Origin of the sequence: Anaerospora hongkongensis (assembly GCF_004339805.1) — a bacterium.
Lineage (GTDB): Bacteria > Bacillota > Negativicutes > Sporomusales > DSM-15969 > Anaerospora > Anaerospora hongkongensis.
In genome coordinates, this window is sequence record NZ_SLUI01000014.1 from 1 (window position 1) to 57,671 (window position 57,671).

Consider the following 57,671-nt stretch of genomic DNA (forward strand, 5'->3'; position numbering starts at 1 on the left):
CGCTGATTAGCAAAAAGCACTTACGAATGTGAGTGCTTTTTTGTTTTGTGTAAAATGGCGAGTCAGAATGATGCGTAAAGGCCCGGCAGAGGGAGAGCCATTGCAACGCTCCGACGCTGTCGCTTAATCTACGCTAATGCAACGGCGCTCCCCCCCGCCTTGTCACAATAAAGTGTATATAGCAGAATTTTAATTGGATACCACATTGTTAGTGGTCTTTTTTATGATAAAAGAAGGTAAAAGATGAATTTTTTGGGTACTTTGCTGAACCGCAATCGTGGCAATATACCCCTGTTATTAATTTTCTTATTCGGCGCACAATAACAATATAGTTAAGTTTTAATAAGGAGGCGGACAAGATGTCGGAATACAAAGGACGCTTAACATATGCCAAAGGTACGTATGTTGAATTTGTTGTTGCTCCTGACCAGGATGTTGATTTCGGCGATATACTGGTCGTGGAAGGGAAAAACAATGACCGTTTTTATATACGTGCTTACGATTTTAAAGTCAAATCCCGCTGGTCTGGTCTTAATAATGTTGGCTATTTAATGAGTAAACTTGATGACAGCGGCCAGGTCGCAAATCAGGAAGAGCTTGATTTTTATTTAGGTGGCAATCATACCGTTAAAATCGGTATGGCTGAACAGCTGTGTTATGCTGATGGACAAGGAAGTCTCTTTAATCCCAAAACCTGCCCGGATTTCTTCTGTGAAGTGCGGGGATTAGCGACTGATGATACGGAATTGTTATCCGAAATGAAAGGGGACTTGGAAATTGGCTTTTTAAAATCAGGCAGAGGCGTATTGGAGCTGCCGGTAGGGATATATGGTTCCAAAGCCATTACTGAGCATCTTGGTATTTTTGGCACAACGGGTGCCGGAAAAAGTAATTTAGTTAAAGTGTTGGCAAGCTCAATGATTAATAATCAGAAATACGGTTTATTAATATTTGATGTTCATAATGAATACTACCGGGACTTATCGAATCATCCTCTGGCAAAAGACCGGTTGTCTGTATATAATACGAATCCTCAGGCAGAGCATGTACATCGCCTGACGGTAAATACACAGGAAGTTGACCCTGAAGATATTACGGCCTGTGCAACTTTTACCGAACCACAGCTGGATGCAATATACAAATTATCCTCTGTATGGCAGGATAAGTGGATGGATTATATTCTGCAATACGATGTTGCTGATATTATTGAAGAACTGGCAGGCTGCACAGGACAGAAGTTCCAGTCCCGCACAATCAGCAAGATTAAAAGTATTTGCTGGAATCTGGAACAAGAATTAAATATTAAAGCAGACCAGGAGACGGTAATTGGGCAGATGCTTACCGATTTAGAACAGGGGAAAGTGGTTCTGGTTGAACTAAAGAATATATCACCAGTTGGTGAGCAGGCGTTGTCGACATTGCTTTCAAAAAAGCTGCTGCAAAATTATGCTTCAAAAACAGAGGCAGAGCGCAGCCAGATCACCCCTGTACTCATTGTGCTGGAAGAAGCACACCGCTTTTTGGGGAAAAAGGAGCATACAAGCAATAATGTGTTTGCAAGGCTGGTCAGCGAAGCCCGCAAGTTTAATTTGGGACTGTGCGTTGTAGATCAGCAGCCCAGATTGCTGGCTGACAAAGTGTTGTCACAGCTCAATACGCTGTTTATTCTTGGTCTGGCATCGAAAGCTGATCGGAGCAAGCTGGAGTCTATGTGCCGCAAGGATATTTTGCAGCAGCGCAACGAAATCAAAAACCTTGATTGCGGGGAAATGATTGTTGCAACAAACTATATGCGTTTTGCCGCACCTGTGAAAGTGCATAAATTTGAAGACTTCATCAGTTCTGCAAATGTGCAGATGCCCTCAATGTTTCCTTTAGCCTAAGGATTAACAAAACACTCATGCTGCAGCAGACAGCATGAGTGTTTTGTTGTGTAAGTGCCAACTTTTCTAATGGAAAGTATGAAACGTATAGCTTACGCATACATTTTTATTATGAAGGGGAGGAGTGTCATGCGCAGACAGAAGGGAATCTTACAAAATATTGCACAGAGACTGGATATTCCACAAGATATCGTGCTTGATCTGCCGCGCATTACCATGCTAGGCAATAAGCAGCTATTGATTGAAAACCATAAAGGAATTATTGAGTATACCTCTTCACTGGTACGCGTCAAATTAAACCAGGGGGAATTATATGTTCACGGCCAAAATTTGTTGTTAGGTAATTTGCAGACCGAGCAGATTTTAATCGAGGGGACCATTGCGGAGGTCAAATATGACACCTAAGTTAAAAAAATATATAAATGGCAGTGTCAAAATATGTATTAGGGGAGCTATGCCGGAGAAGTTTATCAATTTGTGTGTGGCGGAACAAATTTATTTATGGGGATTGTCCAAAGAAAATGAAGATATATATGCCTGGATCGAATTAGGAGATTTTTATCGTATTCGTCCGCTGGTTAGAAGAAGCGGTACGCGGGTAACGGTAAAGGCTTATCGCGGCTGGCCTTTTTTTTCTAAGAAAATCTGGCGCCGCAAAATGCTGGTTTTGGGAGCCATTATGTGTCTTATTACAATACAAATTTTGGCTTCTTATATCTGGTTTATCGATGTAGTGGGGACAAAAGCGACGTCACCGCTGAAAATTTCGGCGGTAGCGCAGGAGTTTGGATTAAAACCGGGCGTTTTGAAAGATACTATTCAATCAAAGAAAATTGAGAATGCTATTTTGATCGCAATTCCCGAGGTTTCCTGGGTAAGTATCAATTTTACCGGTACAAGAGTAGTCATTGAGGTGGTAGAGAAGACACTGCCCAAGCAGGATGATAAAGCACCGGCGAATATTGTATCCGACAGAGATGGGATTATTACAGAAATCATCGCTTTGGCCGGGCAGCCGGCAGTGAAAAAAGGGGATACGGTTAGAAAGGGGGACATACTCATTAAGGGGGTTGCACCTGTGATTACGCCCACTACCCCTGATCAGCCGGCTCAGCCGGTACCGCAAACTGCTCCGGCTCAACTGGTAAAAGCCAGCGGAATTGTGAAGGCCCGCGTATGGTACGAGAGCTATGGAGAAGCGGCTTTGCAGCAAACCATAAAAGAAAGAACCGGCAGGCAGGAAATGGAAGTTCTTCTTCATTTAGGTGGTTATGAAATGGCGTTAAAAAGAGCACCTCAGCCTCCATTTGAACTGTATGAAAGTGAGATCACGCACAAAAGACTGCCTCAATGGAGGAATAGCCAGTTATTTGTCGAATCTACAATACAGGTATATCATGAGCTGCAAGCTTTCTCACAGGAAATATCTATTGAGCAGGCGCGTGATGAGGCTAAGGCACGGGCATTGCAGTCGGTACAGCAAATTATACCGGAGAGCGCGCAAATTTTAGCACGGAATATAGAGATATTAAAACTGAATGAACCGAATTTAGTACGGATTAAAGTTGGTGTAGAAACAGTAGAGGACATTGGAATCAGTCAAATGATTAGCCAATAGGGGAGGCCATGCTTCATTGCAGCAAAATTCAATACAAAGGAAGATTAGTTTTGCAGATAATCAGGAAGCTATAGCAATTTTAGGGCGTAATGACGAAAACTTCCGGATTATTACAGAAAATTTTACCAGCAGACTTACCAGCCGGGGAGATGAAATTACTGTCAGTGGCAGCCAGGAGGAAGTAGAACAGATCAAGCGTGTTTTTGAACAGTTGCTTTTTTTACATAGAGAAGGTAATCTGATTACTGCGCATGACGTTCATTATAGTATTCGCATGGTAAAAGGCGGACAAAGTGATGGCTTGCAGCAAATGGTTGCCGAAACTGTACTGGTAACTGCCAAGGGGCGGCAGGTCAAGCCGAAGACGCTGGGGCAGAAGGCATATTTTGATTCTATCCGGGCTAATCCGATTACCTTTGGAATAGGACCGGCCGGAACAGGGAAAACTTATCTTGCAGTGGCAATGGCAGTTTTTTCCTTGAAAAACAGAGAGGTTGAGAGGATTATCCTTACCCGTCCGGCAGTGGAAGCTGGTGAAAAGCTGGGGTTTCTTCCCGGGGATTTGCAGGAAAAGATTGACCCTTATTTAAGGCCAATCTATGATGCATTGTACGATGTTTTAGGTGTAGAAACTTTTCAAAAATACATGAGTAAAAACATTATTGAAGTGGCACCACTTGCTTACATGCGCGGTCGTACATTAGACGACGCTTTTATTATCTTAGACGAAGCGCAAAATACTACGCCCGAGCAAATGAAGATGTTTTTGACACGTATGGGCTTTGGCTCAAAAATGGTGGTAAATGGTGATATTACACAGGTTGATCTTCCAAATGGCAATAAATCAGGATTAAAGCATGCCCAGCAGGTGCTGGCAGGGGTACGGGGTATCGGAATGGTTGAGATGACAGAAAGTGATGTTGTCCGGCATGAAATGGTTGCCCGTATCATTCGGGCCTATGAACGGTTTGGACAAGAAAAGTGAGATGATTAATTTATGATATCGGTTAATAAACTGCGGGGATTCTTTGGGCAGCCTGCGAGTATGTATGCCAGGCCGTTAGTGCGCCGAATTATTCTCTGCTTTGCTTTTTTTTCGCTTTTTATGTTAATCTTGTCGGCCGAATTTATACCTGACAAGGTATCGTTGCAGGTTGGACAGGTTAGTGATCGTGATGTTGTATCACCGCGGACAGTCTCGTATGTTGATACAGCTAAGACGAAGCAGCTGGAAGCAGAAGTTCTTGCCAGCGTACCAAACGTTTATGATTTAGATGTGAGCGTCATGACGAAAGCGGAAGAAAGCATTGCCGGCATATTTCGTGCGGCCAGGGGGATTGTATCCGATAAAAACCTGACTACTGCAGAGCTGCGTGTGGAAAAACTGCAAAGCAGTTTGCCTGTAACTTTGCCTGCAGCCGCTATTCAGGGCATGGCAAATCTTGATGAAACGACGCTTTCCAGGACGGAAGAATTTACCCGCAATATATTGCGTAAGTATTTGCAGCGTGGTATCCGGGATGATGATCTGGACAGTGCGCTTAAGCAAGTTGTCATGGAAACAGAAAAGAGTGAATTAGGGGATCACGCTGAAGCGGTGGTAGCCGCTATCAGCCAAAACCTGCTTCGTCCTAATTTTATTATGAATGTCCGGGAAACGGATAAACGCAAGCAGTCTGCCCTTGCAAGTGTAGAGCCTGTCCGTCTGTCTGTTAAAAAAGGGCAGGTACTGGTGCGCACTGGTGATGTCGTTACCGTAGAACAGCTTCAGGCGATGGAAGAGCTTGGATTATACGCTGGGCAGGTTAATCAACTGCGTATCTTTGGACTAGCGGTTTTTGTAATCACCGTTATGGCCTTAACCTTAGGATACCTTTATAAATATGTCCGCCATGTGTATGAAAATGATTTGCATTTGGTACTTCTTGGCTTCATTATGCTGATTACCTTATTTCTGGGTAAGGCAGCCCATTATTATTCCGATTTTGCTGCTCCCATTGCAGCGGGAGCGCTGTTGGTAGCAATTCTTATTGATTCGCGGGTAGGTCTGCTGACCGGTATCATGCTGGGATTACTTTTTGGAGTTATCGTAGATCATGATTTGCGGGCAGTAGCAGTGCCGGTAATTGGCAGTATGGTAGGCGTTTACAGTGTCACTAAGGCTTCTCATGGCTACAGCCTTACCAGAGCAGGTGTCTGGGTAGCGGCAGTTAATTTTCTTGTTATCGGAGCTACCGGGTTTATTCAACAGCTTAATAATACGCAGATCCTGGTGCAAGGTATGCTTGGTGTTTTCAGCGGCATTGCTTCAGCGGTGATTACGACCGGATTTTTGCCCTATTTGGAGCATGCTTTTAATATTACAACGCCAATTAAGCTGCTCGATTTGGCAAGACCCAATCATCCGTTACTGCAGCGTTTGCTTTTGGATGCTCCTGGTACGTATCATCACAGCGTATTGGTTGGCAACCTTGCCGAAACAGCTGCTGACGCTGTTGGCGCTGACCCTGTTGTTGTGCGGGTTGGTGCGTATTATCATGATATTGGCAAGATTAAGCGTCCCTACTTTTTTGTCGAAAATCAGGCTGATGCCGATAATCCGCATGATAAGATCGCCCCTTCATTAAGTACGTTAATTGTGACTTCGCATATTCGCGATGGCGTCGATCTTTGCCGCGATTATAAGCTGCCGCAGGTAATCAGTGATATCATTGAACAGCATCATGGAACGACACTAGTGTCTTATTTTTACAAGCGCGCAACGGAGAATGAACATAGCGATTGTATCATTGAAGCCGATTTCCGTTATGAAGGGCCCCGTCCCCAATCGAAAGAGGCAGCTTTAATTATGCTGGCAGATGCTTGTGAAGCCGCGGTTCGCTCGCTATCCAAGCGCAATGTGAACCGGATTGAAGCTACGGTAAGAAAGATTATCCGTGAGCGCCTGCATGACGGTCAATTAGATGAATGCAATCTGACTTTAAAAGATTTAAATATCATCGGAGATGTGTTTATTCGCGTTTTATCCAGTATGTTTCACACCCGTATTGAATATCCAGAGGCTTTGAAAGAGTTGGAGAGGAAGAAAGTTAAGAATGGAAATAATAGTAAGCCATGTCCTGCAAAAGATGACAGTACTGGATCCATTGGAACAAACTGTGAGGGCAGTATTAAGAAAAGCTGCTGATGTTTACGGTTTAACTGAAAATAATGAAGTTAGTCTGGTCTTTTGTGATGATGCCTATATTCAGAACTTAAACCGGGATTACCGTGGCAAAGATCAGCCGACCGATGTACTGTCCTTTGCTCTCAACGAGGGAGAAGAACCAGAAATTGTTGACGGGCCGGCTCAAGTGCTGCTGGGAGATATTATTATTTCACTAGAGACAGCGGCACGGCAGGCGGAAGAATATAATCATAGTCTGGAACGTGAAGTTGCCTATCTTACTGTTCATGGTATGCTGCATCTCTTGGGGTATGATCATATGACAGAGGAGGATAAGGCGGAGATGAGACTGGAGGAAGAGCATGTCTTATCTTTGCTGGGCATTACCCGTGAAGCCGACAACGAAAACAAAGTCTTTGGTTAAATCGTTTTATTTTGCAGTTACAGGATTGGCATATGCATTACGCACACAGCGGAATATGAAAATACACCTGGCGGCAGCTTTGTGTACGGTGGGCTTTGGTTTCCGGTATGCCGTTTCTTCTGTAGAATGGCTTATTCTAGTCGTGACTATCATGGCTGTTATTGTTTCAGAATTAATGAATACTGCATTGGAAGCTGTTGTTGATCTGGCATCACCCGGCATACATCCTTTGGCCAAGACTGCTAAAGATGTCGCAGCCGGGGCGGTACTCATTAGTGCTATTTCAGCTGTGATCATCGGTTGTATTATTTTTTACCCGAAAATTTTCAGGTAATGGAGACAGTTCTGATGAAGGAATTGATTGAACGGGCCAACCTTGCCCGGAAACAAGCATATGCCCCGTACTCGCGTTTCGCAGTTGGCTCCGCAGTTCAAACAGCAAGCGGTAAGTTATTTGACGGCTGCAATATTGAAAACTCATCTTATGGTTTGACTATCTGTGCGGAACGGATTGCGATTTTCAAAGCTGTTTCCGCCGGCGAGCGCAATTTGGAAACAATTGCGGTGGTAGCCGATACGCCAGGACCAACAGCTCCCTGTGGAGCATGCCGTCAGGTTATGGCTGAGTTTGGCATTAAGACTGTTATTATGTGTAATATCCGGGGCGAAGAGAAGGTGGTAACTTTACAGGAGTTATTGCCCCTGGCATTTGGGAATCAAGATTTAGCAGGAGATGGAAATGAATGAGCGCTGTGAATAAAGAATTTAAATCAGGCTTTGTCTCAGTTATAGGACGGCCTAATGTAGGAAAATCAACGCTGGTAAACAGTATGATCGGGCAAAAAGTGGCTATTATGTCGGACAAGCCGCAGACTACCAGAAATAAAATTTTGTGTGTATTAACAACCGATGATGCTCAGGTGTTATTTATTGACACTCCCGGCATTCATAAACCGAAACATAAGCTCGGTGAATATATGGTCCGGACCGCGGAAGCAACCTTACGGGAAGTGGATGTTGTCTTGTTTGTTGTCGATGCCACGATGAAAAAGGGACCAGGCGAAGAATATATTTTGGAACGGTTGGCGCAAATTAATACGCCGGTTATTTTGGTGGTTAACAAAATTGATACTGTTCCCAAATCGGCAGTACTGCCAATTATTGAACAGTATACAAAAGTGCGAGAATTTGCAGCAGTTGTTCCAATTTCTGCCTTGGAGAAGACCAATTTGACAAATCTCTTGGAGGAATTGAAAAACTATCTCGAGCCAGGGCCGCAATATTATCCGACCGATATGATTACGGACCAGCCAGAACGGTTGGTTATAGCAGAAATGATCCGGGAAAAAGTACTTCATAATACCCGTGAGGAAATACCGCATGCAATTGCTGTTGAAGTAGAGGAAATGACGAAACGCAGCAATGATGACTTATATGTACGCGCTGTTATTTATGTTGAACGGGACTCGCAAAAAGGGATTGTCATTGGCGCCGGTGGCCAATTGCTGAAAGATATAGGCCGTTTAGCCCGGGAAGATATTCAGAATCTGCTTGGTTCGAAGATTTATTTGGATCTGTGGGTGAAGGTAAAAAAAGATTGGCGTAACCGTGAAGGGATTTTAAAATCTTTCGGTTATGAATGATTTGATCAAAGCAAAAACTGCCTGTTATGGCAGTTTTTTTTGCTTGATATGGTTAATTTTCCAGTTGTTTTGTGTGTATTCATTGACCTTAGCGGTTTATCGATGGTATCATTTGTAAGAGAGGTGAATTATGAAGTGGGTTTCTAAGTATTTTATCAATGGCTTAATTGTCGTTGTTCCTTTTGCGATTACCGTTTTTGTTGTTTTGCAAATATTTTCTTTTGCCGAGAGTATGCTTGGCCGGCATTTGCCGATTCATTTCCCGGGAATAGGTTTGGTGGCCGTTATCTTATTAATTTTTGTAGTCGGCTGGCTGTCATCCCATTGGGCCTTGAAACAGTTGCTGGTACTAGGCGAACGTCTGGTTGGTACAATTCCAATTGTTAAGTTTATCTATAATAGTGTCAAGCAGCTTTCTACCGCCGTATTTGAATCGCAGCAATTATTTAAGCAGGCGGTTCTGGTACCTTATCCGCACCCAGGAGTGAAATCACTTGGTTTCATTATGCCTGACCTTTCCGAGCCTTTTACTTCAAAACTGGATGAAGAGTATGTTTGTGTCTTCATTCCTATGAGCCTTAATATGACGGCCGGGTTTAATATTATGGTGCCAAAGAGGGATATAATAATTTTGGATATAGCTGGTGAAAATGCCTTGCAATATGTATTGACTGCAGGTGCTGTAATGCCGCGCAGCAATGATGTGCTTAAAGGTTAGGAGAGATGCGCTATCGACTCGCCCATATATAATGTACTCATGTTAGCAACAGCAATTTTTTTAGTTTTCGTTAATGGCTTTTTCGTAATTGCCGAGTTCGCTCTCGTGAAAGTTCGGAAAACTAGGTTGGAAGAATTGGTGCAGCAGGGAAATACCCGCGCAAGGCTGGCTTTAAAAGTTGTCACCTCCTTTGATACTTATCTGGGTGCGACTCAATTGGGTATTACATTGGCCTCCCTGGCATTAGGCTGGATAGGTGAGCCGGCGGTAGCTGATTTGATCGAGCCGGTTATACTAGCTTATTTTCCAGAAGCAGCCTGGCTGGTGACTACACTTAGTATTGCGATTGGCTTTACGGTCATTACTTTTTTTCATATTGTGCTGGGGGAACTTGTACCAAAGTCCATGGCGATTCAACAAGCTGAGAAACTGGCATTATTTGCTGTAGTGCCGCTGTACATTTTTCATCGACTTGGGTATCCTATTATTGTATTGTTCAATAAAGCTGCCAAAGCAATTTTGAATGCTATGGGAATGAAAGCAGCCAATGAAACAGAACTGGCTCATTCTGAGGATGAATTGCGGATGATTGTCAGTGCCAGCCATCGTGGTGGTGTTCTGGATCAAATGGAAAGTGAGCTTATTGACAACGTTTTTGACTTTGCCGACCGTCTGGCCCGGGAAGTTATGGTGCCCAGACAGGATATGTGCTGTTTATTTACAGATGACAGCTTTGAGGAAAATATGCGTGTTGTTCGTGAGACTGGTCATACCCGGTACCCATTGTGTACGGAAGACAAGGATCACGTTATCGGCATGGTGCATATCCGTGATTTGATGGATCTTGACCTGAATGATGCGGAAAGTAAAAATTTAAATTCCGTTATGCGCGAAATACTGGTAGTGCCTGAAGGCATGTCGGTTGCGAAACTGCTGCAATTCATGCGCCGGAAACGCACCCATTTGGCAGTTGTTGCCGATGAGTATGGTGGAACCGCTGGTTTGGTTGCGCTGGAAGACGTGCTTGAAGAAATCGTTGGAGATATTCAAGATGAGCATGATAATGATGAAGAGGCGGAGGTACGGCGTTTTCCTGACGGAAGCTACGAATTTGATGGAAAAGTGCTGCTCGATGATGTGGCAGAGCTTCTGAATATTCGGCTGGAAGAGCCGGAAGAAGACACAATCGGCGGCTATATTTTTGGATCGCTGGGACGCCGTCCCGAAATCGGCGATAAAATTAATATTGGCGACTACACCTTCGAAGTGCTGCAGGTCAATGGCTTTCGGGTTGTCCGTGTGAAAGCCATTCCCATAGACTCATCATTAATTATGGCAGAAGAATAACTGTTGGATGTAATCTAATTCTCTACGAAGGGATGATGACGAGTGTTGTTGAAGGACTTATTATGGGAACTTTTCCAGACTACCGGGCAAATTAGCGCCTATTTAGCGTATCGCGAATGTACCGAGTATGGCCCCAGTGATCCTGAAGCATCACCGGATTAAAGATGAATATGTCTCGTCAATATGTTACTGAGGCCATCCTCTTGGCAGTGCGTGACTCAGCGCATGCCGATAGGATGGTTACCTTATTTTCCCGTGAGCATGGTAAGTTCCAGGCTATAGCTCACGGTGCAAGGCAGCCCAAAAGCCGCTTAGGCGGGGTATTGCAGCCATTTGCGTCAATCCGGGCGGCACTGGTAAACGCAAATGGCTTTGATACGATTACGCAATGTGAGATTTTGCATTCTTTCCGTGAAGTGAGAGAAGATATTGCCCTGCTGTCGTATGCTTCTTTTTTAAGCGAGCTCATTACTGAATTGTGGCCTGAGCGGCAGCCTGATGAAGGGGTTTATGATTTGCTGCTGACAGTATTTCGCCTAATGCCGCACCGCAATCCGCGTATTATTGCGCTTGCTGCCGGTTGGCAGCTGGTATCTTTAGCCGGTTTTCATCCAGAATATATGGTATGTGTTCAGTGCGGTGCCGCCATTGATCAGACAGCCGGTTTCAGCTGTGATCAGGGGGGATGCATCTGTCGCCAGTGCCAGCAGGAGCCGTTGCCGCTATTTGGTCAGTCCGCTGGTGAGTTAATGGATAAATTATTAAAACTGGATTGGAAAAAACCGGATTCATTTTGCGTTAATGCCAGAACCTTACAGCAGTTGGAGAATATACTGTATAGCTATTTGGAATATCAATTGGGCAAGCCCTTAAAATCGCTTACTTTTATCAAACAGCTCACCCGCAGCTCCGCAATGGATAAAAACAGCCAGTGAGGGGATACTAAAGGAAAAAATACGGGGGTTAGTCGAATGGAAGAGATCACTCTAGAAAAGATTGATATTATCCGTGACAGAACAGGTATCTCCTATCGTGAGGCACAAGAGGCACTGGAACGCAATCAGGGGAATATTATCAGCACATTAATTGACCTGGAAAACACCAAAGAAACATCCTGGACCGAGGAATTCTCCGTTCGCTCCGGTGAGGTAATCGATAAGGTTAAAGAATTGATTCACGAAGGAAATGTAACAAAAGTGCGAGTCAAGCATGATGGACGGACGCTGGTGGATATACCTGTCACATTAGGAACAATCGGTGCAGTCGTATTGCCGCAGCTGGCAGCACTTGGCGTACTGGTTGCCGTGTTCAAGCGTTGCACGATTGAGGTTGTGCGCAGTGAAGAACCTGCCGAGAATGAGGTGGAGAAAGAAGAGTTTAATGAAGAGGAACCCATAAGAGACCGGCGTAATGATATAATATAGCAATGACAGGCACTGTCTTAAAAAAGACAGTGCTTTTTTGCCGGATACGCGTAAGTCTGCAAAGTTTCGTCAAACCCTTGCTTTCAGTTATGGCCTATGGTATCCTATATTTACCTCAAGAATGAATGACTGAGGTCATATTGGTACATAATGTTTGTACCGTTGTGATAAGAGAGGGCAATGCAGGAGAAGAGTAGCTTGTACCGACAGCGAGTCAGGAATAGTGTGAGCCTGATAACACGCAAGTGAAGGCACTCCGAAGGCTGCGAGAGGAAATTTCCCTTCTGGAAATAGTAAAGCTCGTAATAGAACCAAGGCGGGCCGTTAGCGGTCAATCAGGGTGGAACCGCGGGAACTAAACCTCCCGTCCCTGTAACAAATTTGTTACGTGGGACGGCAGGTTTTTTTGTATTTTCAATCCCCAATATGACGAGGAGGTTTTTTGTATGACGTTTCAGGATATTATTTTAACGCTGCAAAATTTTTGGGCAAAACAGAACTGTATTATCCAACAACCATATGATGTGGAAAAGGGAGCGGGCACAATGAATCCGGCTACTTTTTTGCGGGCGCTGGGACCTGAGCCTTGGAATGTGGCTTATGTAGAGCCTTCCCGGCGGCCTGCGGACGGACGGTATGGCGACAACCCAAACCGTTTGTTTCAGCATCATCAATATCAGGTCATTATGAAGCCGTCGCCGGCGAACATTCAGGAGCTTTACCTGGAGAGTCTGAGTTTACTTGGCATTGACCCTGCTAAGCATGATATCCGTTTTGTCGAGGATAACTGGGAATCACCAACTTTAGGTGCCTGGGGGCTGGGCTGGGAAGTTTGGCTTGATGGCATGGAAATTACCCAGTTTACGTATTTTCAGCAAGTAGGCAGCATCGATGTTAAGCCTGTATCGGTTGAGATTACTTATGGCCTTGAGCGGCTGGCAATGTACATTCAAGGGAAGGAAAATGTATTTGAGCTGGAATGGGTCAATGGTATTACCTATGGTGATGTTTTTCACCGTAATGAAGTAGAACAGTCGCACTACAATTTCGAACTGGCGGATACAGCGCTTTTGTTCCAATTATTCGATATGTATGAAAAAGAAGCTATTCGTGTTCTTGAGGCAGGTTTTGTCCTTCCGGCTTATGACTATGTCCTGAAATGCTCGCATGCTTTCAACTTACTGGGAGCGAGGGGCGCCATCAGTGTTAGTGAAAGAACGTCCTTTATTGGTCGGGTTCGCAATATGGCGCGCTTATGTGCGCAAGGCTATTTGGAACAGCGGGAAAAACTGGGCTATCCACTCTTGAAAGGAGATAAATAAGAATGGCTAAAGATATTTTACTGGAAATCGGTACAGAAGAAATACCAGCTAAATTTATGCCCGGAGCTTTAAAGCAGCTGGCAGAAGCTGCAAAGGATATGCTTGCTGCTGAACGTATCGGTTTTAGCGAAATTCGTACTGTAGGCACGCCGCGGCGTTTGGCGCTTATCGTTCGCCAGGCTGACGAACAGCAGGCTGACAAGCGTAGTGAAAATAAGGGACCTGCTGTGAAAATAGCCTATACTGAAGACGGAACTCCTTCCAAAGCTGCGCAAGGTTTTGCCCGGGGCCAGGGAGTGGATGTTTCTCAACTGATCGTAAAAGACGGGTATGTATATGCTATTGTGGAAGAAACCGGCCGCTCAGTTCGTGAGCTGCTGCCGCAGTTGCTGCATTCCCTGATCGATAACTTGAACTTCCCCAAAAATATGCGCTGGGGCAATAGCGATATGCGGTTTGTCCGCCCTATCCGTTGGCTGGTTGCGTTGTTTGGCAGCGATGTTATTCCCTTTACGGTTGCCGGCGTTGCTTCAGGCAATATTACCAGGGGACACCGTTTTATGAGTAAAGGGGAAATCACTCTCACTTCAGCGGATGATTATTTCAGTAAATTAGCTGAAAACCATGTTATGGTTGATCAGGATGTCCGACGGACTGTAATCCGCGAGCAAATTGAAAAGATGGCTGTCAGCCAGGGCGGAACAGCCAGCATTGATGAGGACTTGCTGGAAGAGGTTATATTTTTGGTTGAGTATCCTACTTCGCTGTGCGGACGATTCGAAGAAAAGTATCTCAGCCTGCCGCCGGAGGCAATTATTACCCCCATGCGGGAGCATCAGCGGTATTTCCCGGTATTTGGCAAGGATGGAAAACTGCTGCCCGTCTTTATCACGATTCGCAATGGTGGCGCCGACTATATCGATATCGTGCGTCATGGTAATGAGCGGGTACTCAGGGCGAGACTGGATGATGCCAGATTCTTCTTTGAAGAAGACCAAAAAGTCAAACTTGTTGATCGGGTTGAGAAACTCAAAACAATTGTTTTTCAGGACGGACTTGGCACGATGTATGACAAAACCAAGCGCCTGGAGGAGTTAACAGCCTTTATCCTTAATCATGCCGGAAAGGCGGAGACGGGGGTGGTCAGTGCCAGACGGGCAGCCTATTTGGCTAAAGCAGATTTGGTTACAGGCATGGTGAATGAGTTTACTGAACTGCAGGGCGTAATGGGAAGGGAATATGCTGTTCTAAGCGGTGAAGACGCAGTGGTTGCAACAGCGATTTACGAACATTACCTGCCGCGCTTTGCCGGTGATGAACTGCCTCAGTCTGCCATTGGCCAGGCATTGAGTATTGCCGATAAACTGGATAATATTGTGGCTACCTTTAGCAGGGGCTTGATTCCTACGGGATCACAAGATCCCTTTGCTCTGCGCCGTCAGGCACTGGGAGTCGTCAATATTCTGCTGCAGGGGCAATATCAGGTATCTTTGGAGCAGCTGTTTAACCGTACAATGGATCTGCTGAATATTTCTTCCGCTGAAAAACGGGTGAAACTCATTGCCGATTTACAAGACTTCTTCCGTCTGCGGTTAAAAAATATTCTAGCGGATGAAAAAATCCGCTATGATATCATTGATGCCGTTATGGCAGTGGGCATTGATGATGTGTATGACACTTGGCTGCGAGCTAAGGCTGTTAATGCCGATGGTGGAACGGCCGCAATGCAAAAAGCGGTACAGGCACTGACGCGAGCTGCCAATTTAGCTAAAAATGCCGACAGTGAGCATGTTGACTCTGCCTTGCTGGCAAATGAAGCGGAAGCTGCTTTGTATGAAGCTTACCAGCAAGCGGATAAAAAAGCAGCTCAACTGATCAATGAACGCAATTACCAGGGCGTCTTGCAGGAATTGACTAAACTGGCGGAACCGATTGATGTGTTTTTTGGTGCAGTCATGGTCATGGTGGAAGATCAGCAGGTACGCAACAACAGACTGGCTCTGTTAAAGTCCATTACAGCACTTGCGCAGCGAGTTGCCGACTTAAGCAAAATAATAGCAAATTAGCTGGAAAGAGAACTGCACCGGAATTTTGCCGGAGCAGTTCTCTTTTGTATAGATCGGGATAAATCGGGTATGTTAATTTTGTATTTTCCTGAAAAACTATATTGCAGAAAATCTCTTTTTGATATAGTATATACTATATAGAAGAAATAACGTTAAATAGTATAACATAAATATTTGAAAGGGATGATTAGTGTTGAGTAAAACAACTAGCATGGTTTTATGGTTTGATGACATTAATAAGGAAGATGTACCATTAGTTGGAGGTAAGTCTGCTTCACTAGGAGAAATGACATCCCGTACCCAGGTTCCTGTTCCTTATGGTTTTGCTACAACTGCTCATGCTTATCGCTATTTTATAGAAAAAACCGGTCTTGGTGAAAAAATTGCAGCATTGATTGCCGAATTGGATGATGTAGAGGACAGCCGCAAACTGCGGGACGTTACTGCAGCAATTCGTCAGGCAATCATGGGAGCGCATATGCCCGCTGAATTAGCTGCTGAAATTGCTGCCGCTTATCGTGAGTTGGCTAAGAAGGCCGGCGAAGCCAATCCTTACGTTGCTGTTCGCTCCAGTGCAACCGCCGAGGATTTACCTGATGCCAGTTTTGCCGGTCAACAGGATACCTATTTAAATGTTCAGGGCGAAGAAGAAGTAATCGAGCGGGTTAAAGAATGCTATGCGTCCACTTTTACTGACCGGGCAGTATATTACCGCGTGAAGAAAGAGTTCGATCACCTGGAAGTGGCACTAAGTGCGGTTGTCCAAATGATGGTATTCTCCCGGGCGGCTGGAGTCATGTTTACTGTTGATGTTGCCACAGGAAATGATACCAGTATATTTATTGAAGGCTCCTGGGGGTTAGGTGAGTATGTCGTTCAGGGAACGGTGACTCCTGACAGTTATCTAGTACGTAAAATTGACCGTACAATTGAACAACGCAGCATTCATGAAAAGCCAGTTATGCTTGTTCGAAAAGCTGGTGGCGGCTGCGAGGAACAAAAGGTTCCGGCAGACATGGCTAAGATTTCGGTCTTGACTGATCAGCAAATTCAAGAGCTGGCCGGCTATGCTATCGATATTGAAAAGCATTATGGCTCTTATATGGATATTGAGTGGGGCATTGATGAGCGTAACGGCAAATTGTGGATTTTGCAGGCTCGTCCTGAGACGGTATGGTCCCGGCGCAATAAAACGAAAGGCGCCACTGCTGATGCAGCTGTTAAGGCTCCTATCGCTGCAGATCGCAAGGTAATCGCAAAAGGACTGCCAGCCAGCCCGGGACGCATCAGCGGTAAAGCGCACGTAATTCTTGACCCGTCGATGATTGATACCTTTAAAGAGGGCGAAATTCTGGTTACCGAGATGACTGCTCCCGACTGGGTTCCGGCAATGAAAAAAGCCAAAGCGATTATTACTGATGCCGGTGGTATGACTTGCCATGCTTCTATTGTCAGCCGTGAGCTGGGCATTCCCTGCATTGTTGGAACGAAAAGCCGTGGTCTTGAAGGAACCGTCGCCATTGCTGACGGGGCTGAAATAACGGTTGATGCGACTAACGGTATCATTTATGAAGGGCTGATCCAGGATCTGGTAGCCAAACCGGCCGCACAGAATGCTTCCATGACCGAGGTTATCGAGTCGTTTCCTGTTACCGGGACACGGGTATATATGAACTTAGGTGATCCGGACCTGGCCGAGAGATATGCTAGTCTGCCTTGTGACGGAATCGGCTTGATGCGGGAAGAGTTCATTTGGACCACCTATATTCATGAACATCCCCTGTATTTGATCGAAACTGGCCGTTCGGAAAAGGTTGTTGACGGTTTGGCGGAAGGCATACGGCAGGTATGTCAGGCGCTGGCTCCCCGACCGGTGGTACTCCGGTTCAGTGATTTCAAATCAAGCGAGTATCGTGATTTAAAAGGCGGCGATAAATATGAGCCGTATGAACCAAGTGCGCTGCTGGGCTGGCGTGGTGCTTCGCGATACTATGATCCCAAATATATTGAGGCTTTTAAACTGGAACTTCAGGCCGTTCGAAAAGTGCGGGAAGAATACGGCTTTAAAAATCTAAATGTGATGATTCCCTTTTGCCGGACAGTAGAAGAAGCCGCCAAAGTTACCGCACTGATGGCCGAACAGGGACTTAGACGGAATGCGGACTTCAAAGTATGGCTGATGGCAGAAATTCCGGCTAATATCATTTTGGCGGATCAGTTCAATCAATTTGTTGACGGTTATTCTATCGGCTCTAATGACCTTACGATGCTGGTGCTTGGCTGTGACCGCGATAATGAAACCGTGTCGCACATTTTTAGCGAACGGGACCTAGCTGTTAAACGGGCCATCCGGCATTTAATTGAAGTGGCTCATCGTGATGGAAAGACAGTGTCCATCTGTGGTCAGGCTCCAAGCGTATATCCTGATTTTACCGAATTTCTGATCAAGAGTGGCATTGATTCCATTTCCGTAAATCCTGATGCAGTTAAGGCAACAAAGCGGCAGGTAGCGCAAGTTGAACAGCGCATTATTCTTGATAAGCTTACCGGCCGGGGGCTTGCAGATACGACTGATTATACCTGGTAGACACGAAAACATCCGGCAAAAAGCCGGATGTTTTCATATCCATAGAGGAATTAATCTAAATTTAGCGTATTGTTACAAATATCTGTCGAGGAAAGGAGTGTTAATTATCGCTTTAACGCCACGGCAGGAAAAGATGGCGGAGATCGTACGAACGAATGGCCCGATAACCGGCGAGCAGATTGCGGAACGGTTAAATGTTACCAGGGCAGCTCTTAGACCTGACTTAGCTATTCTAGTTATGGCCGGTGTAATTGATGCCCGTCCCAAAGTGGGTTATTTCTATGTTGGCAAGAATAGCTTATCAGTACTGGCCGAAGAAATTGAGCGTTTGACCGTGCGGGATGTTCAGTCCTTACCGGTAGTTGTGGCCCCGGGCTCAAGTGCATATGACACAGTTGTTACAATGTTTCTGGAAGATGTGGGAACAGTTTTTGTAGCTGAGCAAAGTGTATTGGTGGGGGTTGTTTCCCGCAAAGATTTGCTCAAGGTAGCAATCGGTAACAGCGATTTGCAGAAAATGCCGGTAAAGGTACTCATGACGCCTATGCCCAAACTAGTGGTAACTACACCGGATGAATCGGTGCTATCAGCAGCAAAAAAACTGATTGATCATGAGGTTGACAGTCTGCCTGTTGTTCGTCCGCTCAATCTGCCTGATGCCAAAGAATATGAAGTAATTGGCCGTTTGACAAAAACGAATATTACCCGCTTGTTTGTAGAGTTCGGAGAAGGGAAAAGGAGGTAAAAACCATAACTGCCTTACCAATTATTTACGCTTTGTCGGATTCGATCGGTGAAACAGCCGAAATGGTAGCTCGTGCAACTGCCAGCCAGTTTGATGCGAGCAGGTTTGATATTATTCGAATCCCTTATATTAATTCTGTGCAGCAAATCGAAGAGACTATCCGGGAAGCAGCAAAGCATCAAAGCCTTATCTGCCATACAATCGTCTCTCCTAACTTGCGGGAGGCTTTGCTCAGTCACGCCCAGCAGCATGCCATTCCTACAGTTGATATTATGGGGCCTATGATGAATGCTGTGGAAAAGTTGTCCAATTTAGAACCCAAAATGAAGCCAGGGCTGATTCATAAACTGGACCAGGAATATTTTAAGCGGGTGGAAGCTGTCGAGTTCGCAGTAAAGTATGACGATGGCAAAAATCCATGGGGATTTCTGAAAGCGGATATTGTCATTGTCGGTGTTTCAAGAACATCCAAAACTCCGCTTAGTATGTATCTGGCTCATAAAAAATTAAAGGTGGCAAATTTACCGCTTGTACCGGAAGTACCGCCACCGGAAGAGTTATTTCAGGTGCCTGCCCAGCGGGTGGTGGGATTAGTTATTGATCCGTTCAAGCTGAATTCAATACGATCAGAACGGTTAAAAGTAATGGGATTAGGTGTTGATGCCAGCTACGCCAACCTGGAACGGATTTCCGAAGAATTGGAATATGCCCGGGCAATTATGCGGAAAATACATTGTCCGATTATTGATGTGTCCAATAAGGCCATTGAAGAGACTGCCAACCGGATTTTAGAGATTGCGCAAAAAAATGCGCAACAGCAGAAATAAAGAAATAAGCCACAGACAACGGACCGTTGCCTGTGGCTTGTTACTTTAAAAAAAGACATTATTCAGCACGTGGTAATTTACGCGATCCGCTGTCCAACAGTTGTCACCCTGCTTTACACTAACGTTACCGCTAAAGACAGCTACTTTTTGCTGCCAGTTATAATCGACACTATCCGCGGTAATATCTACGCCTGTTCGGGAAAAATTCACACCACCGCTGATTTGAGCTAGCTTTTGGCTGCCATATACATATACACTGTCACCAGTAAAATAAATGTCTCCCTGCGTGACTGATACCCCGCCGTTCGCCCACACCTCGAGCGAAGATAAATCAACCTTGGCTTGATTGGCCTTGATGATCCGGCTGCCAACCTCAATATAGACATTTCCGTTTAAGACATAGAGGCCTGTCGCAACATCAAAATATGTACGGTCGGCCTTAATGATCGGTTTAGCTGCCAGAGCTGACCCGGTCAGCAAAATAATAATAAGAAGTGTAGCAATAACTACCCTGTATTTCATTGAAGCACCATCCTTTGTCATTATTATAGCAAAGATTGGGTGATTTGACCTATGTAAATAACTGGTTTTTGATATAATAAAGTAAGGGGGTGCATAGAAAATGAATATCCGCGAGCGTAGTGAAGAGCAGGAGTATAAGATATTATCACCATTTTCTGCTAAAAGCCGAGAAGCCGTCCGGGAGAAGCAGGAAATCGCTTGCGATTTCCGTACGAATTACCAGCGTGACCGAGACCGGATTATTCATAGTAAAGCCTTCCGCCGTCTAAAGCATAAGACCCAGGTGTACATTGCGCCAGGTGATCATTACCGCATGCGAATGACGCATAGCCTGGAGGTTGCCCAGATATCGCGAACGATCGCCCGGGGACTGATGCTGAATGAAGATTTAACAGAGGCGATTGCACTAGGGCATGATGTGGGGCATACTCCTTTTGGGCATTGTGGTGAATTTGCCCTGCAAGAAATCATTGGCCATTATAATCATAATGAGCAAAGCCTTAGAATTGTCGAATGTTTAGAGCGAAATGGGCAAGGGCTGAATCTTACACTAGAGGTGAAAGACGGAATTGTAAATCATACCGGCCCTAATAAGCCTTACACGTTGGAAGGAAATATTGTGCGAATAGGAGACAGGATTGCCTACCTTTGTCATGATTATGATGATGGCATCAGGGCTAATATGCTGCAGCCGGACCAGCTGCCGGATAAAGTCTGTTCTATTTTAGGCACAAAGCCCTCTGAAATGATTACGACTATGGTTGCGGATATGATTCATTCTTCAGAAGGAAAAAATGAAATCAACATGTCGCCGCCGGTTATAGAGGCAATGGATGAGTTTCGCCAATTTATGTTTACTAACTTATACCGTTCGCCGGCTCTGGAACCTGACCGTAAAAAAGCGAAGTATGTTATTCAAAAGCTATACGACTATTATATGTCGTTTCCCGGCAGTCTGCCGCAAGAGTTTATTGACCGCCAGGCTAGCTGGGGTTTACAGGCAACGGTCATTGATTATATTGCCGGACTGACAGATCTGTATGCCATTAAACTTTTCCAAGATTTTTTCATACCGTCTTTGTGGCGGGAACAGGTCTAAAACAAGCAGCCTTACCGTGGTAAGGCTGCTTTTATTATCAAAAATATTCATGGTTGTCAAGGGGAAAAAAGGATATTTGCTATTTGTATTGAATATTATTAAATAGAATCGCGAAAGACAGTTTGGATATAAGTTAATTGGAAAGATTATGGAAGGATTATGGAAAAAGATGTAGAATTAAGTCTCAATCATTCATTTTTCGTTTCATATTCTTATTATGGTAAGCCTGTTAGGATGGTTTAATTGAAGAATACTCTTTATGATGAGTTTGTTGACAGGGTGCGGACGGAGAGCGATATTATCAGCGTTATTTCCGAATATCTTCCCCTTAAAAAAAAGGGAAAGAACTTTTGGGGTTGCTGTCCATTTCATAATGAAAAAACACCCTCTTTTTCCGTTACACCTGACAAAGGTTTTTTTTACTGCTTCGGCTGTCAAGCAGGGGGAAATGTTTTCAATTTTCTCATGAAAGTTGAAAACATTAGCTTTTTTGAAGCGGTAAAGAAGATGGCACAAAAATTGAATATCCCTTTGCCCGATCAGGAAAAGAGCGAATTGGAGATTAACCGGGAACGGGAAATGGCCCAGTTATACCGAATAAATGAAATGGCGCGTGACTTTTTCTATAACTGCCTTACAAAAACCAGCTATGGAAAAGAGGCGCTAGCTTATCTAACTTCGAGGGGACTAACAAAAAGCGGAATTGATACGTTTAAAATTGGTTTTGCTCCCCCGGGTTGGGATAAACTATCAATAGCATTTCAAGAACGAGGTTTTGATCAGGAGCTTTTGCTAAGAGCCGGACTAGTAAGCAGCCGTACCACCGGTGAAGGATGTTATGACCGGTTTCGTAACCGCATCATATTCCCGATCTGTGATGTACGGGGCCGCGTCATTGGTTTTGGCGGCAGGGTTATGGATGGCAGTCAGCCTAAATATCTAAATTCACCGGAAACAGCAGTGTTTAATAAAAGGCAAACCTTGTTTGCTTTTGATCAAGCCTGCAAATCCATACGCGATTTGGGGCAGGCTATTGTAGTGGAAGGCTATATGGATGCGATAACTGCTCATGAAGCAGGGGCGAAAAATGTCGTAGCTTCTTTAGGGACGGCTTTCACACCGGAGCAAGGCCGCTTGCTGCTACGGCAGGCTGCAGAAGTCGTCTTTGCGTATGACAGTGATGCTGCCGGTCAAAATGCGACAGTGCGGGCGCTGGAGGTAGTCAGGTCTTTGGGGATTACCATTCGGGTCGCATCTGTGCCTGAAAGTAAGGATCCTGACGAATTTATTCGCAAGAATGGTATTGAGCAATTCCAAAATTTGATCCAGCGGTCTCCGGGGTTGTTAGATTATCAAATTCAACAGGCATTAAAGGATACTGATTATTCCCGTTTGGAAGGGAAAGTAGCCGTTGTCGCTAAAGCAATGCCGGCCTTAGTTCAATCAGATAATGCCGTTGAGATTGATGGGCACATCACACGCTTATCTCAGCTCTTAAGTATTGATGAAAGCGCTATTCGCAGCGAATTTAATAAATATGCAGTACTGAATAAAAAGGATAAAATTGTAAAAACGGGGAAGAATGGATATAATACAACAAATGTCCCGGTGTCGGCGCGTGCTGTGCAAAAAAATGCCGCAGCCGAACAGCACCTCATTCATTTAATGTGTGAAGATCCTGCCCTTATCTCTTATGTACAAGTCCAGCTTTCTCCCAGTGATTTTCAGGAGGAAAGCCGGCGGGAAATACTAACTTCCTTATTTCATGCGTATAATTCAGGGAATCAGCTTGTGCCGGCAGCCTTAGCCAATCTGCTAAGCGAAAAGGCCAATACTGAATTGTCGCATATTATGTTAATAGATGAACAGACAAATGATGTTACCCGGTTGGTTGATGATTATATTAAAGCCATTCGGCTGACAAGTCTAAAGGCCTTATTTGAACAACACCGGCTGCGGGCCGATGAATTAGAACGTTTGGGGGATAGTCGCTTTCAGGAGGAATTAGCTGAAAGCAAACGAATTAATGATGAAATTAAACTATTGCTTCAGTCTTAAGACGATTAGTGCAGATAGCATGAGCTCAACTCATCAGACGTGCCAAGGGAGGGGGGAGTAACAATGACAGAAAAGAAAAATGTTTCAAGTGATCATGTAAATGAATTATTGCATAAAGGCAAAAAACGCGGCGGTATGCTGACATACGCAGAAATCATGGATACTCTCCAAGGTGAAGATTTGTCACCTGATGAAATTGACGACATGTATGAAGTTTTTACGACTAAAGGCATTGAAATTGTTGATGAGATTCCTGATGTGGAAGTGTTTGAAGGCCCTGATCAGGCCGAAATTGAGACTGCCCCTGAGGAAGTTGATATTGATCTGAGCATTCCTGAGGGAATCAGTATTGATGATCCCGTTCGAATGTATTTAAAAGAAATTGGCCGTGTACCCTTGCTTACGGCCGATGAAGAAATTAACCTGGCAAAGCGGATGGAGCAAGGCGATGAGGAAGCAAAACGCCGTTTGGCCGAAGCCAATTTGCGGCTTGTAGTTAGCATTGCCAAGCGTTATGTAGGCAGAGGTATGCTATTTTTGGATCTGATTCAGGAAGGCAATCTTGGGCTGATTAAAGCCGTTGAGAAATTTGACTATAATAAGGGCTATAAATTCAGTACCTACGCTACCTGGTGGATTCGTCAGGCTATTACCAGGGCAATTGCTGATCAGGCACGTACCATTCGGATACCGGTACACATGGTCGAAACAATTAATAAGTTGATTCGTGTTTCCCGCCAATTGTTGCAGGATAAAGGTAGAGAGCCTTTGCCGGAAGAAATTGCCAAGGAAATGGATATCAGCGTTGAGCGGGTTCGCGAAATTATGAAGATTGCTCAGGAGCCCGTTTCCCTGGAAACACCAATCGGGGAAGAAGAAGATTCCCATCTGGGGGATTTTATTGAGGATCAGGATGCACCGGCACCTGCCGAGGCTGCTTCATTTATGCTGTTAAAAGAACAGCTGGAAGAAGTTCTGGAAACATTGACCCCCCGGGAAGAAAAGGTTTTGCGTCTGCGGTTTGGTCTGGATGACGGTAGAGCACGGACGCTTGAGGAAGTAGGGCAGCATTTTGGCGTTACTCGCGAGCGTATCCGGCAGATTGAAGCCAAAGCGCTTCGCAAGCTTCGTCACCCCAGTCGCAGTAAAAAATTAAAAGATTTTCTAGAATAAATAGTAAAAAATGCTTGACGGCTAGTTAACATTGTTGTACAATATGTTATGTCGATGCCGTTCCTCGATAGCTCAGTTGGTAGAGCAATCGGCTGTTAACCGATCGGTCGTAGGTTCGAGTCCTACTCGAGGAGCCATTTTTGTTTTGTTATTGAAACAGGCTTTCACTCGAAAACCTGTTTTTCAATGTCTTTTGGGCCTATAGCTCAGCGGTAGAGCAGCCGGCTCATAACCGGCTGGTCCCTGGTTCGATCCCAGGTGGGCCCACCATTACATATTCGGCCCGTTGGTCAAGTGGTTAAGACACCGCCCTTTCACGGCGGTATCAAGGGTTCGAATCCCCTACGGGTCACCACAAGAGTACAAAGCCATCCATTGCGGATGGCTTTTATTTATTGCAGGATTTATACAAATATTGCAGAAGTTTTATTTTCATACTATAGTAAAGCCTTTGGCTCAAGACTGAAAATTACTGGGAGGCAGTATTTTGAACTTAGGAGAACGATTAACAGCAATTGCCGAACGGGTTCACAAAGGATCTGTAGTGGCTGATATCGGCACGGACCATGCCTATTTGCCGGTATATTTACTGCAGCAGGGCCTTATTTCGCATGCGATTGCCGGTGAAATCAATGAGGGGCCTTTCGCAGCAGCCGGTCAAATTATTAACCGTTTAAAGCTGAAGGAAAATATAGATCTCCGCTTTGGCAGCGGCTTTGCTGTACTTAAACCGGGAGAGGCGGATACGGTTACAATTGCCGGTATGGGTGGAACGACTATCATTGATATATTGACAGCGCACCCGCTAGTAACAGCTGAACTCAAGCGTATGATTCTCCAACCCATGATCGGAGCTTCGCTGGTAAGACAATGGCTGGTTCAAAACGGATGGAATATTACGGATGAGACACTGGTCGAAGAAGATGGCAAGCTATATGAAATTATTGTTGCCGAGCAGGGCGAATCTTCTTTGGTTGAGCCAATTCTATATGAGATAGGTCCCATATTGTGGGAAAATAAGCCGCCTCTGTTAACTAAGCATATTCTTCAGCTTATCAGGCAAAAGCAGTATGTTTTGTCAGAAATGAATGCCAGTCAGAAGGCACGGCAGTCGGATAAATTTCGCGAGTATCAGGAGAAATTAGCGCAGCTGGAGGAAAAAGCATGTCAATTAGCTGCAAACTGATCATGGAAGCTATGGAAAAGTTAGCTCCCACCGCTCTGGCAGAAAAATGGGATAATGTTGGTCTGCTGATCGGTTCGCCGGAGCAAGAAGTTAACAAGGTGTTAGTGACTCTGGATGTTACCCTGCCTGTAGTCCGCTATGCGGCAGAACATGGCTATGAGCTGATTATTAGCCATCACCCCGTTATCTTCAAATCTCTGAGCAGCATTCGTACGGATACTCCGCAGGGAGAGATGCTGGCGGTGTTATTGCAGCATTCGATAGCCGTTTATTGTACCCATACGAATCTAGATATAGCTGCAGGCGGTGTAAATGATGCCCTGGCGGCCTGTTTGCAATTGCAGGCTTTAAAACCGCTGCAGGTAACGGCTGAGGAAAAGTTTGTTAAATTGGTGGTATTTGCTCCCGTGACGCACATGGAGACCGTCCGGGAAGCGATTTGTCAGGCTGGTGCAGGGCATATCGGCAATTACAGCCACTGCACGTTTCAGACTGCCGGAATGGGAACTTTTTTACCGCTGGCAGGAACGAAGCCGTTTATTGGCGAGCAGGGACGAATGGAATATGTGCAAGAATGCCGGCTGGAAACGATTTTTCCTGAGTCGCTTAGTAAACAGGTTGTGGCAGCTATGATTCAGTCCCATCCTTACGAGGAAGTAGCTTATGATTTATACTCGCTTGCCAATAACGGAATCAGGCAAGGCTTGGGCCGTTTGGGCAGACTGAGCCATCCCAGAAATTTTACGGATTTTATCGAGTATGTTAAATCAGCATTGGGAGTGGGGCAGGTAACTGTAGCGGGCAATGTTGACAATAAGATGATTGAAAAAGTGGCAATCTGTGGCGGCAGCGGGGCTAGTTTGATCAACTGCTCCATAGCAGTGGGGGCAGACGTTTTGATTACTGGCGACATAAAGTATCATGAAGCCCAGGAAGCTGCTGCCAAAGGATTGATTGTTGTTGATGCCGGGCATTTCGCTACTGAACAGCCTGTACTTGCGGTACTTACAGCTTATTTACAAGCTTGTTCTGAAACCGCAGACTGGCACATTACGATCCAAAGTGATGCTGTCAATCAGGATATTTTTCAATGCTATTAGATTCGCGACGAAGGGGGAGCCGATATGCAAAAAAAAGCAGCGATGCATAACTTTTTAACAACTGACTTATATGCGATTACTTCTGAGGAGCATTCTTTAGGACGGAACAACGTAGAGGTCGCAAGACAACTGGTGGAGGCTGGCATTAAAGTCTTACAATACCGGGAAAAAGACAAGAAGGCGCGGCAAATGTATCAAGAGTGTCTGGCTATTCGGGACCTAACGCGGCAAGCGGGTGTTACTTTTATTGTGAATGATCATATTGATTTGGCTTTATTAGTGGAGGCTGACGGGATACATATCGGACAGGATGATCTGCCGGTACAGGCGGTGCGCCGGTTAATCGGCAATGATCTGCTGCTGGGGCTTTCTACCCATAAACCGCAAGAAGCGGAAGCTGCTGCTGAAAGTGGTGTGGTCGATTATATTGGTGTCGGTCCGATTTTTTCGACCGCTACTAAAAAAGATGTGTGTGCTCCCGTAGGTTTTGAGTATCTGCGATATGTTGTTGAGAAGATTTCCTTGCCATTTGTCGCTATAGGCGGCATTAAGGAACATAATATTGCCGAACTCAAACAGCTGGGAGTGTCGCAGTTCGCCTTGATTACGGAGCTGGTAGGTGCCGCCGATATTAAACAGGCGGTGCAGCGTTTGCGGCAGAAGCTTAAGGAATAAACGGATAGTTTTACAATAGGCTGCAATAAAAATGGGGTATCGCATTGCTTTTTAAAAAGCTCTGCAGTACCCCTTCTTTTTTTATAGGATTTCTTTTTTTAGTCCAATTTTTAGAAATGCGTGCATAGAATAGAGTGAGATACCTACGCTTTTGGCAGCCGGGCAGTACCGTGCACCGGAGAAAACAGGGAATATAGAGGTGGACGACTATGGCAAGCAGCAAAGGAGAGAACAAAAAAGAGAAAAACAGTTTTGATTTATCCCCCAGTCTGGAAGACTATTTGGAAGAAATATATCGATTTTCACTGACTCAGCCGATTGTGAGAGTATCGGAAATCAGTCATAAGTTAAATGTTGCGCAGCCTTCGGTGACCAAAGCACTGCGGCGGTTAAAATTGAAAGAGTACATCACGTATCAGCGATATGGTTTGATCGGTCTTACGGACAAGGGCAAACGAATTGGCAGCTTTCTTGTGAAGCGCAACCAAATACTGCAGGAGTTTCTTCTGCTGTTGAGTGCTCAGTGCAACGTCAGTGAAGAAGCGGAAGCAATGGAACATTATTTATCGGTTTCCACTATTGATGTCATTCAGACCTTTGTCGCGTTTATGCGGCAAAATCCACTCATTCACGAGCAGCTTACAGCCTTCATCCTCAGCCAGCAGGAAGTGCAAAGCGAGTAGCTGAGGCCGCCGGCAGCAGCCTCAGCAATTGTTATGCTAATCCCAGCATACGGGCAGTTTGGGCGACGACAAAACAGACGAATAAACCGATTACCGTTGGCAGCAGAAAGGCTAAAAATGTCCATTTTTTACTGCCTGTTTCTTTGTATGTAGAGAGCAATGTTGTGGCACATGGCCAGTGGAGGAGGCAGAATAAAAGTGTATTTACAGCAGTCAGCCAGGTCCAGCCATGAGCGATAAAAATTTGTGAAAGCTCGGAGAGTTCTTCTATCTCAATCATATAACCTGTGGACAAGTAGCTCATGAGTAAAATGGGAACAACGATTTCATTAGCCGGTAATCCGAGAATGAAAGCCAGCAGGATGTAACCATCCAGCCCAATTGCATAGGCGAAGGGCTGCAGAAAGGCGGCCATGTGATTGAGAACGCTGGTATCACCAATCATAACATTGGCCAAAATCCAGGTGATGGCACCTGCCGGTGCAGCCATGACGACAGCACGCCTCAGCACAAAATAAGTACGGTCAATCATGGAACGATAAATCACAGCGCCGATTTGTGGTTTGCGGTAAGGGGGAAGCTCAAGGACCATTGCAGAGGCCTCACCTTTTAATACCGTGTGAGACAGCAGCCAGGAAACGCCAAAGGTGATCAGCACGCCGAGGAAAACCAGGCCGGTAATAGTAAGGGCGGCAATGGGAGTTTCCAGCTCGGGTGAAAAATAACCTGCGACAAATATGGTTGCTATGGCAATGAGTGTGGGAAAGCGTCCGTTACAGGGAACAAAGTTGTTGGTTATGATAGCAATAATTCTTTCTCGTGGAGAGTCGATAATTCTTGCTGACACAACCCCGGCAGCATTGCAGCCAAAACCCATGCACATGGTTAGGATCTGCTTGCCGCTGGCTTTGCATTTTTTGAATGCATGATCCAGGTTAAAGGCGACACGCGGCAGGTAACCCAAATCTTCGAGCAAGGTAAATAGGGGAAAGAAAATCGCCATAGGAGGCAGCATTACGGATACTACCCAGGCTAAGCCACGGTACATACCGAGCACCAGTACGCCATGGAGCCAGTCGGGTGCACCGGCGAGCTGGAACCATTCTGTCAGCTGATCCTGGAAAAGAAACAATGCGTCTGCTATCATACCAGAGGGAATATTGGCACCTACAATTGTAATCCAGAATATCATTCCTAATAAGGAAAGCATGATGGGATAACCAAATATACGGGAAGTTAGAATGTCATCTAGTTTGGTTTCCCAGGATGTTCTGGTATTATCAGGTTTAACAACTACTTTTCGTGCGATTGTCTCGGCATTGGCATAAATATCGGCGACGATAGCATCTCCCAGTTTGGTTCCTGCCTGGAGACGGAGCTTTTCTGCCTGGGTGCAGATCTGAGCCAATGTGCTGATTGGTTTTACAATAGCCGTCATTGAAAGGCCACCTCCACAGCATCCAGGACGGTTTCCTTGTTTAAGTAGCGGTTAATGCTTTCAATAAAGGTTTTGTCACCATCAAGCAATCTAAGTGCTACCCAGCGTGGATTTAAGCGGTGATCGATTACGCGGCTGATTTGCGGTACAAGCTTAGCAATAGCCTCTTCAACCAAAGGGGAGTAGGAAATCTGTTTTGGCGCAGGTTTATGGGAGCCACTGGCTACCTGATAGAGAGTATCCTTTAATTTGGCAAGTCCTTCCCCCGTTCGGGCCGCAGTTACAACAACAGGAATTCCCAGTTCTTGTTCCAGCAGGCGGCTGTTAACAGATATGTTTTTTTTGCGGGCTTCGTCAATTAAATTTACACAGACAATAACATTAGCGGTTATCTCCATTACCTGGAGAGCCAGGTTTAAATTGCGCTCCAGGCAAGTTGCGTCAACAACCACTAAAGCGGCATCCGGCTGGCCAAAACAAATGAAATCGCGGGCAATTTGCTCTTCGGCCGTATGGGCTAAAAGGGAGTAGGTTCCGGGCAGGTCAACCATAAGAAAAGACTGATTGGCATGGGTAAAGGTACCTTGGGCATTATCAACTGTTTTTCCCGGCCAGTTGCCCGTATGCTGATGAAGGCCGGTTAAGGTATTAAAGACAGTGCTTTTGCCGACATTTGGGTTGCCAGCCAGCGCAACAACATATTGCGCTGGAGCAACTGACAGGCCAAAGTGTTCCCGCAAAATCCGGGAGTGAGATTCAAGCTCATCTTTCATTTACAACTATCCTCCAAACCTGTGTTTTTATTCGGGCTGCCAAGGATTAACCTTAATAAGCCGCGCGTCTTCATTACGAAGCGCAATCATACTGCCTCTCACATAAAAGGCGATGGGGTCGCCGGCAGGACTTTTTCGTACGCACTGGACAGGTGTGCCTGGCACCATCCCCAGGTCAAGAATTCTCCTACGGATCAGACCTTCTAATTCGACTGCCGCTACTTGGCAGTATGATCCAACAGCAAGATCGGATAAGGCATGCATTTGGTTTTGCTCTACCATGAGTTAGCCTCCTTTAAGTTTTATAACTTCAGCTAAGTTTTTGTGCTGAAAAAAGGTTAGCCGGCTTGCTGCAGGTCTCGCTGCATTTTAGCCTGAGCTAACTGAACGGTCTCTTTGTTTCATGGTATGAACAATAAGCAGATTTGGTTACTCGCTGATTGACCAAACAAGAATTTTTCTGATAGTAATGCAGATACTATAGAAATTGCACTTGCTCTGCTTGCGCTGCCGGCCATCGCCCGTATGCAAATCAGGTTTTTGCTGAAGACGGCAAGGATTATTCAGAATGGATGGCAGTACTTTTCTCTGAAAGTGCCGGCAGGTTTGGAGAAAGTACTTTTGCTTGACTAATTAGTTAAAATTTTCTAAAATAAAGATAACCTCTCACGGGGGAGATTACTGAAAAGGGGCTGAGCCGATGAGTGTAGTAACGATTGGAACGCAGCAAGATTTTGAAGAAAAGGTGCTAAAATCCGAGCAGCCAGTTCTAGTTGATTTTTGGGCTCCTTGGTGCGGACCTTGTAAAATGGTTGGTCCAGAACTGGAAGCTGTCGCTGAAACATATGTCGGCAAGGCAATGGTTGCAAAAATTAACGTAGATGACCATCAGCAACTGGCTGGTAAATATAACGTAATGGGAGTACCCACCCTGCTGATTATAAAAGACGGTCATGAAGTGGAACGTATTGTAGGCTATCGTCCTCGTAAAGATATCAGTGCAGCACTGGATGCAATTTTGTAAAAATCGTTGAACTCCTGGTTTATCCAGGAGTTCTCTTACTATTGATTCGTTTTAAAGAATCCAGGGGGAGGAAAGCATGAAGAAATTCCTGCAAGTTTTTGTTTTACTGGGATTCTTAACGGTTATTTCTGCTTGGAATACGATTTCCATGGCACAAGAAGAGCAGGATTTTGCGGCAATTACTATTTTAACAGTGAATGATTTTCATGGTGCTCTCATCCAGGACAACAGAAATCCCGGAGCCATCAGACTGGCACATTACCTGAAAGATGAGTTTGTTCTGAACCCGGAAGGAACGCTGATTGTCAGTGCCGGCGATATGTTTCAGGGTACGATTGATGCGGATTTGCTGAAAGGGGAACCAATCGTAGCGATTATGAATAATATTGGCTTTGATGCAATGGCCATAGGCAATCATGAATTTGACTGGGGAATAGAAACGCTGCGCGAGCGGGCACAGCAGGCCCATTTTCCCTTTTTAGCCGCTAATGTTTTCGAGAAAAGCAGTCAAACATTACTGCCCTTTGCGAAGCCGTATATTATTCTCGATAGAAAAGGAGTTAAGATAGCGGTTATTGGTATTGCAACGCCCGAGACCGCTTATAAAGCTCATCCGGATGTTGTTTCCGGTTATCGCTTTGCAGATCCGGCCAAAACGGTAAATGCTCTGCTGCCCGAATTGAAGCGGCAGGGAACTGACGTGATTATCGTTCTTTCCCATTTGGGCTGTGAACCCGATACGCGGACAAATACGCTGCGGGGAGAAGCTGCTCTTCTGGCCAAACGGCTGAGCGGAGTGGCTGCAATCATTACCGGACACAGTCATACTAAGCTTGCCGGTACGGTGAATGGAATACCCGTTATTCAGGCGGCATATAATGGCCGATCTGTTGGAAAAGTAAATCTCGTCTATTCCCGAGAAGCGAAAAAAGTAATCTCAGCTGTGACAAGTGTTGCGGATGTGCCGCTGGAAGGGCTGGCAGGCGACTTGGCGGTAAGCGCGATTGTTCAGGCTGCTCAGTCACAAACCGCAGTGCTGAAAGGAATGGTACTAGGAGATGCAAAGGTTCGATTGTCACATAACCGCTATGAGTTATCTCCGCTTGGGCAGTGGGCCAGCGATATGCTGAGAAAGGCCGGTAAAACGGATGTGGCCTTTCTCAATGGCGGCAGTATTCGCACAGGTGAGCTTTTTGGACCAATAACCAAAGCCAGTCTCTATGAGTTAATGCCGTTTGATAATCGCTTACTGGTGATTGAAATGACCGGTAGAGAAATCATGAATGCGTTAGAGTATGGAATTGACAATCAAAAGGTCGGCATGCTGCAGTTCTCCGGTTTGATGGTAACCTATGATTATTCACGGCCAGTAAACAAGCGTGTAACTCATGCTGTACTTACTAACGGCAGGAAACTGGAAAGAAATGAGTCCTATAAAGTGGCTGTAAATGATTTTCTTTTTGCCGGAGGTGATGGCTTTACGATGTTTACTGCAGGTCGCAGTCCTGTCGATACGCATGTGTCTATCCGAGAAATTATTGAGCAGGCAATCAGTCAGGCTGGGCAGCTGGCTCCGGAGCAAGATGGGAGATTAAAGATACGCAATAAACAGTCATTTATCCCGGCAGCGTAGAAGTCAGGAGGACTTGCATGGCTGAAGCAATCTATTTTGATCGCGACAAATGTTTAAACGGGCGTTACAAAGAAGCGCGCTGCCAACAGTGTCGTGACCTGTGTCCTGCTCACTGTATCAATGAAGCACTGCAAATTGAATCTAAGCTTTGCAATCATTGCGGCTTGTGTGTGGCCGTTTGCCCGGTGGAAGCGGTGGCTGCTTTAAATTACTCGGACCGGGAATTAATGAGGCTTATTTCAGCAGGCCTACCGGCGGTATTTGCCTGTCAGAAACAAAATAAGGAGAGTTCCTGGCCGTGTCTGGGTTTTTTGGAAAGCAGGCTGCTAGTTGCCCTGGCATACGGCGGCAACAAACTGACTGTTGATAACCGTGCGTGTCAGCAATGCAATCGTCCTGTACATACTCATCTGATAACTGCCATTAACCATGCAAACCAGGTTTTAGCTTTTTGTAAAAAGGGCTTAATTCAGTCGGGCGACGATGCGGAGCATAGCGTATATGGAAAAAAAGTGATTTCCCGGCGAAGCTTTTTCAGTGCAATGCTGGGAGAGACTGTAGAATCAATCCGGGAAGCTGCTTTCTCTGAAGGCGGCAAGCTAGAGAGGTTGGAACGTAAAAAATGGATAACAGAGAGCCTGTCTGACGATCTGCAAAGCATGCCGCCGCAACCGCTTAAAGGATTTTTTAGTATGGTCGTACATGATAGTTGCCGGGCATGTGGTTTATGTGCAAAGATTTGCACGGGTAAAGCCATTACTATTGCTGAGCAAACCGATCTACTGACTATTTATCATGAGTCGATCCAATGCTCGGGCTGTAAGATCTGTGCAGCCCATTGTCCGGTGCAGGCAATTGAAATAAGTGCGGCTGTTCAACTTGGCAAGCGTAAGGTAATTGAGGCAAACTTGCCGCTGTGCAGGACTTGCGGGCAGTCGTTTCAGCCTGTTCATAATCATTCGGTTTGTCTGGATTGCATGGTAGCAGGCAGGCTCCAGCAGTAAGAATGCTGTTGAATGTCATGTATGCACAAAAAGCTGAGGTAGTAGCGGCTTCATGCCGAATATAAAGGCTGCAATCACGTAAAAAGGAGTTTTTCTGATGATTATTTCCTGGAATACCACGCAAGCTTGTAATATTAATTGCCTTCACTGTTATCGTGATGCCGGTACTAAGCGCGCAGATGAACTCAACACCGCTGAAGGAAAAAAACTACTGAGCGAAATAGCGCGAGCGGGATTTCGAATTATGATTTTCAGCGGCGGCGAACCTCTGCTTCGCCCAGATATCTACGAATTAATTAATCATGCCCGGAATACAGGCATGCGGCCGGTTATCGGTACAAACGGTACTTTGATTACTACTGAGGTGGCCAACAAGCTGAAAACTGCAGGGCTGGCTGTTGCAGGCATCAGCATTGACAGCTTAGACCAGTCTACTCACGATCATTTTCGCGGCTGCAGCGGCGCATGGGAACAAACGCTTAGCGGAATTGAAGCATGCCGGGCGGCGGGGTTGCCATTTCAGATTCATACGACTGTAACTAGCTATAATGAGCAGGAAATTATGAAAATTACCGACATGGCTGTGGAACTAGGCGCAATTGCCCATCACATCTTTTTTCTTGTACCTACCGGCAGGGGAAAGGACATAGAGGATACCAGCTTGAAAACAGAACAATATGAAGCATTGTTAGAGTGTATTTTGGATAAGCAGATGCAGGTACCAATTGAACTCAAGCCTACTTGTGCCCCGCAATTTATGCGCATCGCAACTCAGCGGGGAATGAAAATGCGTTTTACCCGTGGATGCCTGGCCGGTACTGCTTATTGTGTTATTCTGCCTAATGGTGATGTACAGCCCTGTCCCTATCTGCCGATTGTAGCAGATAATGTGCGCAATACGGATTTTGATATGATCTGGAAGGAAAGCATGCTGTTTCATGACCTGCGTCACCAGCCGCTCAAGGGTGGCTGCGCAAACTGTGGTTATGACCAGGTTTGTGGCGGCTGCCGGGCAAGAGCGTATTACTATGCCGATGGAGATTATTTGGCAGAGGAGCCTTGGTGTGCTTACGGACGTTAACTGATAAGGTGATGGAATGCTGGTTACAGCTTAGGCTTAGACCTAAGCTGTTTTGCTTACGGAAAGAGGAATTGTCTTGTTACATAATAAAACAGCCGTTTTATAAAATAGTTATTAAAAAATATAATAGACTAAATATTCTGTTATATCTAAAAATTATAGCATTTTTACCAGTATTTAGTTTATAATTTAGCTCATGATACCTGACAAGTCAGTCATATGTTCAAAGGAGGACAAAATGACAACAGGAGCTGAGAAAACAAAGGTAATCGGTCGAAGAAACTTTTTAAAGCTGCTGGGAAGTGGCAGCGCCTTGGGGGTTGCTGCAAGCATTGCCGGCTGTAGCAGTGATCCTGCGGGCGGCAAAGGCTGGATGCCGAAACAATATCAGGTTGCCGCCAGTTGGCCGGTACAGGTCAAAGGCCGTATTCCGATTGATCCGGACAATCCATCAATCATGCGCGATGACCGCAAATGCATTCTGTGCGGCCAATGCCTGGAAGCTTGCGAAAAAGTACAGTCCGTTTATGGCTATTATGAATTGCCGATAAAAAAAGAGATTGTCTGTGTAGATTGCGGACAATGCAGTTTGTGGTGTCCAACTGCTGCGATTACGGAACGGGATGATATTGACAAAGTTAGTAAAGCCCTTGAGGATAAAGCGTTGCACGTTGTCGTTCAAACCGCCCCTGCCACCCGTGTTGCGTTAGGCGAGGAATTTGGCCTGGCTCCGGGAAGCCTGGTTGAGGGAAAGCAGGTAGCAGCACTGAAAAAACTTGGCTTTGATACTGTTTTTGATACTAACTATAGTGCTGATTTAACGATTATGGAGGAAGGGACCGAACTTCTCAAGCGCGTACAGGGAATGCCGGGGCATCCTCTACCGCAGTTTACTTCCTGCAGTCCGGGCTGGGTTAAGTTCTGCGAATATTATTACCCTGAGCTAATCGGAAATCTTTCTACGGCCAAGTCGCCGCAGCAAATGCTCGGAGCTTTAATAAAAACGTATTATGCGGCGGAAAAAGGAATTGATCCCGCTAAAATTATCTCTGTTGCTATCATGCCCTGTACAGCTAAAAAATTTGAATGTGCCCGGCCGGAGATGAATGCTGCCGGGCAACTGCACGGTAAACCGGAGATTAGGGATGTCGACTTTGTGCTGACAACAAGAGAGCTTGCTCGTCTCATGAAAGCGAAAAATATTGACTTAAACGAACTGACCGATGCGCCTTATGACCGGCTGATGGGCGAAAGTACGGGAGCGGGAGTGATCTTTGGTGCAACTGGCGGCGTTATGGAAGCTGCTGTTCGCAGTGCATACTATTTGGCTACCAAGCAGGATCCACCGGAAAGCTTATTAAACCTTACTCCGGTGCGAGGCCTTGCCGGTGTGAAGGAAGCGCAAGTCACCTTACCGGGAGTCGGCGCGATCAATGTTGCGGTTTGTCATGGTCTCAAGAACGCCCGTATCATCCTTGATGAAATCAAGGCAGGAAAAACACGCTGGCATTTTATCGAATTTATGTCCTGTCCCGGGGGCTGTATCGGCGGAGGCGGTCAGCCACGCACGTCTCTTCCGCCTTCTGATGAGATCCGTCAAGCCCGTATTGCCAGCCTCTACCGGTTAGACAGCAACGTCTATAAAAAACGTCTCAGCTATAAAAATGAGGAAATCCAGCAAGTCTATCAAACCTATTTGGACTATCCGATGAGTCAGAAAGCGGAGCAGTTACTCCACACCCATTATACAGACCGGAGCGGGGAGCTTACTATTAAGAGAAGATTGGTGCAACGTACGGCAGGAGGCGAAAGAAATGGCTAAAGGCGTCTTACTCGACCTTACGAAGTGTATTGGCTGCGGCAGCTGTACAGTTGCCTGTAAATTATGGAATGAGACAAAATTTGATGAAAAAAAGCCTGCTGTTGGTGATGCGCCAAAGCTTACCAGTGAGAATTGGACGGTTGTAAAGCGCTGTGAAGCTGCCACTGCCTCTCAGCCGGTTTGGCGTTTTGTTAAGGAGCAATGCCTGCACTGTGAACACCCCGCATGTGCTTCCGCCTGTTTTTCCAAAGCTTTGCAGAAGACACCGGAAGGTCCGGTTGTCTACTATCCTCATCTGTGTGTGGGCTGCCGGTACTGTATGGTGGCTTGTCCGTTCAATGTGCCCAAATACCAATGGGAGAAAGCCTTGCCGCTTGTCACCAAATGCCAGATGTGTTCAACAAGACTTGCTCAGGGAGAAGCTCCAGCCTGCGTTGCTGTCTGTCCAACCGGTGTCATGAAATTTGGCGACAGGCAGGCTCTTTTACAAGAAGCCAAAACAACTATTCAGCAAAATTCAAACTACGTAAAAACCATTTATGGGGAAAAGGAAGTAGGCGGTACGGCCTGGATGTATATTTCTGATATCCCCTTTCAAGAATTGGGTTTTAAAACCGGGCTGACTACAAAAGCTCTCCCCGAATATACTCATGGCGGCTTTTTGCAGTATACTCCGCTTATTGCTGTGGGCTGGGGAGCAATTCTTTCCGGACTTTACCTGTATACAAAGCGTCGAAAGGAAAACGCAGAAACAAAGCAAAAAGCTGAAACAGAAAAACACGATCGATCGCTGAAAAGCTGAGGAGGATGCAAATGAAAACATATGAGCTGCTAGGATTTAAATTTACACTTACTCCTGCTCGGTTGGTCATGCTGCTTCTCTCCGCACTTGGACTTGGCGTAATCTTCGTACGTTTTATTACCGGCTTTGGTATGGTGACCAACCTAAATGATGATTGGCCCTGGGGATTATGGATTACGTTTGATGTACTTATTGGTGTGGCACTGGCGGGAGGAGGTTACTTTACCGCCCTTATTGTGCATGTATTACATAAGGATCAATACCTCCCTATTGCAAGAAGCGCCATGCTTACCTCTTTAATCGGCTATCTGCTGGTACTGGCCGGGCTGCTAGTCGATATTGGGCAGTGGTTTAACTTTTGGCGTCCTTATGTATCATGGGGGTATTCGTCAGTGCTTTTTGAGGTTTTTATCTGTATATCCTGCTACACTACCATTCAGCTCTTAGAATTCGGGGAAATTGTTACCGAACGGATTGGCGTAAAGTGGCATACTTTTTTTGTTAAGATTATGCCTGTCTTAATGATTACGGGAATCATCTTTCCCACTTTGCATCAGTCTTCATTGGGCGGCTTATACCTGATTGCCGTAAATAAACTTCATCCCCTGTGGTGGTCACCTCTTTTGCCGGTATTCTTCTTTATGTCGTCATTCTTTGTTGGTCCTGCAATGATCTGTGTAGAATCTGTTCTAGCCGGGCGCGCTTTTCAGCATACTGTACCCGTTGACGTTTTACGCGGACTCGGTCAGATTGGCGGAGGAATGATGGCGCTCTATCTTTTGCTAAAAATCGGGGATTTAGCGAACCGGGATAGCTTAGGGCTGCTGTTTATGGGAAATTTAGAGGGTAATTTATTCCTGCTGGAAATGATAGTCGGCATTATCATACCGCTTATTCTGATCTTTTCCCCTTATACCCGGACGCATCGCGGTTTGTTCGTTTACGGGGTTCTCGTTAGTGCCGGCGTAGTGCTGAACCGGGTGGACGTATCATTAGTCGGACTTGCCGGGCAGGCAGCAACCTCCTACTTTCCAAGTATGTGGGAGTTTGTTACCAGTGTTGGATTTACCGCAATTGGCTGCCTGTTATATTGTTTTATTGCCGAGAATTTCCGTATTCTTACTCATAAGGAAGAGGCCGGGCATGTGCCGGACTCCCTGCATTAAAAGCCTGAAGGGACAAAATAAGCTTATGAAAAAACAAATCACCGTTACCGGTGGTTTGTTTTTTCATAAATCCTAAACTATCCTCATAACTTTTAACGGAGGTGTGGGTGATGAATATACGGAATTTATTTATCTGTATTCGTTTTGGAAAAAAAACAGAGCAGTTTCCTGTTGAGCAATGCCGCTATAATGAAGAGACACGGCAAAATGAGCTTTTGATTACCGTATTTAATCAAAAATTATGGATTGATGCGCAGTCTGCTACTCTGTATAAAGCACATGGAAGCGTATTTTGCTGGCAAGACCTTGCAGGGGGAAAATATGTGGAACTAAATGAAAAAAATGAGGTTTGTCCTGTCTGCGGCTGGTGGAAGTGTCATTGCTGCAGTTCGTGCCGCTGCAACAAACCATAACAAGTAAGATCTGAGGTAGGATTTATTTTATTGCGCAGCGAATACTACCATATACCAGAAAAAAGAAGGTGTTATCTTGCTGCGAGGCGTGCGAGGAGCTACTACTGTTGAGCAGAATGAACGCGTGTGTATTTTGGAGAGAACTTCCGAGCTGTTAACAAAGATAATAGAAACCAATCGAATTGAACCTGAAGATATCGGAGCAGCTATATTTAGCGCCACGCCTGATGTAACAGCTGCTTTTCCAGCGGCTGCCGCCCGGGAAAGTGGCTGGAGTGAAGTTCCGTTATTTGGCGCTCAGGAAATTGAGGTCGTTAATGGACCTCAAATGTGCATACGTGTCTTAATTCTGTTAAATACGGATAAAATGCAAAAGGATATTCATCATGTCTATCTTCATGGTGCGCAAGTTTTGCGCCCCGATTTAATTCATAAGTAGGAAAAGACCGGCTGAAGTGCAGGTTGTGTGCTAAAGCCGGTTTTTATAAGTATTGGGTTCCTGCTTTCCCGTATAATATAGATATTGTTATTCATGTTTGTTTGTATTGACAGTTGTCAGCTTTTTACAACGACAAATAAGCATGAAAGGAGCTGCGTTTGTGTTAATTTCAATTGTTGTACCAGTTTTTAATGAAGAAGAAAATATTGATAACTTTTACACGGAAGTCTGCAAAAGTATGGCAGATTTACAATATCCATTTGAATTAATCTTTGTCGACGATGGATCACGGGATGCTACTCCCCTAATTCTTGATCGTCTGGCAAATTACGATAAACGGGTCAGGGCATTAATTCTAGCCCGTAATTTTGGACACCAAATTGCGCTTACCTGCGGTTTGGATTACGCCAACGGGGATGCGGTAATCACGATGGATGGTGATATGCAGCATCCGCCAGCTATGCTGCCACTGCTCATTGCGAAGTGGGAAGAGGGGTATGAGGTTGTTCAGACCATCCGCACGTGTACGGAAGGCGTGTCCTGGTTTAAAAAGCTCACGTCCCGTTTATACTATAAAGTAATAAATAGTGTATCAAATGTACACATCAATGAGGGCGGTTCCGATTTCCGGCTGCTTGACAAAGCCGTGGTTGCCAGCTTTCGCCGATTTAGAGAACGGGCCCGTTTTATTCGCGGCATGGTCAGCGCTATCGGCTATAGACAAACACTCGTGGAATTTACTGCGCCTCGCCGCTATGCGGGGAAAACGAAATTCTCGCTGAAGAATATGCTGCATTTCGCGCTAGATGGAATTACCGCCTATTCCAAGCTGCCTTTGCGTATTGCTTTTTATATCGGAGTGCTCTGTGCACTGGGGAGTTTTATCCTCACAATTCATGTGCTGTATATCAAGGTCTTTACTCAGCAGGCTACACCGGGATGGGCTACGATTGCTGCCAGTATTCTGTTGCTTGGCGGATTGCAGCTGGCAGGGCTGGGAGTTATTGGTGAGTATGTGGGCCGGATTTTTGAAGAGGTAAAACAGCGGCCGTTGTACTGGCTGCGTGCTGATTCTGATCAGCAAGAGGAGGAGAAAAAAAAACAGGATTTCTCCTAGTTTCTGTAAAAAACATTGTCTGAAGTGGCAGGAATTTGCAACTTAATGACGAATGGAATAAAGACGAGCAGAGAAAAGCCGAATCCAGCTCAGGTACGGGGGAACCAATCAAAGGGGTGAAACCTGCTTTTTAGCAGGTAGGGGGCCTACAACCCTAACCCGTCAGCTAACCTCGGAGGCTGTCGAGAGGAGTACACACAGTTGCACAAGTTTCTCAGAACGACGGTTTGTTTTTTGATGCTCTTTAGTGCAGCATCACTTGCCTCAGCTTCTGCTTTTGTGCAGGGGGATGAAGGACAAGACATCGCCATGATTCAGTCCAAATTAAGCTCTCTTGGGTACCAGGTGAGCGCTGATGGTGATTTTGGCGAACAAACGACTCTTGCCGTACAGGCCTTTCAGAGAGATCATGGCCTGACTGACGACGGTATAGTCGGAGCTCAAACTTTCCGGTTGCTAATGGGCCGCGACATTCCTGTAAGCCGCGACTCTTCGTCAACCACAGTCAGACGCCTTATTCAAACCGCTAGCCGGTACATGGGCGTTCCGTATGTATTTGGCGGTACTACGCCGAATGGATTTGATTGTTCCGGATTCACGCGTTTTGTATTTGCAAACTATGGAATACAATTACCGCGTGCAGCTGACGAGCAATATGATGTCGGACAATCGGTATCGTATAACCGCTTGCAGCCGGGGGATTTAGTTTTCTTCTCTACATATGCGCCGGGTGCTTCGCACAGCGGAATTTATCTCGGCAACGGGCAGTTCATCAGTGCTACATCCAGCCGCGGTGTTGCTATTGACCGTATGGAAAGCAGTTACTGGGGCGCTCGGTATATCGGAGCCCGCCGGGTGTTATAGCAAATTTGGGGAAGGCATAACCGGCCTTCCCATTTTTATTGTCTGTTTACTCAGTTTTACCGGAGGCCGTTATGCTTAAACTGTATTGGAACAGCTTTATTTGTCCTTATTGGCCCATGGTGATGACTGCAGTTTCTTGCTTTATCATTGCGAGTTTGGCTGGTTTAGCTGCACCTGTTGTAATTAAATATCTCATTGATGGTGCCTTGATGGCACAGGACTTAGATTCACTGCATTTTATCATTGCAGGTATTGTAGCCCTTTATCTTGTGAGGGGCATTTTTTATTATATTTATGGTTATACGATTGCTAAAGCAGGTAATCAAATGGTTGCCCGGCTGCGGCAGGACATGTTCGCTAAGTTACAGAACCAGGATTTTGCTTTTTTTGTCAGCAATTCTACAGGTGAAACGATTTCATTATTTACTAATGACCTATGGCTGCTGCAGCAAGCTTTTTCGTTTGGTATCCCTGACCTGCTGGTAGAGTCTTTAAATTTAACTGCAATTATGGCTATTATGATTTATTTCGACTGGGAGCTGGCCTTCGTTACTTTTGCGACAGTACCCTTTATTGTAGCGTCCATTGGTTTTTTCAACAAAAAAATCGCTGCTATTGGTGAACTTGTGGAAGAAGCGCTGGCTCGCGTAACGGAAAGTTTGCAAGAATACCTTACCTCGATTACGGTTATTCAGAGTTATACCAGGGAAAATTATGAATACCAAAAGTTCAGGAATAATATTAAATGCGCAGCAAAAGAACTGCTCCAGGTTCAGCGCCTAAATGCTTTCTTAATACCGTTGGTTGAATTCCTTGCTGCTATTGGCTTGACAATCATTATCTGGTATGGCGGACGGGAGGTCATTACCGGCGACCTCACGATTGGCGGCATGTTTGCATTTCTGGTGTACATCATTAATTTGCCAACACCGGTACGCAAAATCAGTGAGGCGGCTGCCAAGCTGAAACTGGGTACTGTGGCCTGGAAAAGGATTGAGCAATTTAGTCGTTATCCTCATCAGGTGAAGGAAGGCTCTGAAGAATTGCTGCAGGTTACCGGAAAGATCGAATTTAAAGATGTTTCTTTCAGTTACGTTCCGGAAACCGGAATTTTAAAGGATATATCGCTCAGTGCTCAACCGGGGGAATTAGTGGCCATTGTTGGACCCAGTGGTGCAGGAAAATCCTCGTTTGCAAACTTGCTGCTTCGTTTTTATGATCTTGATAAAGGCGCAATTTATCTCGATGGTGTGAATATAAAAGCACTAAAGACAGCAAACCTGCGTAAGCAGTTTGGTTTTATTCAGCAGGAACCGATCCTGTTCAATATGACCATTCTGGATAATATTCGTTACGGCAAGCCGGAAGCAACGCGGGAGGAAGCCGAGCAAGCAGCCCGTCTGGCAAACGCGCATGAATTTATTATGGAATTGCCGTTGCAGTATTTATCGCCTGTCGGTGAACTGGGCCACTTATTATCCGGCGGACAAAGACAACGTATTGCTATTGCCCGGGCGGTGCTTTCCAACCCGCCGTTGCTGCTGCTGGATGAGCCTACTGCCGCTTTGGACAGTCAGTCGGAAAAACTGGTGCTTAGTGCCATCCGGCAGGCAAGTGCCGGACGGACAACGTTTATGATTACCCACCGGCTGTCCACTCTCAGCGAATCCGATAAAGTGATTTTTCTGGCTGATGGCCGTATTGTCGAATGCGGTACTCATAAAGAGTTGATGATGCGAGGCGGCCGGTATGCGCAAATGGCTCAGGAGGCATAGCAATATTGTTATAATAGAAAGTGCAAGTAAGGGGGATTTAGGATGAACAACACGAACCGGCAGGAGGTTTGGCAGATCCTGCGGCAGCATGTAACAAGCGAAGTATTGTTAAAGCATTGTCTGGCTGTGGAGATTGCTATGCGGGCGTATGCCGTAAAATTTGCAGGTGAAGAGGCTTACTGGGGAACAGTCGGCTTGCTGCATGACATTGATTTTGAAAAATATCCGGAAGAACATCCTGAGCATGCCCAAGAAATCCTCAGTGCTCATGGCTATGACGAACAGTTTATCGCCGATGTTCAATCTCATGCCCGGGATTGGTCTGGGGAACGGACCATGCTGCAGAAAACACTGTTGGCTGTTGATGAAATGACCGGTTTTGTTATTGCCTGTGCATTAGTACGGCCTGACAAGAGTCTGGACAATCTGGAAGTAAAGTCAGTGGTTAAGAAAATGAAAGACAAAGCCTTTGCCCGTGCTGTAAACAGGGAGACGCTGACTTCCAGTGCTGAGGCTATGGGAATTGACATGAAAGAACATATCGAATTTGTTATTAAAGCCCTGGCAGAAGCCGTAAAAAAGCCTGAATACCAAGAGCTTCCTTTAATCGGTTAAGCTGGGAATGCAAAACAGTCTGCGCAATTCGCGCAGACTGTTTTTTTGCGGCAGTTAAACAAATAATTACTTCGCTCTGTGCATAGATTTAATAAGATCATTGCAGAGGAGAGGTATAATGGGGAAAATAACAGGCAGTAAACTGACAACCAGCCTTACTGATACTAATGCTCGTGACAAGGTGCAGAATTATCTCTTAACACTGCTGGAGAGTCAGGAAGGCTACCGGATGCGCCCCCTGGTGGTGCTGTGTATCGGCTCTGATCGTTACACCGGCGATGCATTAGGACCGCTGATCGGATCTCATTTGCTGGAGAATACGGACTGCCTGGTGTACGGCAGTTTGGATCATCCTATCCACGCCGGAAACCTGGTAGAAACCATTCATCTTATTACACGCCAGTACCATCATCCCTTGATTATTGCCGTTGATGCCTGCCTTGGCAAAACAAATGAGATTGGCAATATTGAGGTCTGGGAAGGTGGGCTGGAAGCCGGAATTGCTGTAGGAAACCGTCTGCCTTGCGTTGGCCATATTTCCATCATTGGAGTTGTAAATGCTGGTGGAAAAATTGGTTACCTTGATTTGCAAAGCACTCCATTAGCTACTGTGATGAAACTCAGCAAAGTAATCGGCAGTGCTCTGCAAGGTGCGCTGACGAACATTAGTCAGCCTGTGACGGCTATTCGCTGATCATTCCGGAAACAACCGGTCCCAAAGAACATAAAGAGTTACTAATATCGCAGCAAAAATAACACCCATGTCACCAATGTATTGATCCATTTTATCACCGCCTGTGCAAATTATAACAGAATCCTTCCAGGAAAATCCACTGAACTTTATTATTGTGACAGGCACAAACTGCTAATCCCCTCCATACAATGAAGAACAGACTCACTGGAGGTGAACAGCTTGGTGTCATTTTTTGCTGTTTTAGCAACTTCTATTATCAAAGGTGTTGCATTACTGGTCTCTTATATTACGAACAATACATTTCCGTTACCTTTGTCGGAGAAAGAAGAGCAGCAGCACCTGGAAAGGTTGAAGAATGGTGAAGAGAAGGCACGTAATGTGCTCATTGAGCGAAATCTGCGGTTAGTGGCTCACATTGTCAAGAAATTTGATAATACTGGTGAAGATGTTGATGATTTGATTTCAATAGGTACTATCGGGCTCATTAAAGCGATTAATACCTTTGATCAAAGCAAAAAAATCCGTCTTGCTACCTATGCGGCTCGCTGCATTGAAAATGAAATTCTCATGCATTTGCGCAGCACACGCCGTACCCGGTCAGAAGTCAGTTTATATGATCCGATCGGAGTGGATAAAGAAGGAAATGAGATCACCTTGATTGATGTGCTCGGTACTGCTCCGGATGTAGTGGCTGAAGCAGTGGAAAACCAATGTGAGCAGGAACGCTTGACGAAAGAAATACACAGACTCAGCGGAAGGGAACGCTGGGTGCTTGAAATGCGTTTTGGCATGCCTGACGGCAGTCGGAGAACGCAGCGAGATATTGCCCGGATGCTCGGAATATCCAGATCATATGTGTCAAGAATAGAAAAGCGGGCTATTAGTAAGCTGGGGAAAAGTCTGGCGCCTAAAGACTGCCAGTATTGATACAGTAAGGAGACTGTCAATTTGACAGTCTTTGTCAATAAGGTAACAAAATTAATGATAGCTGTCTCCCAAGGAGATTTTTTTGCTTAGGGAGAAAATATAATTGCACAGGCTGATGAAAAGTCGACTGACTTCCCTGGGAAGGTCAGCCGGCTTTTTCACTTCATATCCCCCCAATAGGTACAAGCTTTACAGGAAAATCGAATTATATGAAGAAAGCGTATAGTTAAAGAATCGCTCTAGAGATGATGTACCAACGGACGCGTGACCCGTATAGCGGGAAGGTTGTACGAAGCGGCAAAAGATAATTTCCTTGAGTTTGCGAACAGTATGAATGACAACGGGAGCTTGGAACGAACGATCGGGAGGGGTTAGAATGGAGAAAGTAAGTACTGATTTTATCAACTTAACTACCGAAAACCTCGCCAAGGAGCATTTATGTTGTATTATTCGCAGTAAAACGCTCCATCCGGGTGTTGAGGCTAAGCGACAATGGCTTTCTGACCGAATAAATGAAGGTCATATTTTTAGAAAGTTAAATGCAAAGGCTACGGTTTTTATTGAATATGCTCCGCTTGAAACCGCTTGGGTTCCTATCACTGGTGACAATTATTATTATCTGTATTGCTTATGGGTTGCTGGCAGTTACAAAGGAAAAGGATATGGCAAGTCACTAATGGAGTATTGTTTAGCTGATGCTAAAGAAAAAGGTAAATCCGGTATTTGTATGCTCGGATCAAAAAAACAAAAATCGTGGCTTACTGACCAGGCTTTTGCGAAAACGTTCGGCTTTGAGGTCGTTGATCTTACCGATAATGGATATGAGTTGCTCGCACTTTCTCTTGATGGGACAAAACCAAAATTTGCACAAAATGCTAAAGCCCCAAAGATTGCAAGCAAAGAGCTAACAATTTATTATGATATGCAATGCCCCTATGTCAATCAAAATATTGCAATGATAAAACAGTATTGTGACGTAAATGATATTCCAGTAGCTTTAATTCAAGTAGATACGCTGCAACAAGCAAAGGAATTGCCGTGTGTTTTCAATAACTGGGGTGTGTTTTATAAAGGGACTTTTGAGACGGTGAATTTGCTGTTAGATGTAAACTATTTAAAACGAATACTGAAAAAATGAAATTCGTGACATTACCCCTTCAGCACAGACGATGGTATGTAATATAAGGATTTGGGAGACAATACACAGCATGTTCTCTTACGGGCAAAGTCATGATGTATTTTCGGTATTTGCCCGTATGCTTGAATAGTCCAAAGATTAGCAGTACGAATGCAGTAAAGCGACTGTCAAATTGACAGTCTTTTTTGTGTTTTTGTGTTCTTCATGCTATAATTTTCCCCAAGGATTACCTGGAGGTGTCTGCCTTGTACACGTTGTTTAATCCCCGCCTATGTGTTACATCCTTATTTGATATTGATCTTAACCAGCTGCGGCAGCAAGGCATCAAAGGGATAATCTTTGACCTTGATAATACGATCGTTCCCTGGGATAGTGCTGATATGTGTCCGAAAATAACAAGCTGGCTGCATGAATTAGTCGTACAGGAATTTAAAGTGGTTATCGTCTCGAATAATTGGAATAAGCGGGTCAAGCTGATAGCAGACCGGTTTAATCTTCCTTTTGTTTCCCGGGCTTATAAACCAGCTAAACGAGGATTTCATCAGGCTCTTGCTGCCATGGGCTTGCAGGCAGAGGATACGGCTGTCGTAGGCGATCAGTTATTTACCGATGTACTCGGTGGCAACAGAATGGGAATGTATACTATTTGGGTGAAACCATTAACCAGTCATGAGTTTATTGGTACCCGTGTTCACCGTAAACTGGAGAATATCGTGATCCGGATTTTAAAAGAAAAGGGGTTGATGAAATGAAAGTTGCACTGATTCAGATGCAAGTAACTGCCGGTGACGTAGCCGGTAATAGAGACCGTGGGTTAGCGATGGCCAGGGAGGCCGCCCAAAAGGCTGAAGTTATTGTTTTACCTGAGATATGGACCGTTGGCTATGCTTTAAAAAACATCGACCAGTGGGCTGAGGATCAAGCAGGCCCTACGATTACCGCCCTGCAGCAGATAGCCGTAGACGCTCAGGCAACCATTATTACCGGATCGCTGCCATACCGGAAGGACGGACAAATTTATAATGGGGCATTTGTGATCAATCCGGCAGGTGAAATTGTCGGTGATTATCAGAAAGTACATCTTTTCAACTTAATGGGTGAACAGCGTTTTTTTGCCCCAGGCAATAAGCGGTGTACGTTTCCATTGCAGCAGACGACTGCAGGCTTGACAATTTGCTATGATTTACGCTTTCCTGAATTGTACCGCGCGACGACACAAGACGGGGCGACGATTATTTTTGTCCCCGCTGAGTGGCCTGCTTCCCGCGGCAGCCACTGGCGCACCCTGCTGCAGGCAAGAGCGATTGAAAATCAAATTTACATCTGTGCTGTAAATTGCGTAGGCCAGCATCGGGACAATGTTTTTTATGGCCATTCGATGATTATTTCCCCCACTGGAGATATTATTGCTGAGGGGACTGAGACGGAAGCGATTATTTATGGTGAGATCGATATTGATGTGGTGGAGCAGGTACGCAAGTCAATGTCGGTATGGCCGGACCGCCGGCCGGAGCTGTACAGGTGAAGGTCCGCGGTACAACCAAAGTGGTAGGATTACTGGGATGGCCGGTAGAGCACTCCATGTCCCCGGCCATGCACAATGCCGCCTTTCGGGAAGCTGGGCTGAATTATACGTATGTACCCTTTCCTGTCCAGCCTGAGCATTTGGCGAAGGCAGTAGACGCTATTCGTGCTCTAAACCTGGCAGGGGCCAATGTTACCATTCCGCATAAGGTTGCCGTTATGCAGTATTTGGATGAGATTGATGAGGACGCACAAAAGATCGGAGCCGTTAATACCATTGTCAATGTTCAAGGCAGGCTTGTCGGTTATAATACGGACGGCCAGGGCTTTATCCGTTCGCTGGAAGAACAGGGAATTGGTATAAAAGCTGCCAAGGTTGTATTGATGGGAGCAGGCGGCGCTGCCCGCGCAGTAGTTGCGGCGTTATTATCTGCCGGGGCAGCTTCTGTGACCATAGCTGCTCGTTCCGGTGATAAGGCAAATCGTTTGGCCGGGCACTATGGCAGCTCTGCCGTCACAGGTATCGACTGGCAATCGGAGGTGTTAAGCCGCAGGTTAGCAGAGTGTGATTTATTAATTAATGCTACACCACTAGGAATGGCACCTGCCGTAGAAAAAATACCGCCCGTCAACTGGCCTGTGCTTGCTTCTCGAACGATCGTTTGTGATTTGATTTATAATCCGCTTATGACCCGCTTTTTGCAGCAGGCAAAAGAGCGAGGGCACCGGGTTGTTACAGGAGAAGGGATGCTGGCAGGGCAGGGAGCCTTAGCCTTTCAAATTTGGACAAAAACTGCCGCCCCTTATGATGTAATGGCCGGAAATTTATTGCAGCAGCTAAAAGAACAACAGGAAAATTGTTGAATTTTTGTAGATTCTTGCTATTTTTAGCAGGAATCTTTTTAATTAGTGAGAATATTCACATTAAGCAAAAATGGAAATAATGCTTTTTCCCGGTGACCAGCAGGTGTATTACGCATGTTGATTGGTTTGTTTTTTTATGCCTGCGGTGGGAAGTGGAGTGAGGACATGCGCAAAAGGCTGGAGGATGTTCTGCTTGCTGCAGGACTGCTCACGAAGGAACAAGTAGACAAAGCTTTTTATAGCTCTGACGACAAAGCAGCTCTATTGCAGGCAGATGATGACGCTTCTGTTAGCAGTATTGTTCATTCGCTTATCAGCCAGGCTGTCCGGGAACAGGCCAGCGACATCCATATCGAGCCTGAAGCGAATCGTGTCCGTGTTCGCTTTCGCATTGACGGCATGCTTAGAGAGTGCGGCAGCTTTCCTAAGCAGCTCCATGCCGCTATGGTATCCCGGATTAAGATTATCAGTGAGCTGGATATCGCTGAAAGAAGGCTGCCGCAGGATGGACGTTTTCATGTACAGGAGCAGGGCCGGGAAATCGATTTTCGCATCGCTACGATACCGACGATTTTAGGCGAAAAAGTGGTCATACGCATTCTTGATCAGGCTAATCGTATTCTGGAAACTCAGCAGCTGGGATTTAGTGAGGAAAACCTTTTGCGTTTTCGTCAGTTATGCCGACAAGCATATGGCATGGTGCTAATTACCGGACCAACCAGTGCGGGAAAAACGACTACGCTTTATTCGGTGCTTGCGGAACTGAACTCGGCAGATAAAAACATTATCACAATCGAAGATCCCGTTGAGATTCTGTTAAGCGGCGTTAATCAGGTTCAGGTCAATCAAAAGGCCGGACTCACCTTTGCTAAAGGGCTGCGTTCTATTTTAAGACAAGATCCAAACATCATTATGATCGGAGAAATACGGGATACAGAAACAGCGGATATTGCGATTCGCGCAGCGATGACCGGGCATCTGGTTTTTAGTACGCTGCATACCAATGATGCACCTAGTGCCTTACTGCGTCTGACGGATATGGGAATTGAACCGTTTTTAGTGGCTTCATCCGTGTTAGGAGCAGTAGCGCAGCGGCTGGTACGGATGATCTGCCCGCATTGCAAGCAAAGCTATATTCCTGCGGCAGATTCATGGGAAAGGTCGTTTCTCAGCTTGAAGCCGGCAGCACAAGTGCACCTATACCGGGGGACAGGCTGTTCCTGCTGCGGCTATACAGGCTATAAGGGAAGGATGGCGATCCAGGAAGTTATGCCGGTAACAACTGGAATTCGCGAATTGATTATGAAGTGTTCTAACCGCGACGAGGTAGCGGCATTGGCTCGTGCGGCCGGAGTGAGCTCTATGCGGGAGGACGGCATTGGGAAGGTCTTGCAGGGATTCACTACAGTTGACGAAATTCTGCGGGTAGCATATACGGAATGATATAACGGGAGTGCGATAACATGGAAATGGAAGCGCTGCTGGTAAACGCGGCTGCGAAAGGTGCCTCTGATTTACATCTGACGGAGGGGCTGCCGCCGGTTTTGCGATTGCAAGGCAGGCTGGTTCCTACAGCTGGACCAGTGCTGGCGGCCAGTGATACCGAGAGGTTGCTGGCGGCTATTACCACTGACGAACAACGATCTGTTTTCTACCAGCAGGGCGAACTTGATTTTGCTTATACTATTCGGGGAATGAGCCGTTTCCGGATACATTCCTTCCGGCAGCGCGGATTTACCGCACTTGCCATCCGGATCATTCCAGACACAATTCCGACTTTGGAACAATTAGCGTATACAAATGTCCTGCAGGTGTTGGCCCGCAAGAAGCGCGGTCTTGTAATCATATCAGGTCCGGCGGGCAGCGGGAAATCGACAACCCTGGCGGCGATGCTTGAGTTAATTAACCAGGAACGGAACTGCCATATCATTACAATTGAAGATCCGATTGAATATTGGCACCGGCATAACCGCAGCATGGTAAATCAAAGGGAAATTAACCGGGATACCAGCTCTTTTGGCAATGCCCTGCGGGCTGCACTCAGGGAAGATCCTGACGTGATCATGCTCGGTGAGATGCGAGATGCTGAAACGATCAGCACTGCTATTACAGCTGCTGAAACAGGACATTTGGTATTGGCCACATTGCATACCGGTGATGCCGTCCAGACAATTGACCGGATTATTGATGCATTCCCGGCCTATCAGCAGCAGCAAATTCGCATTCAGCTGGCGTTATCCCTTCAGGGGGTTATCGCTCAGCAGCTGGTACCCTGCTGTAATAGCGGCAAAAGAGTGGCGGCTATGGAGGTTTTATTAGCTACGCCTGCTGTTCGCAACTTAATTCGAGAAGGCAAAAGTCAGCAGATACTGTCTGTTATTCAGACTAGTGTTAGTGCAGGCATGCGGTCGATGGATATGGCGCTGCTGGAGCTGTACCGCAAGGGGCTGATAACCTATGAAGAGGCTCTGTCACGGGCTGTTGATCAGGCGAACTTTACGGCCCCCGGCACATGCACGGAGGCAAGGTGAACGTAAGGAGTGGAGCATGTGTCCAATCTCTTTCATTATAAGGCTAGAGACCGGCTGGGGCACTCTTTAGCGGGAACGATTCAAGCGGAAAACGAAAATGCTGCCGCCGGGTATCTTCGCGGTAAAGGATATTATGTGACACAGCTTAAAGAGCAGCGCAAAGCGTTAATGGTGCCAAAATGGTGGCAGGATCGTACTGCTGTTAGCGCTAAGGAGCTAGCTGTTTTATGCCGCCAGTTTGCAGCGATGATGAATGCCGGCGTAGCAATGCTTACCTGCTTGCGCATTTTAATAGAGCAAACCAGCCATGCTTCCTTGAAACGAGGTTTACAGAATGTATATATAAAAGTGCAGGAAGGCGCGCCATTATCCTCGGCCATGCAAAAGCAGCACCCGATATTTCCCAGTCTCATGACCAGCATGCTGGAAGCCGGTGAAGTAGGCGGTGTGCTGGATGTGATTTTAAACCGACTAGCAATGCATTACGAAAATGAACACAGGCTCAATGAAAAAATAAAATCAGCTATGACATATCCGGCAGTGGTTATCAGCATGGCAATGTTGTCAATCGGCTTTATCCTTATATTCGTCATGCCTGCTTTTTCTCAGCTCTATCAAGAGATGAATATGGCAATGCCTTTGCCGACTCGTATGTTACTTACGATCGCGAACGGTATGGACAATCATGGAACCAGCCTGCTGGTATCCCTGCTGCCGGCAGGTTGCGGCTTTGTGCTTTTTATGAAGTACGTTGATACACCGAAACTGACTGACAGAATACTCCTCAGTCTGCCGGTTTTCGGGATAATGAGAAAAAAAATAATGATTGCCCGTTTCAGCCGAACGCTGGGAACGCTGCTGCGGGGCGGTATTCCCTTGCTTGCTGCCTTAGCTGTTGTAGGAAAATCAATAGGCAGCAGCAGTATCCTATTCGCTCTGGCAAAGGCTCAGGCCAATGTCAAAGCGGGCAGGGGGCTGGCAGTTGCGCTCAAGCCGTTTCCTGTTTTTCCCCCGATGGTTATTCAGTTGGTAGCAATCGGCGAAGAGACAGGTGAGCTTGATACAATGCTGGAGAAAATTGCTGATTTTTATGAGGCTGATGTAGAGGATATTATTGGGCGTTTGAGCAGTATACTGGAACCGCTGCTAATTGGAGTTTTGGGAGTAATTATCGGGTTGATGATTATTGCCGTTGTTCTGCCGATGGTTGAAGCGGTTAGTGCCGTAGGAAAGCAATAGAGAGGAGCGGATGGATTTGAACGGGAAGGAAAAGGACCAAAAAGGGTTTACTCTGGTGGAATTGATAGTGGTAATTGCTATTATTGGTATCTTATCAGCCGTGATCATTCCAAAATTCAGCCAAGCGATGAATGCTGCTAAAGATGTACGACTTAAGGCTGATTTGCGTTCCGTTGACAGTGCAGTAATGCAGTACTATGCTGCAAAAGGCAGCTATCCCGAAACTGCAGCGGCATTTTCCGTTTATTTGACGCCGTGGCCCAATGATGCAACCGGTGCTGCGCTTGTCTATGAGACAGCAGAAAATGGCTATATTGTAAAAGGAACCAGCCTTGACAATACGGGAGGAACCACGAGCAGAAGGTCCCCGGGAAGCGTGGGATATGTGGTGTGGTAATGACAGGCGATGGAATTGCTGATTTTTCTTACCGGTTTTGTTTTAGGTGCTTTTTTGGATACGTGTATTCGCCGTATTCCACAGCAGCAAGCACTTCTTTGTAAACCGCTTCCTATCCGGTATCCTTTGGTAGAATTTCTGAGCGGGTTACTTTTTTTGAGCTGCTTTTGGAAGTTGGGCGTCAGCTTTGAATTGTTCCGTGCACTTATTTTTACAGCTTTTTTACTTGTGATTGCTTGGATTGACTACGAGCACCAGCTGATATTCGATAAAGTACTTGTTTATATGACCGGAGCTGGTGCAGCTGTTAATTGGTTTATAGGAAGCGATGTTTGGGGAGAGTTGCTGGCTGCGAGTATCGCAGGAGGCGGACTATTGCTTGCCATTGTTATCATAAGTGATGGCAAAATGGGTTATGGAGATGTTAAATTTGCTGCCGCGCTTGGTCTTTGGCTGGGACTGCAGCAGACAATACTAACGCTGTTCTTAGCTTTTGTAGCAGGTGGTATCAGTGGTGTAATTTGCTTAACTTTTCACTTGAAAAGCCGTAAGGATGCTATTCCTTTTGGCCCTTTTTTGGCTGCAAGTGCTTTGCTTGCCATGCTGTACGGCAAAGAACTGCTTGCTTGGTATTGGGAGTGTTTTTCATGATGCGAAATGCAAAGCATCGGGGTTTTACAATTCTTGAGCTCATAATAGTTGTGGCGGTTATCTCCATTGCCGCAGCGTTAGCTGTACCGAAGCTGGGTGATTGGACGGCTGAGCAGGATTTAAATAATACCGCCCGTGAGCTGGCCGCTGATTTACGCTTGTTGCAGCAGCTTTCCATTAACAGTGCAGGGCCTACACCGGAACTCTACCTTAGAATTGCTAGTCCCTATGGGTATATAACGACGGTAAATACCAAAGCAATCCAGCCGAAGCGTACTTTTCCTGCTACTGTCAAGCTCAGCGGTGCTGCGACCACAGTTAGTTTTACAATTAACGGCATCCCCAAGCAGGGAACCGACATGACAATTGTTTTAGCCCGGACAGACGGTAAAGGAACAAAGCGGATTATTGTCCAGGCTCAAACCGGGCGAATTCGTATTGAATAAAGGAGACGGGCTGGAGGCTATGAAAAATCAACAGGGCTTTTTGCTGATTGAAGTGCTGGTAGCGGCTGTTATTATTGCCGTTGCGGTAACGGCCGCTGCCGGCCTGATGATCCGGTCGGTAAAGGGTAACAGCAGCGCGGCAAGATTCACTGTTGCTGCGAGCCTGGCCCAAAAGCAGATAGAGTACCTTAAAAGCAGTCGAACAACTGCGGAATGGACGGAGCTGGCAATACCTGAGGCCGGTGAAGTGGAGCTGGATACTGCGTGGTTGTGTGAAGCAAGCCGGACCGTAATATTGAACCACACAACCTATACGCTGACCAGCCTGGCAAGTAAATGCGCGGAGGACAGTGCTGATTTGGTTCAGGTAAGAGTGGTTGTGGCATGGGGCGGTCAAGCGGGTGAAAGCCTTGATATGACGACGTTCTTTTCCCGGTATTGAGTGCCCGATTGCCTTCAGGAGGAAGAACCATGAGGAAAGATGCCAGCGGACAGACGGGATTTACCTTGCTTGAAGTGTTGATCTGCCTAACCATCACGGCAGTGCTTCTCGCCGCAATGATACCATTGTTTGCAACCTCACTTGCTTTATGGCGCACAAGCGGCAGCCAGAGCGAGGTGCAGCAAACGGCCCGGTTTGCTGTGGATAGTATGGTACGGGATTTAAAATACGGCAGCGATATTCGCAAGGTAGATGATAATGAAATTTCCTTTATCGATGTCCTAGGACGCCGGAGTGGCTATCGACTAAGTACAAGCAGCCATATTCTGTATAATCTGCTTAGTAATGATACGCCTCAGCCTGTTACGGGATCAAATATACAGACGGCTGTAAATGTATTGGTATACGGAGATTACGGATCGGCAAAAGCCTTGTTTCACGTACAGGAGCAAACGGTCTATCTTTATCTTACGGCTGTTGACACTGTTACCGGGCAGAGCTTCACAGTACATACGGCAGTAGGCCGTATTGCCAGTTACCTGAGGTAACGAGGGAGGGGGGCAATATGTCTGCTATTACCGTAAAAAACAGAGGCAGCGCCGGAATTACCGCTCTGATTATGATGCTGATCTTGTTAAGTGCCGGGATGGCTGCTATTACCTTAAGCTCTACAGAAAGCACGATTGCCAGCGGATATCGTGACGGCATAGCTTCCCAATATCTGGCTGAAGCGGGTGCATTATGGGCTCTTACCCAGCTAAAGAAGGAAAATAGGGAAGTCATCACTAACATACAAACTACAGGTGAATATAAAGGCAGTTCTCTAACAAATAAAAACAGCAGTGCTACGAAAGGGACATACCAGGTGAGCATTGCGAATCCTGACCATCCGCAGGATAAGGGCAGCCGCATAATTACAGCAGTTGGTACCGTTTCCGGCAGTAAGGCTGCCCGGACAGTAGGGTTGTTAGTCAATGGGGTGAGGACTAACGGCGGCATCTATGAGAATGCAGTTTATTCTGGTAATGAAATCGCAATCGGTGAGGAAGGAGTCATCGGAGGTAATGCTGCCGCAGCAGGCAATATTCGTGGCAGCCAACGGGTAACCGGCAGCTGCAAGCCAAATAATAAAGAACAAATGCCTGCCTTTGGATTTATTGATTATAAGCGTAACCCGCAACTAGTTGCTTGTATCCTTAAGGAACAAAGGGTTATCTTGCGTACTGCAGTTCACTACGTTGATCAAGACTTTGAGGTAGGCGGGTTGATTCATAATATTACCGGTGAGAACGTAACCATTTTTGTGAAAGGAAATGTTATCATTAATGATGGGGCTGAGTGGAAAGGTCTTATCACCATTGTGGCCGGTGGCGCAGTAACGGTTAAGCAGCAGGCAAGCGCCGATCTTATCCTTATTGCATTTGGTGATAGTGCGTCGGTAGTACAAGAGAAGGCGGTAGTAAACGGCAGCATTATCGCAAAAGGGGCCGTGTTGATAAATGGCACGGTAAGGCGTGGGTTGCAGGTGGCAGCCTGGAAAAATCACAAATAATCCGAGGAGGATTTCATTATGGAAGTAAAGAACTATATGGAAAGTCTTGTATGGCAGCAAGTAGATGAAATCATAGATGCACACAGCAGTGTTTGCAAATGCGAAAAGTGTCGTTATGATATTATCGCTTTAGCGCTCAATTTTCTTCCGCCACGCTACGTTGCAACAGAGAAGGGGCAAACCTACACGCGGATTAAAGCGCTGGAGCAGCAATTCAATATTGATATTCTCACTGCAATCTCTAATGCCATCAAAATCGTTAACAGCCAGCCGCATCATACCGAAGAGAACCCGTAATCAGTATGCTTAGCAAGTTACAAAGCCTGATTCGCAGACGGCAAAGTAACGCAATAGGCCTTGATATAGGAACTGAAAATGTAAAACTCGCAGAAGTAAACTTCGAGCGGGGCCGGCCGCGCCTTTTGACAGCCGGGCTCCAGCCTATACCGGATGGCTTGGTGGAAGATGGCCGGATTGCAGATGACAGTGAGTTTCAGGCATTGCTGCGCCGGTTATTATCCTGCAGCGGAGCAGTGTCACGAAATGCAATACTGGCTCTGGGCGGCAGGGCCGTTTTCGCGAGGGAAGTTTTATTTCCGGTCATGAGTGATTCCGAGCTGCGGGAAGCAGTTAAATGGGATATGGAAAAATATGTTCCCTATGATCCGGGCAGCTTTTATTATGATTTTGCCGTTGCCGGTATAACAGAATCAAAACTGGAAATGAGGGTATTGATTACTGCCGTACCGAAACGGATTATTCAGACTGTGGCTGCTCTTGTGAAGGCAGTTGGATTCAAACCTTTTGCGATCGATATAGAACCATTAGCGTTGTATCGTACTTTGGAAGGCGCTCACAATTCGGCAGTGCTTGATATAGGCGGTACGGTTAGTCAAATCATTGTTTTTCGTCAAAGCAGTCCCGCGGTAATGCGAACTATCGAAATAGGTGGCAGAAGCTTTGCCGGAACGGATCTGCCGGAGCGCCCGTCTGTTACACCAAACCAATTGGAACAGGTAGTAGGGGAATTAATC

General features: G+C 45.9%; 60 protein-coding genes, 3 tRNA genes and 1 riboswitch (1 of these 64 running past the window's edge). Of the genes, 59 read left to right on the forward strand and 4 right to left on the reverse strand.

The annotated features are described in order from the left end of the window. Nucleotides 1-359 precede the first annotated feature (359 nt). The 19 genes from EV210_RS17715 to EV210_RS17805 all read left to right on the forward strand — a co-directional run bounded on the left by EV210_RS17715 (nucleotide 360) and on the right by EV210_RS17805 (nucleotide 19,770). Nucleotides 360-1,883 (forward strand): ATP-binding protein, encoded by a 1,524-nt coding sequence (locus EV210_RS17715; RefSeq protein WP_132082706.1) that lies wholly within the window; start codon nucleotides 360-362, stop codon nucleotides 1,881-1,883. 129 nt (nucleotides 1,884-2,012) lie between these two features. Beyond that, a complete protein-coding gene (gene yqfC / locus EV210_RS17720) occupies nucleotides 2,013-2,288 on the forward strand; it encodes a sporulation protein YqfC (protein WP_132082707.1) in 276 nt (91 codons plus the stop codon). Next, nucleotides 2,278-3,501 (forward strand): sporulation protein YqfD, encoded by a 1,224-nt coding sequence (yqfD, locus tag EV210_RS17725; protein WP_132082708.1) that lies wholly within the window; start codon nucleotides 2,278-2,280, stop codon nucleotides 3,499-3,501. The genes yqfC and yqfD overlap by 11 nt, the downstream gene beginning before the upstream one ends. A gap of 16 nt (nucleotides 3,502-3,517) precedes the next feature. Further along, complete coding sequence (locus tag EV210_RS17730; RefSeq protein ID WP_132082709.1) at nucleotides 3,518-4,486, forward strand: PhoH family protein; 969 nt, start codon at nucleotides 3,518-3,520, stop codon at nucleotides 4,484-4,486. A gap of 12 nt (nucleotides 4,487-4,498) precedes the next feature. Then, complete coding sequence (locus EV210_RS17735; protein ID WP_132082710.1) at nucleotides 4,499-6,688, forward strand: HD family phosphohydrolase; 2,190 nt, start codon at nucleotides 4,499-4,501, stop codon at nucleotides 6,686-6,688. Next, entirely contained in the window at nucleotides 6,597-7,091 is a 495-nt protein-coding gene (gene ybeY / locus EV210_RS17740) for an rRNA maturation RNase YbeY (RefSeq protein ID WP_132082711.1), read from the forward strand. Before EV210_RS17735 ends, ybeY begins: the two co-directional genes overlap by 92 nt. Continuing rightward, nucleotides 7,030-7,425 carry a diacylglycerol kinase family protein gene (locus tag EV210_RS17745; RefSeq protein WP_132082712.1) on the forward strand — a complete coding sequence of 132 codons (396 nt, stop codon included), beginning with the start codon at nucleotides 7,030-7,032 and terminating at the stop codon, nucleotides 7,423-7,425. Before ybeY ends, EV210_RS17745 begins: the two co-directional genes overlap by 62 nt. Next, on the forward strand, nucleotides 7,425-7,838 hold the full coding sequence (locus EV210_RS17750) for a cytidine deaminase (RefSeq protein WP_279388514.1): 414 nt from the start codon (nucleotides 7,425-7,427) through the stop codon (nucleotides 7,836-7,838). Before EV210_RS17745 ends, EV210_RS17750 begins: the two co-directional genes overlap by 1 nt. Beyond that, nucleotides 7,835-8,734 carry a GTPase Era gene (gene era / locus EV210_RS17755; RefSeq protein WP_132082714.1) on the forward strand — a complete coding sequence of 300 codons (900 nt, stop codon included), beginning with the start codon at nucleotides 7,835-7,837 and terminating at the stop codon, nucleotides 8,732-8,734. Before EV210_RS17750 ends, era begins: the two co-directional genes overlap by 4 nt. Before the next feature lie 130 nt (nucleotides 8,735-8,864). Continuing rightward, nucleotides 8,865-9,452 carry a DUF502 domain-containing protein gene (locus tag EV210_RS17760; protein ID WP_132082715.1) on the forward strand — a complete coding sequence of 196 codons (588 nt, stop codon included), beginning with the start codon at nucleotides 8,865-8,867 and terminating at the stop codon, nucleotides 9,450-9,452. 39 nt (nucleotides 9,453-9,491) lie between these two features. Continuing rightward, nucleotides 9,492-10,799 carry a hemolysin family protein gene (locus EV210_RS17765; RefSeq protein WP_132082716.1) on the forward strand — a complete coding sequence of 436 codons (1,308 nt, stop codon included), beginning with the start codon at nucleotides 9,492-9,494 and terminating at the stop codon, nucleotides 10,797-10,799. A 42-nt stretch (nucleotides 10,800-10,841) separates the two neighbouring features. Beyond that, the gene (locus EV210_RS17770; RefSeq protein ID WP_132082717.1) at nucleotides 10,842-10,961 is read left to right on the forward strand and encodes a YqzL family protein; all 120 of its coding nucleotides are present in this window, start codon (nucleotides 10,842-10,844) and stop codon (nucleotides 10,959-10,961) included. An 8-nt stretch (nucleotides 10,962-10,969) separates the two neighbouring features. Beyond that, a complete protein-coding gene (gene recO, locus EV210_RS17775; RefSeq protein WP_165898961.1) occupies nucleotides 10,970-11,734 on the forward strand; it encodes a DNA repair protein RecO in 765 nt (254 codons plus the stop codon). Nucleotides 11,735-11,770: 36 nt separating this feature from the next. Beyond that, nucleotides 11,771-12,223: a DUF4342 domain-containing protein gene (locus EV210_RS17780; RefSeq protein WP_132082719.1), complete on the forward strand. Its 453-nt coding sequence runs from the start codon at nucleotides 11,771-11,773 to the stop codon at nucleotides 12,221-12,223. Between the two features lie 446 nt (nucleotides 12,224-12,669). After that, nucleotides 12,670-13,545: a glycine--tRNA ligase subunit alpha gene (gene glyQ, locus EV210_RS17785; RefSeq protein WP_132082720.1), complete on the forward strand. Its 876-nt coding sequence runs from the start codon at nucleotides 12,670-12,672 to the stop codon at nucleotides 13,543-13,545. A 2-nt stretch (nucleotides 13,546-13,547) separates the two neighbouring features. After that, nucleotides 13,548-15,611 (forward strand): glycine--tRNA ligase subunit beta, encoded by a 2,064-nt coding sequence (gene glyS, locus EV210_RS17790; protein ID WP_132082721.1) that lies wholly within the window; start codon nucleotides 13,548-13,550, stop codon nucleotides 15,609-15,611. Nucleotides 15,612-15,801: 190 nt separating this feature from the next. Beyond that, nucleotides 15,802-18,198, forward strand: coding sequence for a phosphoenolpyruvate synthase (ppsA, locus tag EV210_RS17795; protein ID WP_207900767.1), 2,397 nt, complete (start codon nucleotides 15,802-15,804; stop codon nucleotides 18,196-18,198). Between the two features lie 97 nt (nucleotides 18,199-18,295). Beyond that, entirely contained in the window at nucleotides 18,296-18,943 is a 648-nt protein-coding gene (gene ccpN / locus EV210_RS17800) for a transcriptional regulator CcpN (protein WP_165898962.1), read from the forward strand. 5 nt (nucleotides 18,944-18,948) lie between these two features. Then, nucleotides 18,949-19,770, forward strand: coding sequence for a pyruvate, water dikinase regulatory protein (locus EV210_RS17805; protein ID WP_132082722.1), 822 nt, complete (start codon nucleotides 18,949-18,951; stop codon nucleotides 19,768-19,770). Between the two features lie 45 nt (nucleotides 19,771-19,815). Here the strand turns inward: EV210_RS17805 and EV210_RS17810 are convergent, their stop codons facing one another. Next, nucleotides 19,816-20,292, reverse strand: a complete 477-nt coding sequence (locus EV210_RS17810) for an LptA/OstA family protein (protein WP_132082723.1) — start codon at nucleotides 20,290-20,292, stop codon at nucleotides 19,816-19,818. Between the two features lie 100 nt (nucleotides 20,293-20,392). On the opposite strand from EV210_RS17810, the gene EV210_RS17815 reads away from it, so the two are divergent. The 10 genes from EV210_RS17815 (at nucleotide 20,393) to EV210_RS17860 (ending at nucleotide 28,266) form a co-directional block, all read left to right on the forward strand. After that, nucleotides 20,393-21,391, forward strand: a complete 999-nt coding sequence (locus EV210_RS17815) for a deoxyguanosinetriphosphate triphosphohydrolase (protein ID WP_132082724.1) — start codon at nucleotides 20,393-20,395, stop codon at nucleotides 21,389-21,391. Nucleotides 21,392-21,634: 243 nt separating this feature from the next. Further along, complete coding sequence (dnaG, locus tag EV210_RS17820) at nucleotides 21,635-23,449, forward strand: DNA primase (RefSeq protein ID WP_132082725.1); 1,815 nt, start codon at nucleotides 21,635-21,637, stop codon at nucleotides 23,447-23,449. Nucleotides 23,450-23,512: 63 nt separating this feature from the next. Further along, nucleotides 23,513-24,622, forward strand: a complete 1,110-nt coding sequence (gene rpoD / locus EV210_RS17825) for an RNA polymerase sigma factor RpoD (RefSeq protein ID WP_132082726.1) — start codon at nucleotides 23,513-23,515, stop codon at nucleotides 24,620-24,622. Nucleotides 24,623-24,683: 61 nt separating this feature from the next. Then, nucleotides 24,684-24,759, forward strand: a tRNA-Asn gene (locus EV210_RS17830). A gap of 58 nt (nucleotides 24,760-24,817) precedes the next feature. Further along, nucleotides 24,818-24,892 (forward strand) — tRNA-Ile (locus tag EV210_RS17835). Nucleotides 24,893-24,902: 10 nt separating this feature from the next. Further along, nucleotides 24,903-24,977, forward strand: a tRNA-Glu gene (locus EV210_RS17840). A 132-nt stretch (nucleotides 24,978-25,109) separates the two neighbouring features. Then, entirely contained in the window at nucleotides 25,110-25,808 is a 699-nt protein-coding gene (locus EV210_RS17845; protein ID WP_132082727.1) for a tRNA (adenine(22)-N(1))-methyltransferase, read from the forward strand. After that, nucleotides 25,787-26,908, forward strand: a complete 1,122-nt coding sequence (locus EV210_RS17850) for a Nif3-like dinuclear metal center hexameric protein (protein ID WP_132082728.1) — start codon at nucleotides 25,787-25,789, stop codon at nucleotides 26,906-26,908. Before EV210_RS17845 ends, EV210_RS17850 begins: the two co-directional genes overlap by 22 nt. 24 nt (nucleotides 26,909-26,932) lie before the next feature. Beyond that, nucleotides 26,933-27,583 (forward strand): thiamine phosphate synthase, encoded by a 651-nt coding sequence (gene thiE, locus EV210_RS17855; protein ID WP_207900769.1) that lies wholly within the window; start codon nucleotides 26,933-26,935, stop codon nucleotides 27,581-27,583. Between the two features lie 209 nt (nucleotides 27,584-27,792). Then, nucleotides 27,793-28,266, forward strand: a complete 474-nt coding sequence (locus tag EV210_RS17860) for a metal-dependent transcriptional regulator (RefSeq protein ID WP_132082729.1) — start codon at nucleotides 27,793-27,795, stop codon at nucleotides 28,264-28,266. 31 nt (nucleotides 28,267-28,297) lie between these two features. Here EV210_RS17860 and EV210_RS17865 read toward each other — a convergent pair whose 3' ends face one another. From EV210_RS17865 to EV210_RS17875, 3 genes are read right to left on the reverse strand one after another with little or no spacing between them, the layout of a single operon-like run. After that, nucleotides 28,298-29,704 carry a nucleoside recognition domain-containing protein gene (locus EV210_RS17865; protein ID WP_132082730.1) on the reverse strand — a complete coding sequence of 469 codons (1,407 nt, stop codon included), beginning with the start codon at nucleotides 29,702-29,704 and terminating at the stop codon, nucleotides 28,298-28,300. Continuing rightward, complete coding sequence (locus EV210_RS17870) at nucleotides 29,701-30,477, reverse strand: FeoB small GTPase domain-containing protein (protein WP_132082731.1); 777 nt, start codon at nucleotides 30,475-30,477, stop codon at nucleotides 29,701-29,703. The genes EV210_RS17865 and EV210_RS17870 overlap by 4 nt, the downstream gene beginning before the upstream one ends. A 27-nt stretch (nucleotides 30,478-30,504) precedes the next feature. After that, nucleotides 30,505-30,759 (reverse strand): FeoA family protein, encoded by a 255-nt coding sequence (locus EV210_RS17875; RefSeq protein ID WP_207900770.1) that lies wholly within the window; start codon nucleotides 30,757-30,759, stop codon nucleotides 30,505-30,507. Nucleotides 30,760-31,177: 418 nt separating this feature from the next. Here EV210_RS17875 and trxA point away from each other — a divergent pair, with 418 nt between their 5' ends. From trxA to pilM, 30 genes are all read left to right on the forward strand, one after another. Further along, nucleotides 31,178-31,501 carry a thioredoxin gene (gene trxA, locus EV210_RS17880; protein WP_132082732.1) on the forward strand — a complete coding sequence of 108 codons (324 nt, stop codon included), beginning with the start codon at nucleotides 31,178-31,180 and terminating at the stop codon, nucleotides 31,499-31,501. A 76-nt stretch (nucleotides 31,502-31,577) separates the two neighbouring features. Further along, entirely contained in the window at nucleotides 31,578-33,134 is a 1,557-nt protein-coding gene (locus EV210_RS17885) for a bifunctional metallophosphatase/5'-nucleotidase (protein WP_132082733.1), read from the forward strand. A 17-nt stretch (nucleotides 33,135-33,151) separates the two neighbouring features. Beyond that, a complete protein-coding gene (locus EV210_RS17890; protein ID WP_132082734.1) occupies nucleotides 33,152-34,138 on the forward strand; it encodes a 4Fe-4S binding protein in 987 nt (328 codons plus the stop codon). Between the two features lie 97 nt (nucleotides 34,139-34,235). After that, entirely contained in the window at nucleotides 34,236-35,219 is a 984-nt protein-coding gene (gene nirJ2 / locus EV210_RS17895; protein WP_132082735.1) for a putative heme d1 biosynthesis radical SAM protein NirJ2, read from the forward strand. 238 nt (nucleotides 35,220-35,457) lie between these two features. Further along, nucleotides 35,458-37,041, forward strand: a complete 1,584-nt coding sequence (locus EV210_RS17900; RefSeq protein WP_132082736.1) for a [FeFe] hydrogenase, group A — start codon at nucleotides 35,458-35,460, stop codon at nucleotides 37,039-37,041. Beyond that, nucleotides 37,034-37,843 (forward strand): 4Fe-4S dicluster domain-containing protein, encoded by an 810-nt coding sequence (locus EV210_RS17905; RefSeq protein ID WP_132082737.1) that lies wholly within the window; start codon nucleotides 37,034-37,036, stop codon nucleotides 37,841-37,843. The genes EV210_RS17900 and EV210_RS17905 overlap by 8 nt, the downstream gene beginning before the upstream one ends. An 11-nt stretch (nucleotides 37,844-37,854) precedes the next feature. Continuing rightward, complete coding sequence (gene nrfD / locus EV210_RS17910) at nucleotides 37,855-39,009, forward strand: NrfD/PsrC family molybdoenzyme membrane anchor subunit (protein WP_132082738.1); 1,155 nt, start codon at nucleotides 37,855-37,857, stop codon at nucleotides 39,007-39,009. Between the two features lie 110 nt (nucleotides 39,010-39,119). Further along, the gene (locus EV210_RS17915) at nucleotides 39,120-39,422 is read left to right on the forward strand and encodes a hypothetical protein (protein WP_132082739.1); all 303 of its coding nucleotides are present in this window, start codon (nucleotides 39,120-39,122) and stop codon (nucleotides 39,420-39,422) included. Nucleotides 39,423-39,498: 76 nt separating this feature from the next. After that, nucleotides 39,499-39,861 (forward strand): chorismate mutase, encoded by a 363-nt coding sequence (gene aroH, locus EV210_RS17920; RefSeq protein WP_132082740.1) that lies wholly within the window; start codon nucleotides 39,499-39,501, stop codon nucleotides 39,859-39,861. A gap of 160 nt (nucleotides 39,862-40,021) precedes the next feature. Then, nucleotides 40,022-40,978: a glycosyltransferase family 2 protein gene (locus EV210_RS17925; RefSeq protein WP_243650621.1), complete on the forward strand. Its 957-nt coding sequence runs from the start codon at nucleotides 40,022-40,024 to the stop codon at nucleotides 40,976-40,978. 66 nt (nucleotides 40,979-41,044) lie between these two features. Then, a riboswitch (cyclic di-AMP (ydaO/yuaA leader) is annotated at nucleotides 41,045-41,174 on the forward strand. Nucleotides 41,175-41,179: 5 nt separating this feature from the next. After that, nucleotides 41,180-41,842, forward strand: coding sequence for a C40 family peptidase (locus EV210_RS17930; protein WP_376746816.1), 663 nt, complete (start codon nucleotides 41,180-41,182; stop codon nucleotides 41,840-41,842). A gap of 71 nt (nucleotides 41,843-41,913) precedes the next feature. After that, nucleotides 41,914-43,617, forward strand: coding sequence for an ABC transporter ATP-binding protein (locus tag EV210_RS17935; protein ID WP_132082742.1), 1,704 nt, complete (start codon nucleotides 41,914-41,916; stop codon nucleotides 43,615-43,617). A 42-nt stretch (nucleotides 43,618-43,659) separates the two neighbouring features. After that, nucleotides 43,660-44,232: an HD domain-containing protein gene (locus EV210_RS17940; RefSeq protein WP_132082743.1), complete on the forward strand. Its 573-nt coding sequence runs from the start codon at nucleotides 43,660-43,662 to the stop codon at nucleotides 44,230-44,232. A gap of 118 nt (nucleotides 44,233-44,350) precedes the next feature. After that, nucleotides 44,351-44,926 (forward strand): spore protease YyaC, encoded by a 576-nt coding sequence (yyaC, locus tag EV210_RS17945; protein ID WP_132082744.1) that lies wholly within the window; start codon nucleotides 44,351-44,353, stop codon nucleotides 44,924-44,926. Between the two features lie 222 nt (nucleotides 44,927-45,148). Further along, nucleotides 45,149-45,853 carry an RNA polymerase sporulation sigma factor SigK gene (sigK, locus tag EV210_RS17950; protein ID WP_243650631.1) on the forward strand — a complete coding sequence of 235 codons (705 nt, stop codon included), beginning with the start codon at nucleotides 45,149-45,151 and terminating at the stop codon, nucleotides 45,851-45,853. Nucleotides 45,854-46,229: 376 nt separating this feature from the next. Continuing rightward, a complete protein-coding gene (locus EV210_RS17955) occupies nucleotides 46,230-46,991 on the forward strand; it encodes a GNAT family N-acetyltransferase (RefSeq protein WP_132082746.1) in 762 nt (253 codons plus the stop codon). A 236-nt stretch (nucleotides 46,992-47,227) separates the two neighbouring features. Then, nucleotides 47,228-47,743 carry a YqeG family HAD IIIA-type phosphatase gene (locus EV210_RS17960; protein WP_243650622.1) on the forward strand — a complete coding sequence of 172 codons (516 nt, stop codon included), beginning with the start codon at nucleotides 47,228-47,230 and terminating at the stop codon, nucleotides 47,741-47,743. Beyond that, complete coding sequence (locus EV210_RS17965; RefSeq protein WP_132082748.1) at nucleotides 47,740-48,516, forward strand: carbon-nitrogen family hydrolase; 777 nt, start codon at nucleotides 47,740-47,742, stop codon at nucleotides 48,514-48,516. The genes EV210_RS17960 and EV210_RS17965 overlap by 4 nt, the downstream gene beginning before the upstream one ends. Next, a complete protein-coding gene (locus tag EV210_RS17970) occupies nucleotides 48,513-49,379 on the forward strand; it encodes a shikimate dehydrogenase (protein ID WP_243650623.1) in 867 nt (288 codons plus the stop codon). Before EV210_RS17965 ends, EV210_RS17970 begins: the two co-directional genes overlap by 4 nt. 114 nt (nucleotides 49,380-49,493) lie before the next feature. Continuing rightward, a complete protein-coding gene (locus tag EV210_RS17975; RefSeq protein WP_132082750.1) occupies nucleotides 49,494-50,822 on the forward strand; it encodes a GspE/PulE family protein in 1,329 nt (442 codons plus the stop codon). Nucleotides 50,823-50,842: 20 nt separating this feature from the next. Next, nucleotides 50,843-51,910 carry a type IV pilus twitching motility protein PilT gene (locus tag EV210_RS17980; protein WP_132082751.1) on the forward strand — a complete coding sequence of 356 codons (1,068 nt, stop codon included), beginning with the start codon at nucleotides 50,843-50,845 and terminating at the stop codon, nucleotides 51,908-51,910. A gap of 18 nt (nucleotides 51,911-51,928) precedes the next feature. Beyond that, on the forward strand, nucleotides 51,929-53,149 hold the full coding sequence (locus EV210_RS17985; protein WP_132082752.1) for a type II secretion system F family protein: 1,221 nt from the start codon (nucleotides 51,929-51,931) through the stop codon (nucleotides 53,147-53,149). A gap of 16 nt (nucleotides 53,150-53,165) precedes the next feature. Beyond that, nucleotides 53,166-53,546: a type II secretion system protein gene (locus EV210_RS17990; protein WP_165898963.1), complete on the forward strand. Its 381-nt coding sequence runs from the start codon at nucleotides 53,166-53,168 to the stop codon at nucleotides 53,544-53,546. 9 nt (nucleotides 53,547-53,555) lie between these two features. After that, nucleotides 53,556-54,197, forward strand: a complete 642-nt coding sequence (locus tag EV210_RS17995) for a prepilin peptidase (RefSeq protein ID WP_132082754.1) — start codon at nucleotides 53,556-53,558, stop codon at nucleotides 54,195-54,197. Next, nucleotides 54,194-54,643, forward strand: a complete 450-nt coding sequence (locus tag EV210_RS18000; protein ID WP_132082755.1) for a prepilin-type N-terminal cleavage/methylation domain-containing protein — start codon at nucleotides 54,194-54,196, stop codon at nucleotides 54,641-54,643. Before EV210_RS17995 ends, EV210_RS18000 begins: the two co-directional genes overlap by 4 nt. Before the next feature lie 19 nt (nucleotides 54,644-54,662). Beyond that, nucleotides 54,663-55,085, forward strand: a complete 423-nt coding sequence (locus EV210_RS18005) for a prepilin-type N-terminal cleavage/methylation domain-containing protein (RefSeq protein ID WP_132082756.1) — start codon at nucleotides 54,663-54,665, stop codon at nucleotides 55,083-55,085. Nucleotides 55,086-55,114: 29 nt separating this feature from the next. After that, nucleotides 55,115-55,633 carry a PilW family protein gene (locus EV210_RS18010; RefSeq protein ID WP_132082757.1) on the forward strand — a complete coding sequence of 173 codons (519 nt, stop codon included), beginning with the start codon at nucleotides 55,115-55,117 and terminating at the stop codon, nucleotides 55,631-55,633. A gap of 17 nt (nucleotides 55,634-55,650) precedes the next feature. Continuing rightward, on the forward strand, nucleotides 55,651-56,637 hold the full coding sequence (locus EV210_RS18015) for a pilus assembly PilX N-terminal domain-containing protein (RefSeq protein WP_132082758.1): 987 nt from the start codon (nucleotides 55,651-55,653) through the stop codon (nucleotides 56,635-56,637). Between the two features lie 18 nt (nucleotides 56,638-56,655). After that, nucleotides 56,656-56,934: a late competence development ComFB family protein gene (locus tag EV210_RS18020; protein ID WP_132082759.1), complete on the forward strand. Its 279-nt coding sequence runs from the start codon at nucleotides 56,656-56,658 to the stop codon at nucleotides 56,932-56,934. Nucleotides 56,935-56,939: 5 nt separating this feature from the next. Beyond that, nucleotides 56,940-57,671: the 5' portion of a type IV pilus assembly protein PilM gene (pilM, locus tag EV210_RS18025; protein ID WP_132082760.1), read on the forward strand. It continues 261 nt past the right edge of the window; 732 of the gene's 993 nt are visible here — the first part of the coding sequence; its start codon is at nucleotides 56,940-56,942; its stop codon lies beyond the right edge, outside the window.

Coding starts and splice junctions, on each gene's coding strand:
- EV210_RS17715 (WP_132082706.1), top strand. CDS start 360: ATGTCGGAATACAAAGGACGCTTAACATATGCCAAAGGTACGTATGTT.
- yqfC (WP_132082707.1), top strand. CDS start 2,013: ATGCGCAGACAGAAGGGAATCTTACAAAATATTGCACAGAGACTGGAT.
- yqfD (WP_132082708.1), top strand. CDS start 2,278: ATGACACCTAAGTTAAAAAAATATATAAATGGCAGTGTCAAAATATGT.
- EV210_RS17735 (WP_132082710.1), top strand. CDS start 4,499: ATGATATCGGTTAATAAACTGCGGGGATTCTTTGGGCAGCCTGCGAGT.
- ybeY (WP_132082711.1), top strand. CDS start 6,597: ATGGAAATAATAGTAAGCCATGTCCTGCAAAAGATGACAGTACTGGAT.
- EV210_RS17745 (WP_132082712.1), top strand. CDS start 7,030: ATGTCTTATCTTTGCTGGGCATTACCCGTGAAGCCGACAACGAAAACA.
- EV210_RS17750 (WP_279388514.1), top strand. CDS start 7,425: ATGGAGACAGTTCTGATGAAGGAATTGATTGAACGGGCCAACCTTGCC.
- era (WP_132082714.1), top strand. CDS start 7,835: ATGAGCGCTGTGAATAAAGAATTTAAATCAGGCTTTGTCTCAGTTATA.
- EV210_RS17760 (WP_132082715.1), top strand. CDS start 8,865: ATGAAGTGGGTTTCTAAGTATTTTATCAATGGCTTAATTGTCGTTGTT.
- EV210_RS17765 (WP_132082716.1), top strand. CDS start 9,492: ATGTTAGCAACAGCAATTTTTTTAGTTTTCGTTAATGGCTTTTTCGTA.
- recO (WP_165898961.1), top strand. CDS start 10,970: ATGTCTCGTCAATATGTTACTGAGGCCATCCTCTTGGCAGTGCGTGAC.
- EV210_RS17780 (WP_132082719.1), top strand. CDS start 11,771: ATGGAAGAGATCACTCTAGAAAAGATTGATATTATCCGTGACAGAACA.
- glyQ (WP_132082720.1), top strand. CDS start 12,670: ATGACGTTTCAGGATATTATTTTAACGCTGCAAAATTTTTGGGCAAAA.
- glyS (WP_132082721.1), top strand. CDS start 13,548: ATGGCTAAAGATATTTTACTGGAAATCGGTACAGAAGAAATACCAGCT.
- EV210_RS17810 (WP_132082723.1), bottom strand. CDS start 20,292: ATGAAATACAGGGTAGTTATTGCTACACTTCTTATTATTATTTTGCTG.
- EV210_RS17815 (WP_132082724.1), top strand. CDS start 20,393: ATGAATATCCGCGAGCGTAGTGAAGAGCAGGAGTATAAGATATTATCA.
- rpoD (WP_132082726.1), top strand. CDS start 23,513: ATGACAGAAAAGAAAAATGTTTCAAGTGATCATGTAAATGAATTATTG.
- EV210_RS17850 (WP_132082728.1), top strand. CDS start 25,787: ATGTCAATTAGCTGCAAACTGATCATGGAAGCTATGGAAAAGTTAGCT.
- thiE (WP_207900769.1), top strand. CDS start 26,933: ATGCAAAAAAAAGCAGCGATGCATAACTTTTTAACAACTGACTTATAT.
- EV210_RS17860 (WP_132082729.1), top strand. CDS start 27,793: ATGGCAAGCAGCAAAGGAGAGAACAAAAAAGAGAAAAACAGTTTTGAT.
- EV210_RS17865 (WP_132082730.1), bottom strand. CDS start 29,704: ATGACGGCTATTGTAAAACCAATCAGCACATTGGCTCAGATCTGCACC.
- EV210_RS17870 (WP_132082731.1), bottom strand. CDS start 30,477: ATGAAAGATGAGCTTGAATCTCACTCCCGGATTTTGCGGGAACACTTT.
- EV210_RS17875 (WP_207900770.1), bottom strand. CDS start 30,759: ATGGTAGAGCAAAACCAAATGCATGCCTTATCCGATCTTGCTGTTGGA.
- trxA (WP_132082732.1), top strand. CDS start 31,178: ATGAGTGTAGTAACGATTGGAACGCAGCAAGATTTTGAAGAAAAGGTG.
- EV210_RS17885 (WP_132082733.1), top strand. CDS start 31,578: ATGAAGAAATTCCTGCAAGTTTTTGTTTTACTGGGATTCTTAACGGTT.
- EV210_RS17890 (WP_132082734.1), top strand. CDS start 33,152: ATGGCTGAAGCAATCTATTTTGATCGCGACAAATGTTTAAACGGGCGT.
- nirJ2 (WP_132082735.1), top strand. CDS start 34,236: ATGATTATTTCCTGGAATACCACGCAAGCTTGTAATATTAATTGCCTT.
- EV210_RS17900 (WP_132082736.1), top strand. CDS start 35,458: ATGACAACAGGAGCTGAGAAAACAAAGGTAATCGGTCGAAGAAACTTT.
- EV210_RS17905 (WP_132082737.1), top strand. CDS start 37,034: ATGGCTAAAGGCGTCTTACTCGACCTTACGAAGTGTATTGGCTGCGGC.
- nrfD (WP_132082738.1), top strand. CDS start 37,855: ATGAAAACATATGAGCTGCTAGGATTTAAATTTACACTTACTCCTGCT.
- EV210_RS17915 (WP_132082739.1), top strand. CDS start 39,120: ATGAATATACGGAATTTATTTATCTGTATTCGTTTTGGAAAAAAAACA.
- EV210_RS17935 (WP_132082742.1), top strand. CDS start 41,914: ATGCTTAAACTGTATTGGAACAGCTTTATTTGTCCTTATTGGCCCATG.
- EV210_RS17940 (WP_132082743.1), top strand. CDS start 43,660: ATGAACAACACGAACCGGCAGGAGGTTTGGCAGATCCTGCGGCAGCAT.
- yyaC (WP_132082744.1), top strand. CDS start 44,351: ATGGGGAAAATAACAGGCAGTAAACTGACAACCAGCCTTACTGATACT.
- EV210_RS17955 (WP_132082746.1), top strand. CDS start 46,230: ATGGAGAAAGTAAGTACTGATTTTATCAACTTAACTACCGAAAACCTC.
- EV210_RS17965 (WP_132082748.1), top strand. CDS start 47,740: ATGAAAGTTGCACTGATTCAGATGCAAGTAACTGCCGGTGACGTAGCC.
- EV210_RS17975 (WP_132082750.1), top strand. CDS start 49,494: ATGTTGATTGGTTTGTTTTTTTATGCCTGCGGTGGGAAGTGGAGTGAG.
- EV210_RS17980 (WP_132082751.1), top strand. CDS start 50,843: ATGGAAATGGAAGCGCTGCTGGTAAACGCGGCTGCGAAAGGTGCCTCT.
- EV210_RS17995 (WP_132082754.1), top strand. CDS start 53,556: ATGGAATTGCTGATTTTTCTTACCGGTTTTGTTTTAGGTGCTTTTTTG.
- EV210_RS18000 (WP_132082755.1), top strand. CDS start 54,194: ATGATGCGAAATGCAAAGCATCGGGGTTTTACAATTCTTGAGCTCATA.
- EV210_RS18005 (WP_132082756.1), top strand. CDS start 54,663: ATGAAAAATCAACAGGGCTTTTTGCTGATTGAAGTGCTGGTAGCGGCT.
- EV210_RS18010 (WP_132082757.1), top strand. CDS start 55,115: ATGAGGAAAGATGCCAGCGGACAGACGGGATTTACCTTGCTTGAAGTG.
- EV210_RS18015 (WP_132082758.1), top strand. CDS start 55,651: ATGTCTGCTATTACCGTAAAAAACAGAGGCAGCGCCGGAATTACCGCT.
- EV210_RS18020 (WP_132082759.1), top strand. CDS start 56,656: ATGGAAGTAAAGAACTATATGGAAAGTCTTGTATGGCAGCAAGTAGAT.